The following is a 56,834-nucleotide window of genomic DNA, read 5'->3' on the forward strand; positions in this document are numbered from 1 at the left end:
GGGGTTTTGGGGCGGGCGCGCAGGTGGGCGCGTTCGCCCTGCCTGCCGAAGAGGCTGAGGAACTCGACCGGCTCGGCGTCTGCCGACCCGAACCAGTGCGGTACGCGGGTGTCGAACTCCGCCGCCTCCCCCGGCGTGAGCACGAGGTCCTGGTCGCCGAGGACGACCCGCAGCCGCCCGTTGAGGACGTAGAGCCACTCGTAGCCCTCGTGGGTCTGCGGATCGGGTTCCGCCCTGCGACCGCCGCCCGGGATGACGAGCTTGTACGCCTGGATGCCGCCGGGCCGGCGGGTCAGGGGCAGCATGGTCATCCCGTGGCGGGTGACCGGCCGCAGGTGGATGCGGGGGTCGCCGGTGGTGGGGGCGTCGACGAGTTCGTCGAGCGTGACGCCGTGCGCCCTGGCCAGCGGGAGGAGCAGTTCTAGGGTCGGCCGGCGGGCACCGGACTCCAGCCGGGACAGCGTGCTCACCGAGATGCCGGTCGCCGCCGAGAGGTCGGCCAGGGTGGTTTCCCGCTGCCGACGCAGCGCGCGCAGCCGGGGTCCGACCGCGCCGAGCGTCTGGTCGAGGTCGTCGTCCATGCCGCCATCTTGCCACTTCGGCAACAATGTTTGCCACCCCCGTCGCCGCGGTCGCATCGTGGTCGCGGGAGGTGGTCACGGTGACCGATCGGCTGGATGACAGCTACGACGTGGTGGTGATCGGAGGTGGCGCGGCCGGGTTGAGCGGGGCGTTGACGCTGGCCCGGGCGCGGCGGTCGGTGGTGGTGGTCGACGCGGGCGCCCCGCGCAACGCCCCGGCCGAGGGCGTGCACGGGCTGCTGGCCCGGGAGGGGATCCGGCCGGCCGAGCTGCTGGACCGCGGTCGGGCGGAGGTCCGCGGCTACGGCGGCCGAGTGGTGACCGGCGAGGTCGCCGCCGTGGACCGCGACGGCGGTGGGTTCGCGGTGACGCTGGGCGACGGCCGGACGGTACGGGCGCGCCGCCTGCTGGTGGCCGCCGGGCTGGTGGACGAGCTGCCGGAGGTCCCGGGGCTGCGGGAGCGGTGGGGCAGGGACGTCCTGCACTGCCCGTACTGCCACGGCTGGGAGGTCCGTGACCGGGCCATCGGCGTGCTGGCCAGCGGGCCGATGTCGGTGCACCAGGCGTTGCTGTTCCGGCAGCTGAGCGCCGACGTCACGTACTTCTGCCACACCATGGCGCCCCTCACCGACGAGCAGGCCGAGCAGCTGGCCGCCCGCGGCATCCGCGTGGTGCACGGCGAGGTGGCGTCCCTGGAGGTCGTCGAGGACCGCCTGGTGGGCGTACGGCTGGGCGACGGCACGGTCGTCGGCCGCGAGGCGCTGGCCGTCTCGTCGCGGATGATGGCGCGCGCCGGTTTCCTCGCGGCGCTCGGGCTGCGACCGGTCGAACACCCGGCGGGGATCGGCGAGCACGTCCCCGCCGACGCGACGGGCCGCACCGACGTGCCCGGCGTGTGGGTCGCCGGCAACGTCACCGACCCGGCGGCCCAGGTGGGCGCCGCCGCGGCGGCCGGCGTGGTCGCGGCGGCCCAGATCAACGCCGATCTGGTCGCCGAGGAGACCCGGCTGGCGGTCGCCGCCCACCGCGGCCCGTTCTCCGCGCGGTCGGAGGCGGCGCTCTGCGAACAGGTGGTGGGCGACCGCCGCCACGGCCTGTGACGTCACCGCAGCCACCGGCTGAGCCGCCGCGCGCGGCGGCTCAGCCGGGAGGCGGTCCGACGCGGGATCGGGCCTTCCTGGCGCACGCGTCGAGCACGGAACGGGCGTCCAAGCCGAGGCTCTCGATGGCGACCAGCGCGGTGAACGCCGCGTCCGCCAGCTCGGCCGCCACGTCCTCGCGGCTGTGCGTGACGCCCTTGCGCGGGTTCTGGCCGAGCAGCCCGATCCAGGCGCTCGCGGCCTCCCCCGCCTCCTCGGTCAGCTTGAGGATCCGGCAGGTCATTTCGGTCTGCCCGGTGCCGTTGGCGGCGTCCAGCCAGCCGCGCGAGGCCCGGACCACGTCCCAGATCGACTCGTCCACGCGACCAGTGAACCGGACGAGGGTCACGGTCCGTATCCCGGGACGGCTGGCGGGTTACCCGACGCGGGTGGTAGCAACAGGGTCTACCCGAGCGAAGGGACGTGTCGTATGCCGGAGACCGTGGAGACGGTGTTCACCAGCGTGGTCGCCCGCAATCCGGGCGAGCCGGAATTCCACCAGGCGGTACGCGAGGTGCTGGAGAGCATCGGCCCGGCACTGGCCCGACACCCCGAGTACACGGAGGCGCGGATCATCGAGCGGATCTGCGAGCCGGAGCGGCAGGTCATCTTCCGGGTGCCGTGGGAGGACGACCGCGGTCGGATCCAGGTCAACCGGGGCTTCCGGGTGGAGTTCAACAGCGCGCTCGGCCCGTTCAAGGGCGGGCTGCGCTTCCACCCGTCGGTCTACCTCGGGATCGTGAAGTTCCTCGGCTTCGAGCAGATCTTCAAGAACGCGTTGACCGGGCTGTCGATCGGCGGCGGCAAGGGCGGCGCGGACTTCGACCCGAAGGGGCGCTCGGACCGGGAGGTGATGCGGTTCTGCCAGAGCTTCATGACCGAGCTGTACCGGCACATCGGCGCCGAAACCGACGTGCCGGCCGGGGACATCGGCGTGGGCGGCCGGGAGATCGGCTACCTGTTCGGCCAGTACAAGCGGATCACCAACCGGTACGAGTCGGGGGTGCTCACCGGCAAGGGCCTGGCGTACGGGGGCGCGCAGGTGCGCCGGGAGGCGACCGGCTACGGGGCGGTCTTCTTCGCCGACGAGATGCTCAGGCGGGCCGGGGACAGCCTGGACGGCAAGCGGGTCGTGGTCTCCGGCTCCGGCAACGTGGCGATCTACGCGATCGAGAAGGTGCACCAGCTCGGCGGGAGGGTGGTCGCCTGCTCCGACTCGTCCGGCTACGTGGTGGACGACAAGGGCATCGACCTGGAGCTGCTGCGGGAGCTGAAGGAGCAGCGCCGGGCCCGGCTCGACGACTACGCCCGGCACGTGCCGCACGCGGCGGCGGTCTCCGGTCGTACCGTCTGGGAGGTGCCCTGCGAGCTGGCGCTGCCGTGCGCGACGCAGAACGAGATCGGCGGCGCGGAGGCCGCCGCGCTCGTGGCCGGCGGCTGCGTCGCGGTGGTGGAGGGCGCGAACATGCCCACCACGCCGGAGGCGGTACGCATCCTCGGCCGGGCCGGGGTGCGGTTCGCGCCGGGCAAGGCCGCCAACGCCGGCGGGGTGGCGGTGAGCGCGCTGGAGATGCAGCAGAACGCCAGCCGCGACTCGTGGACGTTCGCCGAGTCCGAGCAGCGGCTGCGCGGGATCATGCGCGACATCCACGACCGCTGCTGGAACACCGCCGAGGAGTACGGGCTGCCCGGCGACTACGTGGCCGGGGCCAACATCGACGGGTTCCGCCGGGTGGCGGAGGCGATGCTGGCCCACGGCCTGATCTGACCGGGCGGCCCCGCCGGGCGGACGCTCAGAAGCTGCTGACCAGCTTCACGAACGCCTCGTCGATCTTGGCGGGGTCGGTGGCGTCGAACGCCTTGCCCGACGACGCCTTGGCGATCCGGTCCAGCGTGGCGAAGTCCGACTCCCCGTCGAAGGCGATGCAGAAGACCTTCACCGGGCGCTGCGGGTCCAGGGTGACGTCGGCGAGCAGCCGGGCCAGGTCGTTGTCCCGGGGGTACTCGTTCTTGCCGTCGGTCAGCACGACGACCGCGTTGATCCGTTGCGGGTCGTACCGCTCGAGCATCTGCTTGTGCGCGGCACGGACCGTCGCGTAGAGCGCGGTTTCCCCCGCGACGTGCAGGCCGGCGATGCGGCTGTTGATCCGCTTCTCGTCGAAGTCGCCGAGCCGGACCTCCTCCCGGTACGGGCTGTCGGGCCGCTTCGGCGTCTCCGAGGAGAACGACCAGAGCCCGACCCGGTCCTCGGAGTTGAGCAGCGCGAGCCCCTTGGCCGCCGCCGCCGAGGCGACCTGGAAGCGGGTGTCGTCGCCGATCGGGGCCAGCATCGACCCGGAGGTGTCCAGCGCGATCAGGATGTTGGCCTTCTTGCGCAGCGTGCTCCAGCCGTCCAGCATCGCCTCGACCACCGCCGGGTTCGGCGGCGCGAAGTAGGTCAGCCCGCCGGTGGGCTCGGCGCCGACGCTGGCGAGCAGCTCCGCCGAGGCCCGCCGCTCGTGGTCGCGGAAGCCGAGGCGGGCGAAGCTCATCTGCTGGGCGTCCTCGGTCAGGAACTTCAGGAAGTCGTCCGCCGCCGCCCGCTGCCGTTCGTCGGCGGAGGGGAGGACCACGAACGGGTGGTCCAGGTTGAAGGTGCCCTCCTTCGGATGGACGGCGACCAGCGGGACCTTCGGCCGGGGGCCCCGCTCCTGGCCCTCCTGCCGCGGGCTCAGCCCGCCCTCGTTGTAGAGGTGGACCAGTTCCTCCTGCAGGACGATGGCGCTCATGTCGCCGGCGCCGGCGCTCCCGCCCGCCAGGTCGGCCTCGGCGAGGTCGCGCAGCAGCTCCACCGAGTCGTCGCTGTAGTGCGACACGTTGGCCTCGATCTGCCGGACGAACCGGGTCACCGTCGGGTCCGACAGGTCCGACTTGGTCAGGTCGCTGGAGCGCTTCGCGGCGGCGTAGTAGGTGGCGATGGTCGCCGCCAGCCCCGAGGTGGAGAGGTTCGGGTTGTCCTTGCCGAAGGTGAAGCGGCCCCACTCCGGCCGGCCGAAGCCCGCCCACCCCTGCCGTCCGGAGAGGCCGAGGATCTCCCCCCAGCCCAGCGGCCCGCGCCCGCGCACCAGCTCGCCCTTGGGCTGCGGCATCGCGATCACCAGCGGGCTGTTGGCGATCGACGGATAGCGGTCCGGGGTCTGCGGCGGCCGCCCGGCGGCCCGGTCGAGCAGCTGGAGCTGACCGGTCCACAGGCTCGACGTCGGCAACCAGACCTGCGGCTCCGGCAGGTTGGTGCCGCTCCAGCCGGCGGCCAGCGCCTCGGTGGCCTTGCCCGAGTTCAGGGCGCTGACGTGCACCTGGGCGCAGCCGCCCCCGTCGAGCGACCGACCGCTGTCGTTGTACCGCCTGGCCAGCTCGACCAGCAGCGCCGCCTTCTCCGTGGAGGAGTTGACGTCCAGGTCGGTGGCGCAGTCGGCCCGGGGCCGGTCGGTGCCCCCGTCCCGCTGCCGTACGAGCACGAACGCCCCGGCGATGACCAGCAGCCCGGCGGTGACGGCCGCGGTGTACGGCAACCACTTTCGGGTGCGCGACGGGGCTGGGGCCATGGGGACGTCCTCCTCGGCGGTCGACTGGTGGCAGTCAACCTATCGGTGCGGCGCCAACGGCGGTGCCGGACCCGCCGCCCCTCGGTCAGGTGCGGTCGGACCGGTTGCCGAGCGCCGTGGCGACCAGCAGCCGAACCACGTAGACCACGACGAAGGTGCTCGCCCCGGTCGCCGCGGCCGAGCCCACCGCGGTCGAGGCGACGTAGCCGGCGGCGGCGCCGACCGAGCCGAGGAAGATCGCGGTGGAGATGCCCCCGGCGTCGACCGACTCACGGCGCAGCCGCCGCCCCCAGCCGCCATCCTCCGTTTCGGACGGCGTCGCGGGGCCGCCGGTGGCGGGCAACACGGACGGACTCCGCGGCGTCTCCCGGTCCTCCGGCGACACCGTCCATTCCGGCCGTGCCGTCGGCACCGGCGCCGTACCGACCCGGGTCGGTGCCGTCGGTGCCGGTGGCGTCGGCACCGGCGCCGTACCGACCCGGGTCGGGGCGGTCGGCTCCGGCCGGGCCGCTGGCGCCTCCGACGCGGTACGGGGCAACGGCAGCGGCTGGTTCGGCGTCGGCGCGCCGGCGGTCTCGTTGCCCAACTGGAGCACGGTCTCCCGGCGCAGCGGGCCGGCGGCCCCGACGTCCTGCCCGAGCAGCCGCATCAGCACCTGTTCGGCCTGCGGCCGGTCCGCCGGGTCCTTGGCCAGGCACTGCCGGATCAGCTCGTCCAGGCCCGGCGGCAGCGGGGGCAGGTCGGGCGGGTCGTTCAGCACCCGGTGCATCACCGCGAAGAGGGAGTCGTTGCCGAACGGTGGCCGGCCCCCGGCGGCGAAGGCGATGGTGGCGGCCCAGGCGAAGACGTCGCAGGGCGGGCCGACCGAGTCGTTGCGGAACCGCTCCGGGGCCATGTACGCGGTGGTCCCCATGACCCGGCTCGTCACCGTCTCGGTGACGCCCAGGGCGCGGGCGATGCCAAAGTCGATCACCCGGGGGCCGTCGCGGCCGAGCACCACGTTGTCCGGCTTCAGATCGCAGTGCACGACGTCCGAGCGGTGGATGGCGGCGAGCGCGGTGGCGGTGCCGACGGCGAGGCGGTGCAGGGCGTTGCCGGCGACCGGTCCCTGCTCGCGGACGTGCCGGTAGAGGGTCGGGCCCTCGATGAACTCGCTGACCACGTAGGGCCGTTCACCGTCCACGTCGGCGAAGAGCACCTGGGCGGTGCAGAACGGGACCACGCGGCGCGCCGCGGCGATCTCCTTCATGAACTGCGACCGGGCCCGGGGATCACTCAGGTCGATGTTGATCATCTTGACCGCCACCTGGTGGCCCTGGTCGTCCTCGCCGAGGTAGACCACTCCCTGACCGCCCGCGCCCAGCCGGCCGACCAGCCGGTAGGGGCCGGCGGTGACCGGGTCGTGCGTCCACAATGGCGCCAGCCCCGGCACCGGCGCGCCGGCCAGTCCTGTCATCCCGACTCCATCGATGTCGTGCCCCGGCCACCCGGCGGCGGAGGACACGGTCATGGTGCCATGTCCCCGCCTGGCGGACGAGGATGCCCGGACGGCCGGCGGGCCCTGCCGCCCGGGGCCGTCGGGCGCGGGCGAGTGACCAGGGCGGCGCGGCACGCGCTGGCGCCCGTCGGAGGTGTCCGACGGGCGCCAGCCCTTTCGCGGTGTCCGGGCCCTGCCCGGAGGAGTTGCACCGTCAGCGCGCGGCCCCCATGCCGAGGCGGTGGCGCTTGCGCCAGACCAGCGACAGCAGCAGGAGCACCGCGCCGGCGCCGACGAGGCCGCCGCCGAACTTCATCGGGGTGCTCAGGCTGTCGCCCGTGACGGGCAGCGGCGGCGCGTGCTTCTTGAGCACGGTCAGCGTCGCGGTCGCCACTCGGTGGAAGGTCTGGCCCTCGGCCCGGAAGGTGTACGTGCCGGGGTGGCGCGGCGTGTAGGTGGTGCGGAAGTTGCCGAGACCGTCCGCCGTGACCGTCAGGGTCCTGGGGCTCGGCTGGGGCGCCCGCTGGAACGAGACCGGCGCCATGGCGACCATCTCGCCGTTGCTGCGGCGCGCCTGGTCGGCGCCCGGCACGGCGGCGGCGAGCGGCGACGTGCTGACGGTGATGATCACCGTTTCGCCCGGCGCCCAGCCGCTGCCGATCAGGTCGGCGGTCTGGCCGACCACGACGGTCGGCGGGCTCACCGCGAGCGTCGGGGTGCCGCCCGGCGGGTAGACCGGTGGCTGTGGCGTTCCGGTGCCCGGCGCCGGCTGCGGCTGGGCCGCCCCCGCTGCGGTCGGCGCGGCCAGCACGGCCATACCGACCGTGAGCGCCATGATGATGCGGGATAGCCGCATGATTGGTTCCCTCCTACTGATCACAGCTTGGTGCGGAAACAACTTGGGTGGTCCATGGGGTGGCGGTGGGGGTCAGCCACAGCTCGGCGGTGCCGACCCCGGTGGCCGCCGTCAGCACGGTGACCTCCAACGTGCGGGAGTCCCCCGGGCCGACCTCGACGTTGACGGTGCCGACCTGGCGGCGGCGTTCGGTGCCGCTGCCCACCGCCGTCTCGACGCCGTCCAGGCGGGCGGCGAGCACCGCCCCGCCCGCCGGGCTGTGCACCGACACCAACGTGCGGACGGTGTACGGGTCACCGGCCAGACCGAGGCCGAGGACCGACTCGCTGAGCCCCGACTTCGGCGCCGACGAACGCAGGGTGACCCGGAGCCGGAGCTCCCGGCGACCGTCGGGCCGGCAGCCGCCGACCGCCAGGGTCGCCGACGGCCGGAGGTAGTAGCCGAGCTTCGCGCCGCTGCCGTCGTTGAGGAACACGCCGACCGTCGGCACGGTGTCCTTCTCCGGAAGCGCCCCGGCCATCCGGCTGTCGCCGATCGTCCGTTGCTCCTCAGGTCGGGCACTCCAGAACAATATCCGGCGTTCGGTGACAGCACGGTCAAATGCGGACAACAACGCCTTCGGGTCTACATTCTTCGTGACCAGCGCGTCGAACACGGCGGCGGCGGAGGCGGCGAAGAAGGCGTCCTGCTTCTGGTTGCCCATCCGCTGGTAGCTGTCGCTGAGCACCGTCTGCACGACCTTCTCGGCCGCCAGCGGGACCCCGCCGGGCACCATCACCGGGCCGGTGGCCTTGAGCAGGTACGACAGCACCACCGGGTCGACGGCGAGCACGCCGTCGACCCTGGTCTCCGTGCGGCGCCGGAACATCTCCCGGTAGAGGGCGGCGGCGGTCGGGAAGTGCGGGGTGAGGTTGACGTCGGCCGGGTAGATCCCGGGCAGGTCCGCCCAGAGACCGCGCACCTCCGCGGGCACCTTCAGCGGCGGCTGGAACCGGCCCAGCGCGCTGCTGGTGCCCTGCCGTCCCATCCGGATCCGCCCGTCGGCCGCGTGGATGACGGCGTACGCGCCGATCATGCCGCCGGTGGCGCGCAGTTCGGCGGGGTTCTGGGAGACCACGAGGTAGGTGCGGGGGCCGTCGGCGCCCAGCAGCGGCGGGAGCAGTCGGGTGGCCTGGTCCGCGGCGGTGGTCAGGTTGGCCAGCCGGTCGATCTCGCCCCGCAGGTCGGCGAGCGCCTGCCGGACCTGGGCGACCAGGCCGTCGGTGGGCACCGTCGCGAGGCTGCCCCGCGCGCCCTGCACCGTGGCGTTGACCGTGGTCAGCTCGGCCGACAGGGCCCGCAGCCGGCCCACGTCCAGCCGCCCGCCCGACGGCACCAGGCTGGTCAGGTCGGCGCGCAGCAGCGGCGGGAACGCCTGCCGGGCCAGGTCGTCGATGGCCACCGAGATCTGCCGGACGGCGGCCAGGTTGTCCCCCGCGTACGGGGTGTGCCGCCCGACCCACCAGCCGGGGTCACCGGTCGCCGCGCGGGCGCTTCCGGACTGCTCCTGGAGCGCCGCGAGGGTGCGCTGCGCCCTGGCGGTGTCGCCCCCGACCACCTGGGCGCTGAGCTCCCGGGCCAGGCCGGCGGCGTTGAGCAGGTGGGCGCGGGCCTGCCAGCCCCGCAAGCCCACCCAGCCGCCCGTCAGCAACAGCAGCGAGCCCACCACGAGGGCGGCGAGCAGGGCCCTGCGCACCTGCCGCCGCCGGCGGGAACGACCACGCCGTCGACGCGGTCTCGCGTTCTCCGTCACACCACACGTCCTTCCTGGAAAACGGCGGGCGGACCCCGTTCCGCTGCCGTTCCTCACTGCTAACGATCTTTTCGCCCGGAGATGACGCAGTTGACTGGTACGCGAGCCCCGCTCGCCGCTCACCGCACGCCGGGGCGCCCGGCGGCGGCGTCGTACAGCAGCCGCTCGATCCGGTCCACACCCGCCGACATCGACATCTCCCGCAGGTACGCCTCCCGGCCGCGCCGGCCCATGTCGGCCCGGGCGGGCGGCGGGATGGTGGCGGCCAGCCAGAACCGGTCGGCCAGGCTCGCCCAGTCCCCCGGCGGGCAGGAGAGCCCCGCCCGGGCCCGTTCCACGAGGTCGGCGGTGTCGCCACCGGCGGAGGCCACCACGGGCGCGGCGCAGGAGAACGCCGCCTGGAGCTTCGCCGGCAGGGTGCTGCGCAGCTCGGGCAGGTCCCGCAGCATGACGAGCTGGTAGTCGGCGGCGGCGTACAGGTCCGGCATGTCCGGCGGCGAGCGCCGCTCGACGAAGCGCACGTTCTCGGCACGCAGGTCGGCGGCGAGCCCCCGCACCCGCCGCTCGTCCGCGCCCGAGCCCACCAGGACGAGGTCCACCGTGTGGTCCAGCGCCGCCGCCGCCCGCACCGCGGTCTCCAGGCCCTGCCGGGTGCCGATGGTGCCGGCGTGCATGACCACGCAGCGCTCGTCGCGCCGGACCAGGCGGCGGGCCGCGCGGCTGGGCCGGGCGGGGTGGAAGATCCGCTCGTCGGTCCAGTTGAGCACCACCCGCACCCGGGCCGGGTCCGCGCCCGCCGCGACGACCCGCTCGCGCAGCGACGGCGCGGCGACGGCGATCCCGTCGGCGGCCCGGTAGGTCCGCGCCATCGCGGCGGCGACGCGCCCGGCCCACCGCCCGTTCTCGGCCCCGACCGGCTCGTCCTCCGCCCAGACGTCCTGCACGTGCACGACGGTCGGCACCCGGCCCAGCAGGCGGAGCAGACCCACCGCGGCGAAGGCGTTCGCCGGCGGCAGGTGGACGTAGAGGGCGTCGACGTCGGCCAGGTACGACCGCCCGGCCAACGTCGCGCTGCCGGCGAACGACAGGTGCCCGGCCATCCGGCTGCGGACCGACCCGTCCCCCGCCGAGTAGCGCGGGACCCGCCGCACGGTCAGCCGCTCGCTGCGGGTCTCGTGCCGCCAGCGCTGCCGCCAGCCCGGGTAGACGTGGCCGCCGGGATAGTCCGGGAAGCCGGTCAGCACCTTCACCTCGTGCCCCCGCACGGCGAGCTCCTCGGCGAGGCTGCCCGGGATGAACGCCGGCTCGGGCGGGAAGTGGTACGACAGGATCCCGATCCTCACCGACCCGCCTCCGTCCGGACGGGACTCCTCGGCGCGGCAGCGTGACGTGCACGCGCCCGGCCCGCGTACGATGCCGACAACCCCTCCACCTCCGGCCGGCGCGACGCCACCGTCCGCGACGGCACCGACGAGAGGGGTCCGCATGGTCGACCGGGTGCTGTTCGTCTGCCACGCCAACCTGTGCCGCTCACCCATGGCCGAGTACATCGCCCGTCGCCTGCTGGCCGGGCGCGCGGTGACGGTCGCCAGCGCCGGCACGGACGCCGTCGACGACCTGCCGATGCACCCGTACGCGGCGGACCTGGCGGCGGAGACCGGCGGGGACCCGACCGACTTCCGCAGCCGCCGGCTGCGCCGGGAGCACCTGGTCGGGGCGACGCTGGTGCTGGCGGCGACGCGCCGCCAGCGTTCGGTGTGCACCGCGCTCGCGCCGGCCGCGCTGCACCGGACGTTCACCCTGCGCCAGTTCGGCCGGCTGGCCGCGGCCGTCGACCCGACGACGGAGCCGACCGACGGCCCCCTGCGGGCGGCGGTGGAGGCGGCCGCCCGCGCCCGGGGGCGGCTGCAACCCGCCACCGCGGACGCGGACGACCTGCGGGACCCGCTCGGCGGTACCGTCGCCGACTTCCGACGCTGCGCGGAGGAGATCGAACGCGCGATGCGCCCCCTCGCGGCGCTCATCGGGACAGCCGGGTGAGTTCCTGCGTACGGTCGCTGACGACGCCGTCGATCCGCTCCGCGTGCCGGGCGGTCGTGGTCGGGTCGGCCGGCACGTCCGCGGTCGCGGCGGCGGTGACCACCCGGTAGGCCTCGTACTGGTACGCCTCGGCCTTGGCCACCTTGGCCATGTTCAGCACGCAGCCGAGCAGCCGGACGGAGACCGAGTTCAGGGCGCGGGCGGCCTGCGCCACCTGGCTGCGCGAGGTGCGGCCCTGCTGGGAGACCAGGAGCGCGCCGTCGGCCTGCACGGCCACCACCACGCCGTCGGTCACGGCCAGCAGCGGGGCGGTGTCGATGATGACGATGTCGGCGGACTCCCGCAGGGCGAGCAGCAGGTCCGCCATCGCCTTGGAGCCGAGCAGCTCGCTGGGGTTCGGCGGCGCCGAGCCGCTCGGGAGCACCAGCAGGGACTTGTCGCCCCAGCGCTGCACCACGTCACCGACCTGGACGTCGCCGACCAGCACGTCGGTGAGCCCGATGCCGGCGTCGAGTCCCAGGTAGTCGGCGACCTTCGGGCGGCGCAGGTCGGCGTCGACCAGCAGCACCCGCCAGCCGGCCTCGGCCAGGGCGATCGCCAGGTTGCAGGAGAGCGTGGTCTTGCCCTCGCCCTGCAGGGCACTGGTGACCGCGATGACGCGGGCGGGCTCGTGCACGTCGACGAAGCGCAGGTTGGTACGCAGCTTGCGGACCGCCTCGGCCCGCGCGGAGTTCGCCGCCTCGCCGACGATCAACGGCTCCGACTTCGCGGTGCTCTCGAAGGGGATCTCGCCGAGCAGCGGGCTGCCGGTGGTGCGTTGCAGGCCGGCGGCGTCGCGCAGGCGGACGTCGGCGACCCCGCGCAGGACCGCCAGGCCCACGCCGGCGAGCAGGCCGAGGAGGGTACCCACGGCGAAGTTGCGGACCGGCTGGGGCGAGACGGGGGTCGGGGTGACCCGGGGCCCGCTGACCACCTCGATCCTGATCGGGCCGGCCTTGCCGTCCTGGGTCGTCTCCACCTTCTGCACCAGCTCGACGAACTTCGCGGAGAGCACCTCGGTGACCTTCAGGGCCCGGTTCTGGTCCGTGTCGGTCACCGACGCGCGCAGCAGCACGGTGCCGGTCTCGGTGGAGGTGCTGACCCGGCGCTGGACCTCCTCGGCGGTGAGCCCGACCGGGTTCTCGGCGACCACGCTCTGCGCGAGCCGGTCGCTGGTCAGCAACTCGGCGTAGGACTTGACCCGCTGCTGGAGGAAGAGGCCGCCCTGGTAGGCGTCGGTGACACCCTGGCTGGGCGTGGTGACGAAGAAGGTCACCGACGCCACGTAGCGGGGCTGGGCCCGGACGGTGACGAGGGCGGTGACGCCGAGCGCGACCATGACGGTGAGGAGCACGATCCACCAGTGCCGGCGCACGAGGCGGAGTTGGCGGTACAGGTCCATCAGGCGCGCCTCCGTACCAGGCCGGTAACGCCAAAGAAATTCACGAAAACCCCCAAGGTCGACTTAATCTCGTGAAACCATTAAAGCGACTCATACGCCTTATGTCCCGAGTTATGCGGTTTCACCCCTTGACACATGCGCCCGACCCACCACCGGACAAACGGCCGTACGGCGTTCCGGGTGGCGGGGTGGAGCCGACCGGACGTGACATCAACGGCAATCGCCCGTCCCGACTCGCCGCTCAGGGCGGTGCTGGATAAGGTCGGGGACGGTGTGCCGGGAAGCCTGGTCGGCGTCGACCCGTGCTGCCCGAGACCCCGAGGTGGATCCCGCACATGACCGACCGCACCCCGCACGCCGACCGCCCCGAGCGCCCGAACCGGCGGTTCTTCTCGCGTACGTCCTGGCCGGAGGCCCGGTTCCTGGCCGACGTGCTGCGCACCGAGACCGTCGGCGGCGGCCTCCTGCTGCTCGGCGCGGTGATCGCGCTGGTCTGGGCCAACTCGCCCTGGGAGCCCGCCTACGCCGCCCTCGGCGCGTGGGTGCCCTGGTCGGGCGGGGCGGCCCTGCACCTGGACCTGAGCCTGGCCGCCTGGGCCGCCGACGGCCTGCTGGCGATCTTCTTCTTCGTCGTCGGGCTGGAACTCAAGCGGGAGTTCGTCGCGGGCGAACTGCGCGACCCGCGCCGGGCGGCACTGCCCGTGGTCGCGGCGGTCGGCGGCATGGCAGCGCCCGCACTGATCTACCTCGCGGTCAACGCGGGCGGCGACGGGCTGCGGGGCTGGGCCATCCCCACCGCGACGGACATCGCCTTCGCCCTGGCCGTGCTGGCCGTCATCGGCTCCCACCTGCCGCAGGGCCTGCGCGCCTTCCTGCTCACCCTCGCGGTGGTCGACGACCTGCTCGCCATCACCATCATCGCGATGTTCTACACCGACGACTTCAGCCCGCTGCCGCTGCTCGCCGCCCTGGCCCCGATCGCCCTCTTCGGCCTGCTCGTGCAGCGGCGCAAGACCTGGTGGTGGGCGCTGATCCCGCTCGCGGTCACCGCCTGGACGCTGATGCACGCCTCCGGGGTGCACGCCACCGTGGCGGGCGTCCTGCTGGGCTTCACCGTGCCCGTCCTGCGGGGCAAGGCCGGCGACTCGCACGGGCTCGCGGAGCACCTCGAGCACCGCTGGCGCCCGATCTCGGCCGGGTTCGCCGTGCCGATCTTCGCGTTCTTCGCGGCGGGGGTGTCGCTGCGGGGCGCCGACCTGGGCGCCATCGCCACCGACCCGATCGTGATCGGCGTCGTCGCCGGTCTGGTGCTCGGCAAGGCCGTCGGGATCTTCGGCTCGACCTTCCTGCTCGCCCGGTTCACCCGGGCCCAGCTCGACGAGGACATCACCTGGGCGGATTTGCTCGGCGTGGCGCTGCTCGCCGGGATCGGGTTCACCGTCTCCCTGCTGATCGGCGAACTCGCGTTCGGCCCCGGCAGCGCCGCCGACGACAACGTCAAGGCGGCCGTGCTGACCGGCTCGGTGATCGCCGCGCTGCTCGCCGCGGTCGTGCTGGTGCGGCGCAACGCCGCCTACCGGCGGATCGCCGAGGCGGAACGGGTGGACGCCGACCACGACGGCGTGCCGGACGTCTACCAGCGCGGGGAGGGCTGAGACCGGGGACACCGCCTGGGGCCGGCCGTCGGTTCATCCGGGCGCGTCCGGGGCCGCGCCGGCGTGGTCCGGGCCCGCCCGCGCCGGCGGCCCGCCGGCGGTGAGCGCCGCCCAGAGCAGCCGGCGCAGCAGGACGATCGCCGCCGCCGCGGCCAGGTCCGTCCAGCCCTGGTCGCCGGCCAGGCGCAACAGCCCGGCGGCGGTCAGCAGGTCCAGCAACACCCGCATCGCGCACCGCCACGAACCCGCGCCGAGCAGCACCGCCAGCCCGGCCAGGGCGGCGAGGGCGGTGGTGGCGGTGACCAGGGCGCGGATCGTCACCCGTCGCGCTCCGCCTGGCGGACCTGCTGCTGCTCCTGGCGGATCTCCCGGCCCAGGAAGTAGTTCAGCGCGGTCCGGATCGCGGCGATGGCGGCCAGCTGGCCGATCTGAGCGAAGGTCGGTGAGACCGCCGTACGCAGGATGTCGGCCGCGAGCTGGAACTCCAGCCCGAGGGTGAGGAACCGACCCAGGGAGAGCCGGATCGGGGTGAACACGGCGGCGCTGCGGTGCCGCAGTCCCTCGACCACGAACCGCAGCGCCGCCCAGGCCGCCCCGACGAAGATGACCACCGCCCCGGCGACCTCCACCGCGGTCACCAGGCTCTGGTAGCCCTGGCGCAGGATCTCCTCGACGCCCACCCGCTGGCGATACCCGGCCAGCAGGGCGGTAGTCGGCGTCAGGTGAGCTGCGTGACGGCCTCCAGGATCAGCCAGAGCCCGCAGATCGCGAAGAGCACCGCGGCGCCGTACTTGATGGTCTTCTCCGGCAGCCGCCGGCCGAGCATCCGCCCGACGAGGATGGCGAGCGCGTCCGCCGCCACCATGCCGATCGTCGAGCCCAGCCAGGTGCCGAACCAGCCGTACTGGGTGGCGAGGGTGATGGTGGCGAGCATGGTCTTGTCGCCCAGCTCGGCCAGGAAGAACGCGACCGACACCGCGACGATGGCGGACTTGCTGGTCTTCTCGGCCTTGCGCTTCTCCTCCTCGGTGAGGGTGTCACCGCGCAGGGTCCAGGCTCCGAAGCCGAGGAACGCCACGCCCGCGACGAGCGAGATCCACTCCGTCGGCAGGGCGGCGCCGAGCCCGTAGCCGATCGCCACCGAGGCCAGGTGCACCACGGCGGTGGCGACGGTGATCCCGATCAGCACCGGTACGGGTTTGAAGCGGGTGGCGAAGGTCAGGGCCATCAGCTGGGACTTGTCCCCCAGCTCCGCGACGAAGATGACGCCGAAGCTGACCACCAGCGCGACGAGGAAACCTTCCATGACATCCTTCCGGATCATGCCGGGAGGAGGTACGGGGGCGCCCTCGACCCGGCTGCTACAGCCTGGGTCGAAGGTCTCGCCCGCCTCGGATGTTGACGAGGCCGCGTGGCCGGATGCGGAACGCACCAGTGTGTCGACCACGACATTGGGGGCTACTCCCCTTCGCGCCGCCCAGCCTAGCCGACCACCGATCAAGCCGGCCCCGGCGGGTGAAGATGCTCACCCGCCGGCGGCCGTCGCCGGTCGCCCCCGGGAGGGCCGCCGTCGATCAAGCCGGGGCAGCCCCGCCGGTCACTCGGCGCGGGCCAGGGTGACGCCGAACAGGCCGTCCGGGTCGGTCCAGAAGTCGTGGGCGGCGAAGCGGGCCGCGCCCAGCTCGGCGGCGATCCCCTCGGGCCGGAACTTCGCCGACACCTCCGTGCGCAACTCCTCGCCCTCGGCGAAGGTGACCGTCAGGTCGAGCACCCGGACGCGCATCGGTCGCCGCGCCCGTAGCCGCATCTCGATCCACTCCCGCTCCGGGTCCCAGAGCGCGACGTGGTCGAACCCCGCCGGGTCGAAGTCGGCGCCCAGCTCCCGGTTGACCACCCGCAGCACGTTGCGGTTGAACTCCGCGGTGACCCCGGCCGCGTCGTCGTACGCCGGCACGACCACCGCCGGGTCCTTCACCAGGTCGGTGCCGATCAGCAGCCAGTCTCCCGGCTCCAGCGCGGCCCGCATCGCGGCGAGGAACCGCGCCCGCTCGGCCGGCAGGAGGTTGCCGACCGTGCCGCCGAGGAAGAGCACCAGCCGGCGCCCGCCGGTCGGCAGGCGGTCCAGGTGGCGGGTGAAGTCCCCCACGATGCCGCGCACCCGCAGCCCGGGGTAGTCGGCGGCGATCTCGTCGGTGGACTGGCGCAGCGCGCTGACCGACACGTCCAGCGGCACGAACGTGCCGAGCCCGCCCCGGCGGGTGAACGCGTCCAGCAGCAGCCGGGTCTTCTCCGACGAGCCCGAACCGAGCTCGATCAGCGTCTTCGCCCCGGTCAGCTCGGCGATCGTGGCCGCCCGCTCGGCCAGCACCGCGCGCTCGGCCCGGGTCGGGTAGTACTCCGGCAGCCGGGTGATCTCCTCGAACAGCTCGCTGCCACGCGCGTCGTAGAACCACTTGGGCGGCAGCCACTTCTCCTCGGCCGTCAGGCCGGTGCGGACGTCCTCCCGCAGGCTGCGCCCCAGGTCCTGCTCCTCCAGGTGGATCTCCAGCGGCTCCGCGCCCATGTCGTCCCCTTCGTCGTCGGATGGAACGTCTCTGTTTCCCGGCGGTCAGACCTCGGACAGGGCGCGGACGCGCACCCCCGTCGCGGTGGCCTCCACCAGTTGCCCCTCCGGCACCGCCCGCCAGCCGGGGTCGTCGTCGTGCGGCTCGGAGGCCAGCAGCACCGAGGCCGGCGTCGCGCGGATCGACAGCGCGTGCCCGGCCACGCTGGCCACCACGGTGCGCCCGTCGGTGAGCAGCAGGTTGAGTCGGGAACCGGGGGCGGCCCCGGCCACCGCCGTCACGGTCTCGGCGATCGCCCGCGCCGGCTTCACCCCCGCCCGCAGCCGGTGCCGCACCAGCGCCCACAGCAGCGCCGAGTCGGTGGACGCGTCGAGAGTGAGCAGGTCGCGTACGGGCAGGGTGGCGGCGAGCGCGACCATCGAGTCGGGCCAGCCCCGCACCACCCCGTTGTGGCTGAACAGCCAGCGCCCCTCGGCGAACGGGGCGGCGGCCCCGTCGAGCACCGCCATGCCCACCGTGGCCGAGCGGACGGCGGCCAGCACCGCGCCGGCCGAGGTGATCCCCGCGAGCTGGGCGATGGTCGGGTCGCTCCAGATCGGCTGCGACCGCCGGTAGCGCACCGGCTCCCCGTCGCCCGGGTACCAGCCGACGCCGAAACCGTCGGCGTTGATCGTCCCACCGCCGCGCATGTCGCGGGGCGCCCAGGACTGCCGCACGAGGGAGTACGGCGGGTCGAACAGCAGTTCCCGCAGGGTGACCGGCGGCCCCAGGTAGGCCAGGTGGCGGCACATCAGGCGGTACCGCCCGGCCCGGCGGCGGCCTGCCCCGGGCACCGGGCCCGGGGCAGGGCGCCCGGTCGGCGCGCGACCCGCCCGTCCGGCGGCGGCGTCCTCACGGCTGCGACTCCTCCGGCCGGGCGTCCCGTGCGCAGCGGAAGCCGCTGAAGATCTGCCGCCGGATCGGGTAGTCCCAGTTGCGGAAGGTGCCCCGGCAGGCGGCCCGGTCGGTACCGAACGACCCGCCGCGCAGCACCCGGTGGTCGTCGCCGAAGAAGACCTCCGAGTATTCGCGGTAGGGGAACGCGGTGAAGCCGGGATACCCCCGGAACGGGGTGGAGGTCCACTCCCACACGTCGCCGACGAGCTGGTGCACGCCCAGCGGCGAGGCACCGGCCGGGTAGGCGCCCACCGGGGCGGGCCACAGGTGCCGCTGGCCCAGGTTGGCGTGCTCGGCGGTGGGGTCGTCGTCGCCCCAGGGGTAGCGGCGGGAGCGGCCGGTGGCCGGGTCCCAGCGGGCCGCCTTCTCCCACTCCGCCTCGGTCGGCAGCCGCTTGCCGGCCCAGGCGGCGTACGCCTGCGCCTCGTGGTAGCAGACGTGCACCACCGGCTCGTCGTCGCGCACCGGCGCCCACCGCCCGAACCGCCGGTAGGCCCAGCCGTCGCCGTCGCGTCGCCAGTGCATCGGCGCGGACAGCCCCGCCTCCCGTCGGTGCCGCCAGCCGGCCGGGCTCCACCAGCGCGGGTCGTCGTAGCCGCCGTCGGCGACGAACTCGCGGTAGCGCCCGTTGGTCACCGGCGCGGCGTCGATGACGTACGCCGGCAGGTGGACCCGGTGGGCGGGGCGCTCGTTGTCCAGCGCCCACGGGTCGGTGTCGGTGCCCATGGTGAACTCGCCGGCCGGCACCAGCACCTCGGCGTCGACCCGGGCCCTCGGCTCCGGCGGCGGCGGGGCGTGCAGCACCGCCGGGCCGGCGCGCAGCTGGTGGGTGGCGAGCATCGTCTCGTCGTGCTGCTGCTCGTGCTGCACGATCATCCCGAAGGCGAAGCCGTCGGCGACCAGCGGCCGGTCGGTGAACGCGACCCGGTCCAGCAGGTCGAGCACCTTCTCCCGGACGGTGAGCAGGTAGGCCCGGGCCTCCCGCGGGGGCAGCAGCGGCAGGGTCGGGCGGTCCCGGCGGGGCTGCTTGAACGCGTCGTACAGGTCGTCGATGTCCCGCCGGACGGGCTCGCGTCCGCCCACGTCCCGGACCAACCAGAGTTCCTCCTGGTTGCCGACGTGGGCGAGGTCCCAAACCAGCGGGGACATCAGCGGCGAGTGCTGCCGCACCAGGTCGGCCTCGTCGACCGCCTCGGTCAGCAGGGCGGTGCGGGCGCGGGTGCGTTCCAGCTCCGCCGCGATCCGGCTGCGCAACTGCTCCGTGCCCACCCAGGTCGTCGCTCCGGTCACCGGTGACTCCTCCCCGCGGCGTCCCGTCGCCGCCGTAGGCCTCGGTCGATGTCGTCGTGCAGGGCCGCCGGCAGGTCGAGCCGGGGCAGGGCCGCGAGGGCCAGGTCGAACAGGTCGGCCGCCACGGCGGCCAGGGCCGGGTCGCGCAGGCCGTGGCGGGCGGCGGCGTGCCAGCGGTGCGCCACCGGCCCGGCGACGGCACGGGCCGCGCGGACCGTGCCGGGGTCGGCGAGCAGGACGGCCAGCACGGCGAGCGGGAACACCCAGCCCCGACCGGGCTGCGTGTCGAGGTAGCGCAGCTCCAGGTAGCCCCGGGGTCGCACCGGCGGAAAGAGGGTGCTCACGTGGTAGTCGAGGTCGTCGGTGGTGGGCGGCCGGGGCAGCGCCCCGTCGACCCAGTCGGCGAACGTGATCCCCGGCGGCGGCGTCCAGTCGGGGCCGTCGCCGCGCACGCAGAGCAGCGGCGCGGCGAGGACGTAGCGGGTCCAGGCGGCGACCGGGTCGACGTCGGTCTCCGGCGTCCAGACGGGACGGGTACGGGCCGGGTCGATGCCGTACCAGGCGGCCATCCGGGCGGACGCCCAGCCCGTGCTGCGGCCGGCGTGCCGTTCGGCCGTGGCGAACGCGGCCAGCAGGGGCGGCCCGAGCGCGTGCACGGCCGCCCAGCGGTCCGGCAGGTGTTCCGGCTCCCCGGCGTCCAGGCAGACCTGGAGACCGGCGGTGCTGTACATCATCGTCCGGCCGGCCGGGCCGCGTCGGTCGAAGACGTGGCGCATGGCGCGGTAGCGGGGGCCTTCGACCACCGGGCGGGGCGGCCGGTGCGGGTCTATGCCGCTGCGCCCGAGGACCAGCCCGGCGGCGTCGAGCAGGCCGCTCAGCTCGGCGATGTCGCCGTCGGTGGCGTGGATGAGGGTGGCGAGCGAGGAGCGGGGCGCGGTGGAGATCTCCAACTGCCCGCCAGGTTCCACGGTCACGGTGCCACCGTGTGGGAGCGGCTCGGCGGGGCTCGCGCGGTCGAGGGTGCGGGGGCTGTGTCGCCCCAGGGCCGCTCGGAGCCGCTCGCCGTCGACCGGGCGGGCGGGGTCGGCGGCGTCGTGCACGGTCCATTCGAGTTCGACGCCGGTGCGGGTCGGCGGGCCGGTCTTGAAGCAGATGCGCGCGAGGTGGCCCTCGGCGGCGGCGGACTCCCGCAGGACGGTGGTCCGGTCGAGCTCCGGCGACGTCACCACAGGACGGGCCCCCTTCCCCGGCCGACTTCCGGTCCGTGTCACCGTAACGCCACCCACCGTCGTCGGCGAGGGCGTCGGCGGCCCCACGCACTCCTGTCTAGCAGACGAACATCGCGCGGCGGCCGGAACGTGCAGCGGAAACGGGCGGGCCGCCCCACCGCAACGGGGCGGGAGAATCAGCCGCCCGGCGTGACCGTGACGGGCCGGCCGGCGTTGCCCGGGGCCGGGGTCGGCGGTGTCGTCGGCCCCCTTCTCGGCGGGTTCGTCGTCTCCTCCGCTGCCGCCTCGGGCAGCAGTTCCCCGCAGAAGTCCCCCACCCGCTCCCGGCCGCCCGCCGCGGTCACCAGTTGGGCGAACGCGGGGGTGTCCAGGACCTTCTCCCGCTGCGCCGGCGTCCTGGCCAGGTACGCCTGGCAGAGGCCGCGCAGCTCCTCGGTGCGCGGCTCCGGCGTCCGGCGGCTGTCGCCGGCGGTGGTGCCGGGGACGGGCGCGCCCGAGGTGGGGGCGGCGGAGGGATGGGGCGCGCTCCCGCTGGGGTGGCCGCCGGTGGCTCCGGTGGGCTTGTCCCGTTCCGGTTCCGTGGCGCCCGGCCCCGTGGTGCCCGGCGCCGGGGTGGCCGGCGTCGCAGTGGCGGGGCGGGGCGGCGGGACCGGGTCGTCGGCACGGTCCAGGGTGACGGCCGCGAAGGCGGCGCCCGCGGTCGCGGTGACGGCGATCCCCGCACCCCAGGCCACGGCCCCGGCGGTGAACCGGCGTCGGCGTGGCGAGGGGACCGCCCCGGCGGCGGGGCCGGCCGCGCGGGCCGCCCGGAACGCGGCCAGGGCGTCCTCCTCCCCGGCCAGTTCGCCGGGCCGGGCGGGGGCGGCGGCGGCGGAGAGCAGCCGGACGAGCGGGTCGGACCCGTCGGTGTCCGGCGTACCAGGCGCGCCCGCGCGGGCCGCGTCGAGGAGCCGGTCGGACGCGTCGCGGTCGGCGGGCCGCTCGGCCCGGCGGAAGAACATGCTGAATCCCCTCACGTCAACCGTCCGCCGGCTCGGCGTGCGACGCCTGCCGCCGGCCGGTACGCGGTCGGGGCGGCGCGGCGGCCTCGGGAGCGGCCTGTGACTGGGTCGGGTCGTGGCGTTCCATCAGCGCGGCGAGCCGGCGCAGCCCCCGGTGGGCGGCGGTGCGCACGGCGCCGGGCCGGCGGCCGAGCACCCGCCCGGCGGTCTCGGCGTCCAGCCCGATGACCGCGCGGAGCAGGACGGCCTCGGCCTCGCGGGGCGGCAGGGTGGCGATCAGCGCGAGCGCCGCCTCGGTGCCGATCGTCTCGCCGGCCCGTTCCGCGGTGTCGGCGTCGCCGGCCAGTTCGGCGAGCGCCTGCACCGGCACGGGCAGCGAGGGGCGACGGCGTTGCCGGCGCAGGTGGTCCATGGCCCGGTTGCGGGCGATGGTGACGGTCCAGGCCCGGAACTCGCCACCGGTGAAGCTCGGCAGGTCGCGGGAGATCTGCAGCCAGGCCTCGGACGCGACGTCCTCGGCGTCCGCGCCGACCAGGGCGGTCAGGTATCGCAGCAGGCCGGGCTGGAGGCTGCGGTAGAGGAAGCGGAAGGCGTCCTCGTCGCCGGCCTGCGCCGCCACGACAGCCTCGTTCAGCTCACCCGTCATGGGGCCGCCGCTTCCGTCCCGTCGGCACGCGCAGGCCACGCACGCCGACGTGGGCGTACGCGAGGCAAGCACGGCCCGGCAACCGGACCTGATCCCGCACCCTCAGCCCCCCGCTGAACTGATCACGCCCGGGACCGCATCGCCCGGACGGTACGTCTGGACTCCTGCCGTGGCGGCACGGCCGGTGGCGCAGGTGCCGCGGCGACGCCATGGGGCGGGCCCGAAGTCGGGCTAACGCTAGGAGCGGCGAGTCGTTCCGGCAAGCCCGATCGGGTGGGCAGAAGAGTGAGAATTATCTAGCCGTTCGGGCGGGGCGTCGCCGTAACGGCGCGGGGGCCTGGGACGCTGCACCCGCCGGCGGTCGCGGGCGGCGGCGCGTTCGCCCAGCGTACGGCACAGATGGGTGGAATTCAGTCACACACGGTCCGCAGGCAGTCACAGCCTATCCGACGCGGGTGCGGTCCCGCCGCCCCCGCCCGGCGGCCGGAGCGGGTCGGGCCGGCGCCGGGCGGCGCGCCGATCCCCGCCGGTCTGGGTACGGTGGTGCTGTGTTGTCATCGGAGGTCGTACTCAGCGGTCGCTACCGCCTGGACGAGCGTGTCGCCACGGGCGGCATGGGCGACGTCTGGCGGGGCAAGGACCTCGTCCTCGGCCGGCAGGTCGCGGTCAAGGTCCTGCTGCCGGCCCTGGTCTCCGACCCCGACTTCATCGCCCGCTTCCGCGCCGAGGCCCGGATCATGGCCGCCCTGCGCCACCCGGGCATCGTTCAGGTCTTCGACTGCGGCGAGGACGACCTGCCCGACGGCGGCCGGGCCGACTACCTGGTCATGGAGTTCGTGACGGGCCAGCCGCTGTCCAAGCGGATCGAGGCCGCCGGGCACCTCGACGTGGCCGAGACCATGGCGATCGTGGCGCAGGTCGCGCAGGCGCTGCACGCCGCGCACCTCGGCGGGATCGTGCACCGCGACGTCAAGCCGAGCAACCTGCTGGTGCAGGAGGACGGCAGCGTCGTGCTGGTCGACTTCGGCGTCGCCCGCTCGACCAACGTCACCAGCATCACCAGCACCAACGCGGTGCCCGGCACCGCGCTCTACATGGCGCCGGAGCAGGCAGCCGGCCGGCCGGTGTCCGGGGCGACCGACATCTACGCCCTTGGCGCCGTGGCCTACTGCTGCCTCAGCGGCAGCCCGCCGTTCACCGGCGACAACCCGCTACAGGTCGCCGTGCGCCACCTCGACGACGAGCCGCCGGAGCTGCCGCACGACGTTCCGGAGGCGGTCCGCGCGCTGGTCTCCCGCGCCCTGGCCAAGGATCCGGCCGACCGGTTCAGCTCCGCGGCGGCGATGGCCGAGGCCGCCCGCGCCGCCGTGTCCGACCCGTCCGCGCCGACCGCCATGGTGCCCGCCGCCGCGGCGGCGGGCGGCGTCGACCGGGGCACCCGCACCGACGCGCCGGTCGCCGCGACCGTCGCCCGCCGGAAGCGACGCGGCACCCTCGTCGGCGCGGCGGCGGCGGTGCTGGTGGCGCTGGGGGCTCTCGGCGCGGCGCTCGGCATGACCAGCGAGGCCGACGCGCCAGCGGTCAAGGTGCCGCAGGCCACCACCCCGGCCGCCGAGCCGAGTGGCAGCGTCGAGGCGCCGGCGGAGCAGGACGACGCCCCCGTCGGCCCCGACCGACCGATGCGGCCCGCCGGCTCGACCTCCAGTCCTTCGCCGTCGGCCACCGCGCCCCCGGTCTCCCCCCAGCCGAGCAGATCGGCGGCTCCGGAGTCGCCGGATCCCACCAAGAGCGACGACGCGCCGGAGCCGACGCCCAGCAGCAGCCCTCCGACGCAGACCACGCCGCCGGTGGAGCCGACCGCAACGGAGACCACGCCGCCCGCGGAGCCGGAGAACCCGCCGGTCGTCTGACCCCGGCAGCGGCCCGGTCCACGGCGGTGGGGTCACCGGCGGCGCGGTTCACGCCCGCCCGGCCGGTCTGCGGGGTCCCGCGCGGCCTGCCCGACGCCGCCCCGCGTGCTCCTCTCCTGACGCTGCGCCCACCCCAGTGGCACCGATAATCCCAAACCGGACTTACGGGCACAGAGATCGCTCTAGGCTCCCAAGCAGGTTCTTTCCGTAGTCTGCCTCGGGAGTCCGGGTGAGCGTTGAGAAGTTGGTCGTGATCGGCCAGGGGTACGTCGGCCTGCCGCTGGCCATGCGGGCCGTCGAGGCCGGCCTGGACGTGGTCGGGCTGGACGTCGACTCCGACCGGGTCAAGCGGCTCGCGTCGGGTGAGTCGTTCGTCGAGGACATCCCCGCCGACCGGCTGGGGCGGGCTCTGGGCAGCGGCCGGTACCGGCCGAGCACGGCGTACACCGACGCGGAGGGCTTCGACATCTGCGTGATCACGGTGCCCACGCCGCTGCGCGACGGCACGCCCGACCTCAGCTTCGTGGAGCAGGCCGGCGTCGGTATCGGCCCGTACGTGCGGCCGGGCTGCACGGTGATCCTGGAGTCCACCACCTACCCCGGCACCACGGAGGAGCTGCTGCGGCCGCTGCTGGAGTCGGCCAGCGGCCTGCGCAGCCCGGGCGACTTCCACCTGGGCTACAGCCCCGAGCGGATCGACCCGGGCAACCGGACCTGGCGCCTGGAGAACACCCCGAAGGTGGTCTCCGGGGTGGACGCGGTCGCGCTCGCCCGGGTGGACGGGTTCTACCGCCGGCTCGTGGAACGGACCGTGCCGGTGGACTCCACCCGGGTGGCGGAGCTGACCAAGCTCATCGAGAACACGTTCCGCCAGGTGAACATCGCCCTGATCAACGAGCTGACGATGCTCTCCCACCACCTCGACATCGACGTGTGGCAGGCGATCGAGGCGGCGGAGACCAAGCCGTTCGGCTTCATGCCGTTCCGGCCCGGCCCGGGGGTCGGCGGGCACTGCCTGCCGATCGACCCGTGCTACCTGTCCTGGCAGGTCAAGCGGCGCCTCGGGCGGCAGTTCCGGTTCATCGAGCTGGCCAACGACGTCAACCACGAGATGCCCGAGCACGTGGCCCAACGGATCATGAACGGGCTGAACCGGACCGGTCGCACCGTCAGCGGGGCCCGGCTGCTGCTGCTCGGGCTGGCGTACAAGAAGAACACCGGCGACATGCGCGACTCCCCCGCCGTCGACGTGGCCCGGCGCCTGCAGGCCCTCGGCGCGGACGTCCGGGCGGTGGAGCCGTACGCGGAGCCGCACCAGATCCCGGGCGGCGTGCTCGTGGTGGAGCTGACCGAGCGGGAGGTCCGCGCGGCGGACGCGGTGGTGGTGGTCACCGACCACGACGACTTCGACTACGACCTCGTCACCCGGCACGCCCGGTACGTCTTCGACACCCGCAACCGGTGTGTCGGCCCGGTGGTGGAGCGCCTGTAGACCCGGCACCGCTGGCCGGTCCCGCCGCCTCGGCGGGCGATGGGACCGGCCGGCGGATGTCACTGGTCGCCGAGCGCCTCGACGACCGGCCGGGACAGCGCCCGGCGGGCCGGCAGCACCGACGCGACCAGGGCGGCCACGACCGCGACCCCGAGGATCATCCCGAGCTGCCCCACCGGCAGCACCACGGCGAAGTCACCGCTGATCCGGGCCAGCAGGGCCATCGCGGCGGCGCTGACGCCGGTGCCCAGGCCGATCCCGAGCACCGCGCCGACCAGCGCCATCAGCACCGCCTCGACGGCCAGCATGGCCCGCATCCGGCCCCGAGTCAGTCCGACCGCCCGCAGCACGGCGTTCTCCCGGGTCCGCTCCACCACCGACAGGCTCAGCGTGTTCGCGACCCCGACCAGCGCGATCACCACGGCCAGACCCAGCAGCGCGGTGACGAAGGCGAGCAGCATGTCGACCGTGGCGGTGAGCATCTTCTTGTACGCGCCCTGGTCCATCAGGTTCGCCGTCGGGTACCGGGCGACCACCGCCTCGATGGCGGCCCGGGCCTGACCGGCGGAGACCCCGTCGGCGGGGTCGATCTCCGCCAGGTGACCCCGCTCGTCGGGGAAGAGGTCGGCGAAGTCGGCGTCCACCACGTCGATCACGTGACCGGCGGGGACGGGGCTGCCGGCGAGCGTCGGCCCGTCGGCGGTGACGACCGCGGCCACCCGGAACGACCGGCCGCGCACGGTCACGGTGGAGCCGGTCGTCCAGCCCCGGGCCTCGGCCAGCTCCCGGTGCACCAGCACCCACCCGGGCCCCAGCCGGTCGACCTCGCCCGCCACGACGCCCGTCAGCGTCCGACCGACCAGGGCGGGGTGCGCGGCCTGGATCTGCACGTCGGCGGCGACGGCGGCGCGCTGCTCGTGCACCACCGCCAGCTCGGGGCGGGCACGCAGCTCGGCCACGAGCGGCGCGGGCAGGTCCCCGCCGATCCCGGTGACCAGCCAGTCGACCCCGATCTCGGCGTCCACGCTGCGCTCGATGCCGTCCTTGGTGCTGCGGGCGCCGACCACGAAGGCCGACACCAGACCGATCCCGATCACCAGGGCGGTGGCGGTCGCGGCGATCCGGCGCGGGTTGCGTACGGCGTTCGCCACGGCCAGTGCGCCGGTGGCCCCGAACAGCCGGCGGGCCGGCCACCCCAGCACCCGGACCAGGGCCGGCACCAGCACCGGGCCGAAGAGCACGATCCCGAAGAAGGTGAGCACGCCGCCGGCGGCCACCAGCACCACCTGGACGGCGGACGCGGCGCCGACCAGCGCGGCGATCCCGGCGGCGAAGACCAGCGCCCCGACGGTCAGCCGGAGCCGGCCGGCCCCCCGGGCGGGCTGGACCGCCGCGTCGGTGAGCGCGGCGACCGGGGCGACGCGGGTGCCCCGCCACGCGGGCAGCAGGGCGGCGCCCATCGTGATCGCCGTGCCCAGCAACAGGCTGACCAGCACGGTCGGGCCGGTGACGGTGAGCCCGCCGGAGACCGGCGCGTCGAGCCGCGTCATCAGCTGGTTCAGGCCGCCGGCCAGGGCCACGCCGATCAGCACACCGGCCGCGGAGGCGACCAGCCCGACCAGCGCGGCCTCCAGCAGCGCCGCGCGGAACAGCTGGCCCCGGGTCGCGCCGACCAGCCGCAGCAGCGCGGTCCGCCGGGTCCGCTGGGCGAGCACGATGGCGAAGGTGTTGGCGATGACGAAGCCGGCGACCACGACGGCGACCCCGGCGAAGGTCAGCAGCACCATGTTGAACTGCTCCAGGTCGCGGACCGCGTCGGTCACGGCGTCGTCGAGGATGCGCTGCCGGGTCTTGACGGTCGCGCCGGCTCCGGCGACCTCGGCGGCCCGCTCGGCCAGCGCCTCGTCGGCCGCGCCGGGCCGGGCGGCCACCATGATCCGGTCGTAGCCCCGCTGGCCGGTCACCGCGAGGGCGTCCGCGCCGACCAGGCCGATGAACGGACCGCCGACGTCGCGGGAGGTGCCGGCCACGTCGACCGTGCCGACCAGCGTGTACGGGCGGGCCGCTCCCCCGCCGCCGCCGACGCGTACCGGGGCGCCGAGGGCGAAGCCCTCCTCCTCGGCGGTCTCGGCGTCCAGCACCACCTCTCCGGGGCGGTCGGGCAGCCGGCCGGCCACCACGTCGTACGAGCGCAGCGCCGGGTCCGCGGGGATCGCGGCGAGGACGGCGTAGCCGAGCACGGGGCGGCCGTCGGCGCCGACGATCCCGCCGGAGCCGAGCAGCTCCCCCTCGGCGGCGGCGACCCCGTCGAGGGAGCGCACCCTCTCGACCAGGGCGGCCGGCAGCGGATCGTCGGTGGCGGAGTGGACGGCGAGGTCGGTGTGCCGGTCGAACGCCCCGGCCCGGTCGTACGCGCCGGCCCGCATCCCGTCGACGAAGATCAGCGTGCCGGCGATGAACGCGACGCCGAGCACGATGGCCAGCGACGAGAGCATCAGGCGCAGCGCCTCGGCGCGGAGCTGGCGCAGGGTCGTGCGGATCACCGGGCCACCGCCTCGCGGCCGGCGGCCGGCACGCGCGCCGGGTCGAGGCCGGCCAGTGCGTCGAGCACCCGCTCGGCGGTCGGCGCGGTGAGGTCCCGTACCGGCCGGCCGTCGGCGAGGAAGACCACCCGGTCCGCGTGCCCGGCGGCCGACGGGTCGTGGGTCACCATGATCACCGTCTGGCCGAGGGTGTCGACGGCCTCGCGGAGCAGGCGCAGCACCTCGGCGCCGGAGCGCGAGTCCAGGTTGCCGGTCGGCTCGTCGGCGAAGATCACCCACGGCTTGGTGATCAGCGCGCGGGCCACCGCCACCCGCTGCTGCTGGCCGCCGGAGAGCTCGGCGGGACGGTGGCGCAGCCGGTCGGCGAGCCCCACCGCGGCGACGACCTGGCGCAGCCAGGCCCGCTCCGGCCGCCGGCCGGCGATCGCCAGGGGCAGCACGATGTTCTCCTCGGCGGTCAGCGCCGGCAGCAGGTTGAACTTCTGGAACACGAAGCCGACCCGGTCGCGGCGCAGCAGGGTGAGCCGCTTGTCGTCGAGGCGGGCGAGCTCGGCGTCGCCGATGCGCACGCTGCCGGAGGTGGGCCGGTCCAGGCCGGCGAGGCAGTGCATGAGGGTGGACTTGCCGGAGCCGGACGGGCCCATGATGGCGGTGAAGCGACCGGCGGCGAAGTCGACGTCGACGCCGTCGAGGGCGACGACGGCGGCCTGGCCGGAGCCGTACCGCTTGGACAGGCCGCAGGCGGTGACCGCGACGCCGGCGGCGGCGTGCGCGGGAGGTGCGACGGACACGTGGAGCTCCCCGTGGAGATCGTGGCTGGGACGTCTCCGACGCTATGGGCGCCGCCGGCCCGGCCGCGTCCACCCGACGCGGTGATCCCGCTGCGACCTGGGGAGCCCCTGACGGGGTGGGCCCGTACGACCTGGGTCGTAGCCGGGGCTCAGCCGCCGGGGGTGACCAGCCCGGTCTCGTACGCCAGCACCACGGCCTGCACCCGGTCGCGGAGCTGGAGCTTGGCGAGGATCCGCCCGACGTGCGTCTTCACGGTGGCCTCCGCGACGTGCACCCGGGCGGCGATCTCGGCGTTGGAGAGGCCCTGCGCCACCAGCAGCAGGATCTCCCGCTCGCGTTCGGTGAGCTGGCCGATCCGGGGGTCCTCGGCGGGCCCCGGGCCGAGCCGGCCGGCGAACCGGTCGAGCAGCCGCCGGGTGATGGACGGGGCGACCACCGAGTCGCCCTGGGCGACCACCCGGATGGCCGCCAGCAGCTCCTCCGGCGGGACGTTCTTGAGCAGGAATCCGCTGGCGCCGGCCTGGAGCGCGGCGAACGCGTCCTCCTCGGTGTCGAAGGTGGTGAGCACCAGCACCCGGGGCGGTCCGGCGGGACGGTCCCGGCAGATCCGGCGGGTCGCCTCCACCCCGTCCATGGTGGGCATCCGGACGTCCATCACCACGACGTCGGCCTCGACGCGGGCCAGCAGCCGCAGGGCGTCGGCCCCGTCGATCGCCTCGCCGACGACCGCCAGATCCGGCTGGGAGTCCAGCACCATCCGGAAACCGGCGCGGACCAATGCCTGGTCGTCCACGATCACCACGCGGACCGTCATGCCGCCGTCACCTCCGTCGTTCCGGACGTCGACGGTAGCGGTAGCCGCGCCTCGACCTGCCAGCCCCCGGCGAGTCGCGGCCCGGCGGTCAGGGCGCCGTCGTACACGCCGACCCGCTCGCGCATGCCGACCAGGCCGTGCCCGCCGGACGGCGCCGGGCTGACCGGGGGCCGGCCGCGCCCGTCGTCGACGACCCGGACCAGCACGGCGTCGTCGGCGTGGGCGACGGTGACCTCGACGCCGGCGCCGACCCCGGCGTGCTTCAGCGCGTTGGTGAGCCCCTCCTGCACCACCCGGTAGACGGTCAGCTCCAGCCCCGGCGGCATCGGCGTCGGCTTCCCGGTGACCGTGTGCCGCGCCTGGAGGCCGGCGGCGCGGAACCGGTCGAGCAGGGCGGGGAGTTCGGCCAGCGCCAGCCGGCGGTGCTCCGGGTCGGCGGCCACCCCGGCGCCGTCGGGCTCGCCCGCCGCACCCGGGCCGGCCCCCGCCTCCGGCGGGCTGGGCTCCCGCAGTACGCCGACCAGCCGGCGCATCTCCTCCAGCGCCTGCCGGCCGGTGTCGGCGACCACCTTGACCGCCTGGCGGGCGGTCTCCGGGTCCCGGTCGAGCATGAACCGCGCCCCGTCGGCCTGCACGATCATCACGGCCATGCTGTGTGCCACCACGTCGTGCAGTTCCCGGGCGATGCGGGTGCGTTCCCCGGCGACGGCGGCGCGCGCCTCCGCCTCGCGTTCCCGCTCCAGGGTGGCGGCCCGTTCCTCCAGGCTGAGCACGTAGAACCGGCGGGTCCGCACGTTCAGCCCGACCAGCCAGACCGCCCCGGTGACCAGGCCGTAGTAGATCGCCGTCGCCCACCAGGCGATGACGCCCTGGGTCTGGAGGCCGGCGAGCACCACCCCGACGGCGGCGCCGATCCCGGCGAGGACCCCGTCGCGGAGCCGGTCGGCGTACTTGACCACGCTGTAGAGGGCGATCAGCACCGCGACGTCGAAGGCCAGCGGCCCCCATCCGGCGACCACCTGCACCAGCGCGAGCGCCGCCACGACCAGAGCGACCGCCGACGGGTGGGCCCGGCGGAACAGCAACGCCACGGCCATCGCGGCGCCGACCAGGGTGGCCTTCCATCCGCCGGGCTGGTTCGCCAGGCCGGCGAGGGCGAGGAGCACCACCGCGACGGCGACGAGGACGTCGAAGCCGACGCCCCGCAGGGGGCGGCCGAAGATCGTACGGTTCACGGTCACCCAGCGTACGTGCCGCAGGTCAAGGGTCACTCCGCCCCGATCCCGGTCGGCCGCCGGCCCGGGTCAGGAGAGCAGCTCGCGCATCCGGTCGATCTCGACGGTCTGCTCGGTGGCGACGGAGTTGGCGAACTCCGACAGGGTGAGGTCGGCGCCGACCTTGAGCAGGTCCGTGGCCATCTGGACCGCGCCCTGGTGGTGCTCCGTCATCATCCGCACGAAGAGCCGGTCGAACTCGGCGCCCCGCGCCGCGGCGAGCTGCCTGATCGCCTGGGGCGTCTGCATGCCCCGCATGCCGGCGTGGTCGTGCCCGGCGACCTCGGTGGGGAGGCCGCGGTCCTGCAACCAGCCCCGCATCATGCCTATCTCCGGGCCCTGGCTGGCCCGGATCCGCTCGGCGAGGGCGCGCAGGGCCGGGTCGGCGGCGCGGTCGGGGGCCAGCTCCGCCATCTCCAGCGCCTGGGCGTGGTGCGGAATCATCATCCGGACGAACCAGACGTCCATCGAGTTGTGCCGGGACGTGGCCGCGTCGCGCAGCTCCGCGGCCGGCCGGGTCGCGGCGGCCTCGCCCGGCCGACCGGGAACGATCACCGTGGGCCGGTCCGGACCGGCCGGGGCGGACGTCGGGGCGCTGGCGGTGACCTGGGCCGCCGGAGCCGTGGTCGAGCCGCCACCGGAACGGGCCAGGACGACCACCACCATGGCGAGCAGGAGCGCGGATATGACGACGGCCAGTGTCCGCGCGCGGCGGTTGGTCATGGGCCACTCCCCCCGGTAGAGGTCATGGCGATGCTATACATCGACAGGGATCCTTTTGTGTGACATGTATCACATCGATGGAACTCGTTGGGCGGTAAGGTGTGCGCAATTGCCATCCCCTTGCGAAGGGCATCGCCGATGACCACTTTTCGCACCCCGCGGGCCAGGCGGCTCACCACCGTGAGCCTGGCCGCGGCCGGCATCCTCCTCGCCAGCGTCGCCACCGCCACACCGGGAAGTGCCGGGACGGTGACGCGGTCCGCCCCATCGGGCACGGTGGACACCACCTACACCATCCCCGGCGTCGACGAGATCGTCAGCAGCCCCAACCTTCGGCAGGTCGCCAACCTACCGAAGCAGGCGCCGCTGGACGCCACGAACAGCGACCTCGCCTTCCAGGGCCACTACGCGTTCGCCGGCAACTACAACGGCTTCGTCGTCTACGACATCTCCCGGCCGACCGCGCCGACGGTGGTGTCGCAGGTCTACTGCCCCGGGTCGCAGAACGACATCTCCGTCCACGGCGACCTGCTGTTCCTCTCCACCGACTCCTCCCGCAGCGACGACTCCTGCAACAGCACCAGCGCGCCGGCGACGGAGAAGGCGTCCTGGGAGGGCATCAAGGTCTTCGACATCAGCGACAAGGCCAACCCGCGCTACGTCAAGGCGGTGGAGACGGCCTGCGGGTCGCACACCCACACCCTCGTGCCGGGCAAGGACCGCAGGACCGTCTACCTGTACGTCTCCTCGTACAGCCCGCGGGCGGAGTTCCCCGACTGCCAGCCCCCGCACGACTCCGTCTCCATCGTCAAGGTGCCGGTGAAGTCGCCCACCGACGCGGCGGTGGTGGCCTCCCCGAACCTCTTCCCCGACGGCGGCTACGAGGGTCGGCCCGGCGGTTCGGCGACCACCGGCTGCCACGACATCACCGCCTACCCGGAGAAGGACCTCGCGGCGGGCGCGTGCATGGGTGACGGCATCCTGATGGACATCTCGGACCGGGAGGCCCCGCGGCTGATCAACCGGGTGCGGGACACCGTCAACTTCGCGTTCTGGCACTCCGCCACGTTCAACAACGCCGGCACCAAGGTCGTCTTCACCGACGAGCTGGGCGGCGGCAGCGCGGCCACGTGCACCGAGGCGATCGGCCCCGACCGGGGCGCCGACGCCATCTACGACATCACCGGCCGCGGCGACGCCCGGACGATGGTCTTCCGCAGCTACTACAAGATTCCCCGGATCAACGCCGACACCGAGAACTGCGTGGCGCACAACGGCTCGCTGATCCCCGTGCTCGGGCGCGACATCATGGTCCAGGCGTGGTACCAGGGCGGCATCTCCGTCTGGGACTTCACCGACTCGGCCGACCCGAAGGAGATCGCGTTCTGGGAGCGGGGCCCGCTGTCGGCAGACCGGCTGACCGGCGGCGGCTCCTGGTCCGCGTACTACTACAACGGCTACATCTACTCCAACGACATGCGCAAGGGCCTCGACGTCCTGAAGCTGACCGACTGGCGGACCTGGACGGCGAACCTCGTCCGGTACCGCGAGCTGAACGCGCAGACCCAGCCCAGCTACCTGAGCTGGTAGTCGCACAGCGACGACGGGCCCGGCCCCGCAGGGGGTCGGGCCCGTCGGTGTCCACGGCGGACGCGGCGGTCAGCCGGCCGGCGGGTACGGGTCGTTCTGGTAGGTGTACTCCGTCTCGATCTTGCCGTCGGAGGTGTGTACGACGAGCTGGCTCGGCTCGTTGCCGTGCGCCGCCCGGCGCCCCGCCTCGACGGCGAGCTGCTTGGTGTCGAACGTGCCGACGACCTGGTTGCCCTGCTCGACCTTCCAGCCGCCGCCGTTCGGCACGACGTGGTACTGGTTGCGCTTCATGTCAGTCACCCGCCTCTCGGTCAGGTCTTCCGGGATACCCGGGCCCCCGGGGCGGAAAACCCTCCTCCGTGGACAACCGTCCGCCGCCGCCAGGGCGTCCAACGGTCATGCGGAGAACTCTCCTCGGTGCCGGCCTGGCCCTGGTGCTGGCCGTCGGCGCCTGCTCGACCGCGGATCCGGGGCCCGTCGCGGCGCCCGTGACGACGGCCGGCGCGCCGAGCGCGTCCCGGCAGGACGCCGGCCAGGTCCGCCGGACGCTGGCCAGCCTGCGCAGGGTCGCCGACCTCCCGCTGTACGAGATGACCTACGTCGGGGCGTACGACCCGACGGTGGGCACGGACGCCGCCGCGGCGGAGCCGTTCGGGTGTTCGCTCTTCGTCGCCGCCGGTGATCCCGACCGGCCGCTGTTCGCCCGCAACTTCGACTGGGACGCCAATCCGGCGCTGGTGCTGCGCACCGATCCGCCGGACGCGTACGCCAGCATCTCGGTGGTCGACATGTCCTACCTCGGGGTGGGCGCCGACCCGGCCGGCGACCGGCGGCTGCTCGACGCGCCGCTGCTGCCCTTCGACGGCGTGAACGAGCGCGGGCTGGCGGTCGGCCTCGCCGCGGACGACGGCGCTCGCGCCGACCGCGACCCGGGCCGGGCCACCGTCGGGTCGGTACGCGTCCTGCGACTGGTGCTCGACCGCGCGGCGACGGTCGACGAGGCGGTGGCCGTCTTCCAGCGGTACAACCTGGACTTCGCGGGCGGCCCGCCGCTGCACTACCTGATCGCCGACCGCGGCGGCGCCTCGGCCGTGGTCGAGTTCGTCGACGGCCGGTTGCGCGTCGAGCGGGGCGTGGGCGGCTGGCGGGCACTGACCAACGTGCCGGTCGTCGGCGTCGCGGAGGAGCGTCGCCGTGCGGACCGCCGCTACCGGATCATCGCCGAGGCGCTCGACCGCAGCGGCGGCGCGGCGGACGCCACCGCGGCCTTCCGGATCCTCCGCGACGTCCGGCAGGCGCACACCCGTTGGTCGGTGACGTACGACCTACGCGGCGGGGAGGTCCGGCTGACCACCGCGGTGGGCGGCGAGCACCGCTACCGGCTTCCGGTGCGGTGAGCGCCGCTCACCCGGCCGGGATCCGGTCGAGCTGCGCGTGGATCGCCTCGGGCGTCAGCGCGGGCCGACCGCCCGGATGGCCCACGGTGGCGCCGGCCGCCGCGACGGCGTGCCGCGCGACCCGCTCACGGGACTGCCGCGCAGCACGCCCAAAGTCAACGCGGCGACGAAGGCGTCCCCGGCGCCGGTGTCGTCCACGGTGGGCGTCTCACTCAGCGGCAGGAACAGCTCACCGTCGGGCCAGACAAACGCGTTGCCCTTCCCGGCCACCTCGACGGCCAGCAGCGACGGGCCGCGGCGCAGCAGCGCCCGCCCGGCGGCGAGCCCCGCCGCGGCGTCCCGCGGCGCGTCGCCGGTGATCAGCTCGACCTCCTGCGCGTCGGCACGCAGCACGTCGGCGAGGGCGAGCAGCGCGTCGACGTCGGCCGCGTCGGCCGGCGCGCCGTCGAGCACGACCAGCCGGCCCGCCTCCCTGGCGGTCCGGGCCGCGGCCAGGGCGGCCCGCGCCGGCTGCTGGAGCTGCACCAGTACGGCCCGCGCGGCCCGCAGCGCGGACGCCGCCCCGGCGACGTCGTCGGGGGTGAGCAGGGTGGCCTCGGGAATGTCCTCCAGATAGCGCCAGCGGGCGTCGGCGTCGACCACGTCGACGATGAGCCCGGTCGCGGTGTCCGGCCGGCGCCGCACCCACCCGACGTCGATGCCGTCGGCCCGCGCCTGCGCCAGCAGCCGCTCCCCCACCTCGTCGTCGCCGACCACCCCGAGCAGGCCGACGGCGGCGCCGAGTTGCGCCAGCCCGACGGCCTGGTTGGCCCCCTTGCCGCCGAGCAGCTCGCGCCGCCGCCGCACCGGGGTGGTCCCGCCGGCCTGCGGGACCTCGTCCACCAGCAGCACGAGGTCCCGGGCCACCTGCCCGACCACCATCACGTCCAGTTCCGCCATGCCGGACCACTACCCGCGACCGCCCCGGTTGATCCACGCCGAGCCCGGGGAGTGTCCGATGCGGCCGCGAGGGGTGTGCGCCGGGCCGTCCCGGTCGCGGGAGGTGCGCGGCGGGCGGTCCCGGCCCCGGACGGGCCGCCACGGCGCGCGGAGCGCCCACGGTCCCGCGGGTGGCGGCCGGTCACCCCGGCAGCGGCGCCTCGTCGCCCCGGGTGCGGCGCGGCCCGACCAGCCGGCGCACCATCGGGGCGGCGTTCCACTTCGCCGCGCCGGCCAGGTCGCGGGCGTGCTCCAGCAGGGTGTAGTCGGGCCGGGCCCGGCCGTCGGCGATGGCCCGGTCCAGGTCGTTGCCGCACCGGGTCAGCACGTTGTCGAAGTCGCGGCGCACCGGTTCGAGCAGGTGGTAGCCGAACGAGCGGTGCAGCCGGGCGAAGAGCGGCTTGTAGAGCCGGGCCCGCTCGTGCAGCCCCGAGGAGTACGACATCGGGTTCTTCGGCCGACGCCGGACGTAGTCGGGCAGCAGGTCGGCGAAGGCCCGCCGGACGATCCACTTCTCCTGCCCCTCGCGCATCTTCAGCCCGATGGGCAGCCGCATCGCCAGCTCGACGAGGCTCAGGTCCAGGAACGGCACGCGGGCCTCCACCCCGTGCCCCATGCTGGCCCGGTCGACGCGCTGCAACTCCGTACGGCAGAGGTTGCGGATCTTGTGCAGGAAGAGGCGGCGGGACGCCTCGGGGCCGACCTCGTGGTACATCGGGTAGCCGCCGAACAGCTCGTCCGAGCCGTCCCCGGTGAGCACCACCTTCACGCCCAGTTCGCGCAGCCGGCGGAACAGCGGCACGGTGACCACCGCGTTGATGATGTCCCCGTACTCGGTCAGCTCGGACATCCGGATGGCCTCCCGGATGTCGGCCAGCCGGATGTCGCGGGGACGCAGCTCGACGACCTCGTGCGGCACCCCCAGGTCCTTCGCGAGCCGCCGCGCGTACGCGACGTCGGGGCTGTCCGGCACGCCGACCGTGACCGCGACGCAGTCGGGGTGCATCTCGCGCACGTGCAGCAGGGCCAGCGAGCTGTCCAGCCCGCCGGAGAGCACCACCCCCACGGTGAGGTCGGTGTCCACCCGCATCCGGATGCTGTCGGTGAGGGCGGCACGGACGAGCAGGGCGGCCTCGTCCGGGTCGTCCACCACCGGCAGCCCGTCGCCGAGGGTGAGCAGGTCGACGTACGCGCGCAGCCGGACCGACCCGTCGGGCTCCGCCCAGCCGTGGTGCCCGGGCGGCACCTCGACGATCGGGGCGCGGTGCCCGACCAGCGCTTTGACCTCGCTGGCGACATGCAGGCAGCCGGGCGTCCGGGCCCAGTACAACGGCTTGACGCCGAGCGGGTCCCGGACCAGGTAGGCCCGGCCGGTGGCCCGTTCCACGACGGCGAAGGCGTACTCGCCGCGCAGCCGGGTCACCATGCCCTCGCCCCACCGCAGGAACGCGGCGAGCACCACCTCGGTGTCGCTGGCGCTGCGGAAGCGGTGTCCCAGCCGGACCAGTTCCGCGCGCAGCTCGTGATGGTTGAAGACCTCGCCGTTGTAGCAGAGCAGCCACCGCTCGTCGGCGGACGCCCACGGCTGCACGGCGCGTTCGGCGTCCATGATCGGCAGCCGGCGGGTGCCGGTGAGCAGGCCGTTCTCGTAGCGGGTCTCGGTGACCTCGCCGCGTGGGGCGAGGGTGGCGAGCATCCGCCGGAAGATCGTCGGATCGGCCTCGGGGCCGAGGCTCAACGCGATGCCGCACATCGGCTCAGACCCCCATCTCGGCTTCGTACGCCCGCCGCAGCCGCCGCCGCGCCGGTGGCGCGAGGCACAGGTGCCAGGCCTGCCCCTCGTCGACCACGTTGACCTCGCCGGCCCGCTGCCGGGCCAGCAGCAGCTCGGCCAGGGTGTCCCGGACGCCGAAGCGGCCGAACCACTCCATCTCGACGTCCACCGCCCAGCCGAGGCAGTGGCCGCTGGGCACCATGGCGGCGTACCCGAGTCGGCGCAGCCGGTGCTGGTGCTCGGCGCTGCGGACCAGGCTGGTCACCCACAGCGGCGGCGTGCCGGGCGGGGTGCTGGCGGCGAACTGCCGGGCGAGGTCGTTGAGCAGCGCCACCATCTCGCGGCGGGCCCGCCGGAACCGCAGGCCGGCGGTGCGCGGCGTGGCGTCGGGCAGCAGCCGGCGTCGCACCGCCCGCAGCCCGCGTCGCAACAGCGTCCGCGGCTGCTCGGTGTAGCGGAAGCGCAGCAGGTCCCGCCGGCGCAGCCACTCCAGGTCCACCAGGTCGGGGCTGGCGTCGACCTGGGCGTCGGTGAGGAAGGTGGGGGCGTCGCGCCACCACATCACGTCGATGCGGGAGAGCAGGTAGATCCGGACCAGCGCGGTGAGGTCGGCGGCGGAGCTGCGCGCGTTGGGCTGGTAGCGGGCCATCTCCAGCAGCAGCGTCTCGCGCGCGCCGACGAGCCCCTGCCCGGTGGCGTCGAGCACGGCGGCGATGGCGGGTTCGCGCAGTCGGTCGTCGATCAGCACCTGCCGGGCGGCGGTGCAGGACGCGTCGGCCAGGGCGCCGACCTCGACCAGCAGCTCGGCCACGGCCGCCCGGTAGGCGTCCAGGTCCGGCGCGGCGGCGGGTCGCGTCGGCGTGGCGAACGCGCGCCGCCGGGCCGGGGCGGCGGGTGTGACGGGGGAACCGGGCCGCTGTCCCGGGCTTCGGCTGGGCACTCGCATGGTCGGGTCCTCTCTCCCGTCATGGCATCACTGTGTGCATCGCCCCTGGACACACCGTAATCAGCCCGGACGGGATGAGTCCGAACAATCCTCCTATCTACTCCTTCGGAACGTCCGACGGTCACGGCGCGCACGAAGGGTCACGGTCGGGACGCTCCGCTCAACCGCTGCACCTCGGCGTACGAGGTCGGTTCCGGGTGCGGCCCGCCGCCGGTCCGGACGGCGTCCAGCGTGTCCAGGGCGGCGCCCAGCGCGGCCCGGAACAGCAGCGAGCCCGTGCTGACCCGGGCCACGCCGAGCGCACCCAGTTCGGCGAGGGTGGGTCCGCCCGGCCGGTGCAGCACGTTCAGGGGCACGTCGATGCCGGCGACGAGCGCCCCGACAGTCCCGGCGTCCGGCGCCGCGGGCACGAAGATGCCGTCGGCGCCGGCGGCCGCGTAGGCACGGGCCCGGGCGAGGGTCTGCGGCAGCGGCTCGGGGGTGCCGAGCCACCACGTGTCGGTGCGGGCGTTGACGAACAGGTCCGGTACCGCGGCCTTGACGGCGGCCACCTTGGCCGCCGTCAGCTCCGTCGGGTCGAGGGTGCCGTCGGCGCGGCCGTCCTCGATGTTGATCCCGACCACGCCGAGGGCGGCCAGCTCGGCCGCCAGGTCGGCGACGGCCGCCGGGTCGTCGTCGCAGCCCCCCTCCACGTCGACGCTGAGCAGCACCGGGAGCCGGCGCAGCGCGCGGGCCAGCCGGACGTTCTCGGCCCGGGTGGCCGCCGCCGCGTCCGGCAGGCCGGCGGCCGCCGCGACCCCGAGGCTCGTGGTGCCGACCGCCTGATGCCCACGCGCGACGAACGCGGCGGCGCTGGCGTGGTCCCAGGCGTTGGGCAGCAGCAGCGGCTGGTCGGCGTGGTGCAGGGCGTGGAAGGCGGCGCAGCGCTCGTTCATCGGATCTCCAGCTCGATCGTCGTCGGGACGCGCAGCAGCGCGTGCGGTTCGTGGTTCACGGCAGCGGCTGTGGTCCGGCAGCGGTGGCGCAGCACCTGCACCACCCCGGCGGCCAGGGCCAGGGCGTGCCGGTCGCCCGGGCAGCCGCGCGGTCCCGCGCCGAAGGTCAGTGCCGCGCCGGGCCGGCCGGGTGCGAAACGGTCCGGGTCGGCGTGTGCCGCCGGATCCCGGTTGGCGGCGTCGAAGCGCAGCAGCACCTCGTCGCCCGCCGCCAGGCGGTTGCCGGCCAGCCGTGCCGGCGCGACCGTGACCCGCCGGGTCCCACGTACCGGCGGGTCGAGCCGGAGCACCTCGGCGACCAGGTCGCCGGTCGACACGGTCGCGGGCAGCGCCAGGCCGGGGCGGGTGGCGGCGCCGATCAGCCCGGCGGTCGCGTCGCACGCCTGCACCAGCAGCCCGATCCGGTTCGCCACCGCCTCGGGCGGGCCCGGCGGCGTCATCGCGAGCAGCGCCGAGACCGCCCGGTCGGCCGCGGCGACCCGCGCCGCGTCGGCGCCGGGGTGGTAGGCCGCCGCCACGGCGGTCACCGCCGGCACGGCCGCCACCGGATCGGCGAGCCCGAGCCGCGCCGCCAGCACCCGCAGCGGTACGTGGCGCGCGAGCCCGGACATCACCTCCAGCCGATCGCCGGCACGGTCGAGCACCTCTGCGGTCAGCCGGGCCGCGGCGGCACGCAGTTCGTCGTGGTCGACTGCGGCCAGCGCGGCGACCCCGGCGGCCCGGCGGGTCAGGTGCCGGTGCGGGGCGCTGAACCGGCTGACGGTGCCGCGCAGCCAGGCCAGCGTGCCGGGCGCTCCACCCCGGGCGACGGGAACCTGCCAGGCCGGGTCGGCGAGCACCGCCCGCACGTCGGCGTGCCGGGTCACCGTCCAACCGGTGTCGGGGTGCCGGGTGGGCGGGCCGCACGGCGGGGTGCCGGGCGCGGGCGCGATCACGAGGTCGTCGACGGTCACCCGGGCGACGGTAGGGCCGCGATTCTTCGGCGGCCCCCGAAACGTCCGCCACCGGGCACGAGCAGTGCCACGCCTGCGGGCCCGCCGGCCTGCCGGGCGACGGCCTCGACGGGCCGTCCGACCAGACCAGCACGCAAACGCACCGCGCGCACCGCGACAGTCAGGCGCGGCCACCGCCGGTGTCCGGCGCGGCGTCCGGCGCGAGGTCGGCCGGGGCGAGGCCGAGCGCGGCGGCCAGCGCCGGGCCGCCGGCCGGGGTCAGCCGGAGCGACCGGTCGCCGCCCCGGGCAAGCCAGCCCGCGTCGAGGAACCGGCCGCACAGCGCCGCACCAAGCGCGCCGGCCAGGTGCGGGCGGCGCTCGGTCCAGTCCAGGCAGTCACGTACGAGGGGGCGGCGCGCGGACCGCAGCGGGTCTACGGGCACCCCCAACTCGTCCAGCCACTCCAGCCCGGCCGGGGTCAGCGCCAGCCCCCCGGCGTCGCCGAGCAGCCCACGCGCCAGCAGCCGGTCGCGCAGCAGCACCCCGAGGCGGCCGGCCAGGTGGTCGTAGCAGGTGCGGGCGTACGTCAGGGCGGCGCCGGCGCGGGCGGCGCGCAGCGAGCGGGCCGGCTCCGGCCGACCGGGCGCGTGGCCGGCGAGGTCCTCGACGAGTTGGGCGACCGAGGGACCGGCGAGCCGGAGGTAGCGGTGCCTGCCCTGCCGCTCCTCGACCAGCAGACCGCCCCGGACCAGGCGGGTGAGGTGGTCACTGGCCGTCGAGGGCGCCACGCCGGCGAGCCGGGCCAGCTCCCCGGCCGTCCACGCCCGGCCGTCGAGCAGGGCCAGGCAGATGGTGGCCCGGGTGTCGTCGGCGAGCAGGGTGGCGAGCCGGGCCAGGGCCCGGCCCCGCGTGGTGGCGGTGGTCACCGCCCCATGCTGACACGGGCACCTTCCGGCGCCCACCGCACGTCCGTCGAGTCTTTACAACGTTGTATCCAACGTTGTACAAACGGACACGCACCGATCCTGGTCGACATCTCTCGCACCTGAGGCAGGTCTGATGGGACATCTCCGCCGCGCCGGGGCGCTCGCCGCCGTCGCCGGTCTGGTCCTGGCCGCGACGGCGTCCGCGCCGGCCGCCGCCGCACCCGAGCCCCGCTACCGCAACCCCGTCTCGGCCGGGTTCGCCGACACCTTCGCCGACCCGGTGATCGTCCGTGGTGAGGACGGTTTCTGGTACGCGTACGGCACCACCGATCCGCTGCGCGAGGGCGAGGGGACGTTCCACCGGGTTCCCACCGCCCGCTCGGCCGACCTGGTCGACTGGACGTACGTCGGGGACGCCTTCGGCGCCGACCAGCGCCCGGCGTACGCGGCGCCCGGCGCCGGTTTCTGGGCCCCCGACGTGCGCCGGATCGGCGACCGCTGGGTCATGTACGTGACCGTCACCGACACGACCGTCTCCCCCGACGGCGGTGACTTCGCCGTCGGCGCGGCCACCGCGCCGACCCCGACCGGTCCGTGGACCTTCGCCGACGAGCCCGTGGTCGCGCCGCGGCCCGGCGGTGGCGGCGGCTGGCTGTGGACCATCGACCCGAGCCAGTTCACCGACGTCGACGGCCGCCACTACCTCTACCACGGCAGCTACTACGGCGGCATCTCGGTGACCGAGCTCTCCCCCGACGGGCTGCGCGCGGTCGGCACGCCCACCCCGGTCGCCATCGACAACAAGTTCGAGGGCAGCCACGTGGTGCGCCACGACGGCTGGTACTACCTGTTCGCCTCCACGGCCAACTGCTGCGCCGGCCCGGCCACCGGCTACTCCGTCCACGTCGGCCGCTCCCGCGACCCGCGCGGGCCGTTCGTCGACCGCGACGGCATCGCGCTGACCGCCTCCCGGGCCGGCGGCACGCCGGTGCTCACCCAGAACGGCAACCGGTGGATCGGCACCGGCCACAACGGCTTCCTCACCGACCTCTCCGGCCAGGACTGGATCGTCTACCACGCGATCGACCGGGCCGACCCGTACCTGGACGAGCCGTTCGGCATCAACGAGCGACCGATGCTGCTGGACCGCCTCGACTGGATCGACGGCTGGCCGACGGTGAACGCCGGCGCCGGTCCCTCCGGGGGCGCCCGGCCCGCACCGGTCACCACCGGGCGGATCGACGAGCGCTTCGACGCCGGGCTGGCCGGCTGGCGACGCGGCGCCGGGGACTGGCGGGTCGCCGACGGCCGGCTCACCGGCAGCGGCGCGCTGACCAGCCGTACGACCGTGGGCGGGGACGTGCGGGTGGAGGCCGACCTGAGGCTTCCCGCGACCGGGGCGGCCGGGGTCACGCTCGGCGACCGGGTCTCGGTGCGGGTGGACGCCGCCGCCGGCCGGCTGGTCGCCCGCGACGGCGCCCACACCGCGAGCGCGCCGCTGCCCGCCGGCTTCGACGCCGCGGCCGGGCACCACCTCGCCGTCGAGGTACGCGGCCGGCACCTGGTGGCCGAGCTGAGCCCGGCCCGGCTCGGCGACCAACTGGCGGTGGTGTCGCTGCGGCTGACGCGGCCGGTGGCCGGCCGGCTCACGCTCACCGCGACCGGCGGGGCCGCCGGGTTCGACAACGTCAGCGTCGCCCGGCTGCACCGACCGGTGCGGCAGGCGGCCCCCGAGCCGCGGGCGGGCCGCCTGTTGCCCGCGTTCTCCGACGAGTTCACCGGCGGGCTGGACCCGGCGTGGCGGTGGGTCCGGCAGGACCCTGCGGCCACCGTGTCCGGCGGGGCGCTGCGCTGGCCGGTGCAGGGCGCCGACCTGACCGGCACCGGCAACACCGCCGGCGTGCTGCTGCGCGACGCGCCCGGCGGCGACTACGTCGTGGAGACGAAGGTGACCCTGGACCTCGGCGAGGAGACCGTCCGCAACTACCAGCAGGCCGGGCTGGTCGCCTACGTCGACGACGACCGGTTCGCCCGGCTGGCGCAGGTCGCCATCTGGAACACCCGGCAGGTGGAGTACGGCTACGAGCTGCCCTTCGCCGGCCAGCCGGTCTACGGGGGCAACATCGTCGGCACCCCGGCGACCACCACCTGGCTGCGGCTGGCGCACCGGGTCGACCCGGAGACCGGCGAGCACGAGTTCCGCGCCGGCTCCAGCCGGGACGGGCGGAACTGGACGTGGGGCGGGGTGTGGACCTTCCCGGCCGACACCACCCCCCGGATCGGGCTGGTCGCGCACGGCGGCGCCGACCCGGCGGTCACCGCGCACTTCGACTACCTGCGCTTCCACCGCTGAACCCCCGCGATCGGGCCCCCGCCAGACCCGGCGGGGGCCCGATCGCGTCTCAGGCGCCCCGCGGCGGCCGGCCCGGCGCCCCCACCGGGTCGGCACCGCCGAGCGGGCTGACCGTGCGGGTCTGCCCGTCGTAGCTGCGCCCGGCGACGAAGGTGCCGTCGGGGCGGTCGACGCCCGCCACCGCGCGGGCCAGCCGGCGGTCGGCGTCGCGGAAGCGCAGCGCCAGGCTCAGGTGCGGCTGCCAGCGCCCCGGCGCGTGCCAGGGGCGCTGTCCGGGCGCCCCGGCGAGGACGTCCCAGACCGCGGCGTGCAGGGCGGTCAGCTCCGGCGACGGGTGCACCAGCCACACCAGCGGGGCGCTGCCGTCGAGCACCGCGATCCGGTCCAGCCGCACCGGCAGCGGCAACGCCGCGTCGAACAGGTCGACCAGCCGCCGCTGCGCGCCGGGCGGGAACCCGTCGACCGCGGCGAGGGTCAGGTGCGGCCGGTTCGTCGGGTGGGCGTTGCGCGCCAGGCTGGGCAGCCCCACCGCGGCCAGCCGCTCCCAGGCGCCGCGCAGCGCGGCCTCCAGGTCGGGCGAGCAGACCAGTTCGACCGTACGCACGCCGCCAGGCTAGCCCGCCGGGACACGGCGACGGGCGCCCGCCGGACCCGCCCCGGCGCGTGTTGTGCCGGTCGGCGAAACGGCGTCGCGGCGGTGATGAAAAGCTTGACGGCATGAGTTCCGCACCCGTACGGCACGACCCGCCCACCGAGCCCGGCCCCGACGCCCTCGACGACACGAGCGCCTTCGCGGACCTCGGGCTGCGCACCGAGTTGCTGGGCGCGCTGACCGCCCTGGGCTACGAGGAGCCCACCCCGATCCAGCGGGAGGCCATCCCGCCCCTGCTGGCCGGTCGGGACCTGCTGGGCCAGGCCGCGACGGGTACGGGCAAGACGGCCGCCTTCGCGCTGCCGCTGTTGCAGCGGATGCCCGACGACCGGCGCGGCGGCGCCCCGGTGGCGCTCGTGCTGGTGCCCACCCGCGAGCTCGCGGTGCAGGTCTCCGAGGCGTTCCACCGCTACGGCAAGGACCTGGGCGCGCGGGTGCTGCCGATCTACGGCGGGCAGCCGATCGGCCGGCAGCTGCGCGCCCTCGACCTCGGGGTGGACGTCGTGGTCGCCACCCCGGGCCGCGCGCTCGACCACATCGCCCGCGGCACGCTCGACCTGGGCTCGCTGGCCACGGTGGTGCTCGACGAGGCCGACGAGATGCTCGACATGGGCTTCGCCGAGGACATCGAGGCGATCCTGGAGCACGCGCCGGCACAGCGGCAGACGGTGCTCTTCTCGGCGACGATGCCGGCGCGCATCGACGGGCTGGCCCGCAAGCACCTGACCGACCCGGTACGCATCCTCATCGCCCGCGAACAGCAGGTGGCCGGCGAGGCGCCCCGGGTGCGGCAGAGCGCGTACATCGTCGCCCGGGCGCACAAGCCGGCGGCGCTGGGGCGGGTGCTGGACGTCGAGTCCCCCACCGCCGCGATCGTCTTCTGCCGCAGCCGCGAGGAGGTCGACCGGCTCACCGAGACCATGAACGGCCGGGGCTACCGGGCCGAGGCGCTGCACGGCGGGATGAGCCAGGAGCAGCGCGACCGGGTGATGGGCCGGCTGCGCACGGGCACCGCGGACCTGCTGGTGGCCACCGACGTGGCCGCCCGCGGCCTGGACGTCGAGCAGCTCACCCACGTGGTCAACTACGACGTCCCGTCGGCCCCCGAGTCGTACGTGCACCGCATCGGCCGGGTCGGTCGGGCCGGGCGGGAGGGCGTGGCGATCACCCTCGCCGAGCCGCGCGAGCACCGGATGCTCAAGACCATCGAGCGGGTCACCGGCCAGCGGATCGCCATCGACAAGATCCCGACGGTGGCGGACATGCGCACCCGGCGGTTGGAGCTGACCCAGGGCGCCCTGCGGGAGAGCCTGCTGGAGGACGACCTCGACCCGTACCGGGCGATCGTCGAGTCGTTGACCGACGAGTTCGACCTGGTGGAGGTGGCCCTCGCGGCGGTCAAGCTGGCGCACGAGGCGACGTCGCCCGGCTCGGACGACGAGGAGGAGATCCCCCAGGTCCCCGTCCGGGGCCCGCGCGAGGGGCGGCCCGAGACCGGCGGCCGGGGCGAGCGCCGGGGCGGCGCCCGGCCCCGCACCGGTGGCACCACCCAGGTCTTCATCGGGCTGGGCCGGCGCGCCGGGGTCCGGCCGCAGGACCTGGTGGGCGCGATCACCGGTGAGACCGGGGTCAGCGGCCGGGACATCGGCTCGATCGAGATCGCCGACCGGTTCTCGCTGGTGGAGGTGCCCCAGAGTGTCGCCGACGAGGTGATCGCCGGGTTGCGGGGCAGCACCATCAAGGGCCGCAAGGCGACCGTACGCCGGGACCGTGACGGCGACGGCGGCGGCGAGCACCGCTTCGACGGGGCCGACCGGCGCGAGCGCCGCGACCGCGACTTCGACCGGCGCGACCGCCGCTAGGACGGTGCGGGCACGGGGCCCTTCCGCACGCGCGGGAAGGGCCCCCGTGCCGCGCGCGAGGCGTCGACAGGGGGCCCTTCCGCACGCCTCAGGCGGCGGCCAGCGCCGGATCGGGGCGGGTGTCGGCGTCGGCCGGGCGCAGCGCCAGGGCGAGCACGTCGGCGACGTCGGCCAGGGTGTGCACGGTCAGCGCCTCCCGGACCTCGGCGGGCAGGTCGTCCAGGTCCGGCTCGTTGCGGGCCGGGATGATCACCTCGGTCAGGCCCGCCCGGTGGGCGGCGAGCAGCTTCTGCTTGACCCCGCCGATGGGCAGTACCCGGCCGGAGAGGGTCACCTCGCCGGTCATCCCGAACTCGGGCCGCACCGGCCGGCCGCTGGCCAGCGACGCCAGGGCGGTCACCATGGTGATGCCCGCGCTGGGGCCGTCCTTGGGCACCGCGCCCGCCGGCACGTGCAGGTGGATCCGCCGCCCGGCGAGGGCGTTCGGGTCCAGCCCGAGCCGGCGTCCGTTGGAGCGCAGGTACGACAGGGCGATGTGCGCCGACTCCTTCATGACGTCGCCGAGCTGGCCGGTCAGCGTCAGCCCCGGTTCGCCCTCCATGCTGGTGGCCTCGATGAAGAGCACGTCTCCCCCGGCTCCGGTGACCGCCAGGCCGGTGGCGACGCCGGGCACGGCCGTGCGTTCCGCCGACTCCGGGGTGAACTTCGGCCGCCCGAGGTAGGTGGCGAGGTTGCCGGTGTCGACGCGGACCGGTGCCGGGTCGGTCGCCAGGGCCACCGCGACCTTGCGGAGGATCTTCGCCAGGGAGCGTTCGAGCTGCCGTACGCCGGCCTCCCGGGTGTACTCGCCCGCGATCCGGGCTAGGGCGTCGTCGGCGACGGCGACCTCCTCGGCGGTGAGCCCGGCCCGCTCCCGCTGCCGGGGCAGCAGGTGGTCCCGGGCGATGGCGACCTTCTCCTCCTCCGTGTACCCGTCGAGGGTGACCAGCTCCATCCGGTCCAGCAGCGGGCCGGGGACGGCCTCCACCACGTTGGCGGTGGCCAGGAAGAGCACGTCGGACAGGTCGAGGTCGACCTCGAGGTAGTGGTCGCGGAAGGTGTGGTTCTGCGCCGGGTCGAGCACCTCGAGCAGGGCGGCGGCCGGGTCGCCGGAGTAGCCGACGGCGAGCTTGTCGACCTCGTCGAGGAGCACGACCGGGTTCATCGAGCCGGCCTCGCGCAGGGCGCGCACGATCCGGCCGGGCAGCGCGCCGACGTAGGTGCGCCGGTGGCCGCGGATCTCGGCCTCGTCGCGCACGCCGCCGAGGGAGACCCGCACGAAGTTGCGGCCGAGCGCGTGGGCGATCGACTCGCCGAGGCTGGTCTTGCCGACGCCGGGCGGGCCGGCGAGGGCGAGCACCGCGCCGGAGCCCCGGCCGCCGACGACGCCGAGGTTGCGCTCGGCCCGCCGGTTGCGCACGGCGAGGTACTCCAGGATGCGGTCCTTCACGTCGGCCAGGCCGGCGTGATCGGCGTCGAGCACGGCGCGGGCCGCGGCCAGGTCCGTGTTGTCCTCGGTACGGGTGCCCCACGGCATCTCCAGCACCGTGTCGAGCCAGGTCCGGATCCAGCCCGCCTCCGGGGAGGCGTCGCTGGCCCGCTCCAGCTTGCCGACCTCGCGCAGGGCCGCCTCGCGGACCTTGTCGGGCAGGTCGGCGGCCTCGACGCGGGCCCGGTAGTCGGCGGAGCCGTCCGGCTCGTCCTCGCCGAGTTCCTTGCGGATCGCGGAGAGCTGCTGACGGAGCAGGAACTCCCGCTGGGACTTCTCCAGTCCCTCGCGGACGTCGGTGCTGATCTGCTCGGCGATCTCCTGCTCGGCCAGGTGGTCCTTCACCCAGCCGACGAGCAGTTCCAGCCGGGCGGTGACGTCTCCGGCGGCGAGCAGCTCGGTCTTCTGGGCCAGGCTGAGCCAGGACACGTAGCCGGCCGAGTCGGCAAGCTCGGAGAGGTCGGTCATCCGCTCGATCGCGTCGATGACCTGCCAGGCCCCGCGCTGCTGGAGCACGGACGTCATGAGGGCGCGGTACTCGCGGGCGAGCTCGCGGGCGCGGCCGGCGGGAGCGGGTTCGTCGAGTTCGGTCGCCTCGACCCAGAGCGCCGCGCCGGGCCCGGGCACGCCCGAGCCGATCCGGGCGCGGGACAGGCCGCGCACCACGGCGGCCGGTTCGCCGCTGGGCAGCCGGCCGACCTTCTCGATGGTGGCGACCGCGCCGACGGGGCCGTACTCGCCGTCGAGGCGGGGCACGGCGAGCAGCTTGCCCTCGCCGGTGGCGCGGGCCGCGTCGACGGCGGCCTGGGTGGTCGGGTCGAGGGTCACCGGGATCACCATGCCGGGCAGGAGCACGGCGTCGGTCAGGGGAAGTACCGGGAGAGTTGCCATCGAACACCTGCTATCGCGTTGAGTTGAGCGTGTCCAACTCAAGTAACAAAGCGTTCCCCTTGTTCCGGGTTGTGACCCAGGCCACTCGGTGCCGCCGCGCCGCGCGTCGGGCGCAGCAGCTCACGGGCCAGTCCGGCGCCCCCGGCCGCCGCCACGGCGAGCGGGATCGCCAGGCAGGTCAGCGCCAGCGCGGCGACGGTCCAGCCCGGCAGGCCGGCCAGCGCGGCCACGCCGGTCAGCACGGCGAAGACGACGAGCTTGCGCCGGGCGCGGGCGATCGGGATCGCGACGGGCATCGGGGTTTCTCCCTCCGTACGGGATCAGAGCAGGACGAGCAGGGCGGCGCCGACGGCCGCCGCCGGGACGGTGGTGACGACGGTGGCGAGCGCCGCCGAATGCCGGCGCAGCGCGGCGAGCGGGATCAGCGCGTCGCCGTCCTGGCTGATCGCGTTGGCGACCAGCGTGGGCAGCGGCAGGCCGCCGCTGACGTACAGGCCGGTGAAGACGATCTGCACCGCGCAGCCGGGGATGAGGCCGATGCCCGCGCCGACCAGCACGCCGACGAGCCCGGTGAGGGCGAGCTGCGAGCCGTCGAAGCCGGTCGTCGTGGTCACCACCTGCCAGCCCAGGTACGCCACGGCGACCCAGACGGTGACGAAGGACGCCTCGTGCGCACTGTGCCGCAGCGTCTCCCGCAGCGACCGGGGCTGCGCCGTCTCCAGGCTGTCGTCGGCCAGCCGCCCCCGCCCGGCGGCGAAGATCAGCGCCGCGGTCAGCGAGCCGAGCACCCCTAGCGCCAGGTACGGGTCGACGCCCCCGAGGGACCGCGTCAGCGCGCCCGGGTCGACCAGTTGGAAGACCACCGGCACCGACACCGCGAACGCCGGCGTGGTCAGCCCCCAGAACGCCGTGGACGCCGGCACGCGGGGCAGCAGCCCGCCGGGCAGCCGCCGCGACCCGGCCAGGTCCGGCCCGCCCGCGGCGGCCAGGCCGACCGGCGCGGGCGCGGCGGCGACCCGGCGGTCGGCCGCGCGGGCCGGGTCGATGCCGAGCGCGTCGACGACGTACCCGGTCACCAGGCCGACCGCGAAGAGCAGCGCGTGGATCTGGAGGGCGAACACCGGGTTCCAGGCCAGCACCACCCACGACGAGTCCCCCATGGTGGCCGCCAGGGCGGCGACCACGGTGCCGAAGGAGACCTTCCCCCGGGCGTACAGCGGCATCAGGATGATCGCCCCGCCGCAGCCGGGGCTGACGCCGAGCAGGGCGCCGACCAGCGGACCGAGCCGGGGCCGGCTGGTGAGCCCGTCGGTGACCCGGTCGCCGTAGCGCCAGCGCAGCCAGCCGAAGAGGGCCACCATGACGGCGACGTAGACACCCACCTGCATGAACGCGTCCGCGAGCGGGCGGAGCACGAGTTCGGTCACGGCACACCTCCTGCGGGTACGGGGCCGCCGGGGCCGCCCGCCGCTCGCGGACGGCCCGGCGCGACGACGTCAGGTGAGCTTGCTCTTGACCTTGTTGACGGCGCCCTTGGCGAGGCCCGGGTTCGTGCCGTAGAGCCGCGGGTCGCCGGGCGGCAGGACCGGCTCGGGCGCGTGCGCGCGCGGGCTGTGGTCGTAGCGGAACTCGCCCTTGCCGTCGGGTGCCGGCCCGGACGCCCAGCGTCCCTCCGACGCGTCGGTGCCCGGCGAGAAGTCCAGGTACGTGTAGCTGAACTTCTCGGTGAACTCCTTGGAGTCGGGGAACGCGTCCGGCACCGGCATCTCCTCCAGGCCGTCCTCCTTGAGCTGCTCGATGGCCGCCATCCACATGTTCTGGTGCATGGTGTCGCGGGCCAGCAGGAAGCGCAGCATGTTCTTGACCCCGGGGTCGTCGGTCATGTTGAACAGCCGGGCCACCTGGAGCCGGCCCTGCGCCTCGGCGGTGACGTTGAGCTGGAAGTCGGCCATCAGGTTGCCGCTGGCGGTGATGAAGGCGCCGTTCCAGGGCACGCCGTTGCTGTCGGCCGGCAGGGCGCCGCCGCCGCCGTGGATGAAGTGCGCCGGGTTGGACCCGCCGTAGATCGCCCCCACCATCGGGTTGTCGGCGGCGGCCTCCTGCAACGACAGCGGCGCGTTCTCCAGCAGCCGGGTGATCATCGTGGCGATCATCTCGACGTGGCCCATCTCCTCGGTGCCGACGTCGAGGAACAGGTCCTTGTACTTGCCTGGCAGGCGGCAGTTCCAGCCCTGGTAGAGGTACTGGTTGGCGACGGTCATCTCGCCCCACTTGCCGCCCAGGATCTCCTGGAGCCGGCGGGCGAACGCGGCGTCCGGGCCGTCCGGCTTGGCCTCGAACTGCAGGTCCTTGATGTGGCTGAACACGTGTCCTCCTCGGTGCCGGTCGGGCTGTCACCGAGGCGGTTCCCGCGACGGGCGGCCCCATCGGGCCAACCGGCGGCCCGGCGGGGTCAACCTGTCGCCGGGGACGCGGGCAGCACCACCTCGATGGCCACCCCGCGCGGTCGAAGCCGGTGCAGGCGCAGGCGTCCCCCGTCGGCGGCGAGCAGCCGCCGGACGATCCACAGCCCGAGCCCGGAGGGCCCGGCGGCGGGAGCGGGCCGGCAGAGCGCCTCGACGAGGGTGGGGTCGATCCGCCCCTCGTCGGTGACGACGATGCGCAGACCGGAGCGGCCGAGCGCGGCGTGGATGCCGATCCGGCCCTCGGCCGGACCGTGCCGCAGCGCGTTCTCCACCAGGTTGGTCACCACCTGCCGGGTCCGGCGCCGCGGCACCGGGCACGCCCCGGCCCGCCGGGTCACCCCGGTCAGCCGCCGGTGCGGGGGCACCAGGGCCGCCGCGCCGCGCAGGACCTCCGCCAGCGGCGCCGCCGGGTCCGCCGCCGGCGCGAGGGCCCCGGTGCCGGCGGCCGCGTCGCGCAGCAGGCCCTGCAGGTGTACGGCCTGCTCGTGGGCCAGCGCGGTGATGGCACGCCGGTCGTCGCCGGTGAGCGGGAGCCGGTCGTCGGCGAGCGCCCGGGTGAGCGAGGTGAGGGCACTGACCGGGGTGCGGAACTCGTGGCAGAGCACGCGCAGCAGCAGTTCCGGGTCGGTGTCCAGGGCCGCCGGGTCGGCCGGACCGGGTTCGGGCCCCGCCCACCGGAGCACCCGCAGCGGTCCCCGCCCCCCGTGCCGTCCGCGCATCCGCCCGACCTCCCTCGTTCGGCCCACGGCCGCATGATCGGTACCCGCTCGGGAACGGACCAGACATGCCCGCTCCCCCCGTCGTCCGGCTGGCCGTCGTGGACGACCACCCGCTGTTCGTCCGCGGGCTGGAACTGCTGCTGCCGGCCACGACCGACGGGCGGGCGGAGGTGGTGGGCTCCACCGGCGACGCGTCGGCCGCCGCCTCGTTGGTCAGCCGCTGCCTGCCCGACCTGGCGCTGGTCGACCTGCACATGCCGCCGCCGGGCGGGATCCGGGCGGTGGCGGCGATCCGGCGCACCACGCCCCGGGTGCGGGTGGTGGCGATGTCGGGCGCGGAGGACCCGGCTCCCGCCCTGGAGGCGCTGCGCGCCGGCGCCGAGGGGTACCTGCCGAAGACCGCCGAGCCGGAGGAGCTGCTGCCCCCGCTGCTGGCCGTCCTCGACGGCTGGGCGGTGCTGCCGGGGCACCTGCTGCGCGCGCTGCTGCGTCCCGGCCGGGCGGCCCCGGTCGACCTCGACGACGAGGAACGGGCCATGCTGCGGGCCATCGCGGCGGGCCGCAGCACCCTCGAGATCGCCGAACGGATGCACGTCTCGGAACGCACCGTGAAGCGGATGACGGCCGCGCTGCTGCGGAAGTTGCGGGTCTCCACCCGGGCCGAGGCGGCGGCGCTCGCCGGCCACGCCGGTCTGCTCGGTGACTGAACCCGGGCTTTGCGCCGAGCCGTTTTCCCGCGATAACGCGACCTGTCGAAATGAGGACGACGCGCATTGTTGCGGATTCGCCGTGGGATACGTCAAACTTTGACCACACCCCGCCCCACACAGGGAGTAATTGACGATGGCGAGAAAAGTAATCACGGTCTTGACCGACGACCTCGACGGCGGAAAGGCCGACCGGACCGTCGAGTTCAGTCTGGACGGGGTGGCCTACACCATCGACGTCTCCGACGAGAACGCGGGCGTGCTGCGTAAGGCCCTCGACCCGTACATCAACGCTGGCCGGCGGATCGGTCGCGGATCCGTCGACACCGGGCGGGCGCCCCGCCGGGCGGGCACGCCGGGCGGTTCGGGAATGGACCGGGAGCAGAACCGGGCCATCCGGGAATGGGCCACCAAGAACGGCTACAAGATTTCCGAGCGTGGCCGCATCCCGGTCGAGGTCGTCGAGGCGTACAAGAACCGCTGACCGGCACCGGGCTCACGCTCGGGCTCGTGCGGGGTCACGCTGAGGAATCAGCGCGGCCCCGCCGGTCTTTTCCCATGACCGTCCATTCGCACGACCGGCACCCGGTCGCGGGCACATTCTCGGCCCGACCCATTCGCCGCTTCGGCCATCGGCGCCTCGCAAGACCGCCGGTCGACAACCGGCCGCCCTCGCCCCGCGGGCGTGATCGTCGCCACGATCAGACCGCCGCGACCGGGTTCGTCGCACTTCCCGAGCGTAATGAGCGACAGCTTTGTCGGGCATTACCGGTACCGATCTCGGGGATGGCGGACGACGCACCGGTGGCGCCAGACGGCCGGCGGCTTGCCCCGCACCTTGTGGTGCCTCTGGACGGCCACGCTGATCAACCGGCTGGGCGGTTTCGTCGCCATCCACCTCGGCGTCCACCTGGTGTCGGTCGGGCCGGCGGGGCGCGTCGGGCACGCGGGCGCTGCGGGCGGTCGGGTGCCGAGGCGGGGCTGGTCAGTCCGCGCAGAGGTGGGCGAACGCGAAGCCGTCCGTCATCTCGTCCTGCCGGGACTCCAGCCGCCGGATCTCGGCCAGCAACTCGTCCCGGGGCGTCAGCACCGGCTCGGCCGCGTCCAGCGCGCGCATCCGCTCGCCGACGGCCACCGCCGCCAGGTCCTCGGCCAGCCGCCCCGGATTCACCCCCGCGGAGACGCGCCGCTCGTGCACCGTCACCCGCTCCACGAGGCAGGCGCCGGGACGCACCTGCACCCAGCTCCACCCCTCGGCCGGCCCGCCGGCCCAGCGCACGTGCAACCCGCGCACGATCGGGTCGACCAGCCGCCGCGCCACGTACGCCTCGACGGCGGCGGCCCGGGCCAGGGCACCGAGGTCGTTGACGTGACCGGTGCGCCCGTCGGGCAGCCGGCCGAGAATGTCGCGGAAGCCGACCGGGGGCACGCCGGCGTCGTCGGGCTCCCCCGCGCCGAGGGCCGCGTACCCCCGCGCGTCGATCACGTACGCCACGATCCGGCACCCGTGGGCATCGGCGCGCAGCGTCGGCGACCCGATCCGCAGCACCGCCAGACCGACCGCCTCGGCGACCGCGTTCTTCAGCCGCTCGACCCGCTGCCCGGCGGAGCCGGGGGGCGCGACGGGACCGATCTCGACGGCGAACACCGGCCGGGCCGTGTCGGCGGCACAGACGACGAGGTCGTAGCCCTCCCGCAGGGCCGTGCTCCACTGGCTGCCGGTGACGCCCGGCGGACGCCCGTGCACCAACTCGCCGAGCCGGCGGGGGCCGTGCACGAGCTGGCCGCCCCGGGCGAGCAGCGGGCCGCGCCCGCCGTCGCCGGCAACCGCCCGCAGCCAGGAGCCGTCCCCACCACCGGTGCTCGTCATCCGCCTGACCCGTCCGTCCCGCCGCCGATCGGAGGCCGACTCGTCGGCCGGGGCGAGTCTAGGCCGTCGATCATGACCGGCTCGGTGGCGGTGCCCCTCGGGCCGTACCGGAGGAATTCGTTTGAGGCCCCCCGCCCGCGCCGGTGGGATGGGCGGGTGAGCGTCTTCCTGAGCACCCCGCGGCTGGTGCTGCGCGAGTTCACCCCCGACGACGCCGACCTGCTCGTCGAGCTGGACGGCGACCCCGAGGTGATGCGGTACCTCACCGGCGGGCGCCCCACTCCGCCCGAGGTCGTCCGGGAGCGTGTCCTGCCCCGGATCCTCGCCCACTACCGGCGTCCGCCCGGGCTGGGGTGGTGGGCGGCGCTGGGCCGGGAGTCGGACGACTTCCTGGGCTGGTTCGAGTTCCGCCCGACCCGTGACGGCGACGCCCGGGAGGTGGAGCTGGGCTACCGGCTGCGCCGGGCCGCCTGGGGGGTCGGTCTCGCCACCGAGGGCTGCCGGGCGTTGATCGACAAGGGCTTCACCGAGCTCGGCGTGCAGCGGGTCACCGCGAACACGATGACCGTCAACGCCGCCTCGCGTCGGGTCATGGCGAAGGCCGGGCTGCGGCTCGTGCGGACGTACGTCGGAGACTGGCCGGACATGATCGACGGCGCGGAGCACGGCGAGGTGGAGTATGCGCTGACCCGGCAGCGCTGGCTGCGCCCCACCACCGACTAGCCGCCCACGGGCCCGCGCCGGGCTACTCCGCGCCCATCACCAGGCCCTCGATGGTGTGCTTCTGCCGGATCGGCGTCAGGGCGTCGACCACCGGGCAGGACAGGTGCGCGCGCACCTGCTCGGGCAGGCTCTCCCAGTACCCCCGGGTGACCGCCATGTCGTGGTGGTCGGCGTTGCCCGCTCCCGGCGCGTCGACACCGAGCACCAGCACCGGTCGGGACAGGGCGGAGACGTTCGGCGTGCCGCGGTGGATGGTCAGCGCGGAGCGGGCGGAGATGTCGCCGCGCTGCGGGTACTTGCGGACCGCCCGTTGTTCGTAGCGGGGGTAGCGCTCCCTGGGCGGGAACATCTGGTGGTCGAAGTCCCGCCCGTCGTCCCACTGGGTGCCCGGGGCGATCTCGAACGGGCCCATCTCCTCCACCGTGTCCACGGTGGTCAGGTTGAAGGCCAGCGAGGTCAGCCGCCGCTGCCGGCGGGTGTCCTCCGGCATCGGGAAGTCCCGGTGCCACGGCTGCATGACCGCGCCGGGGAACGGGATGTCGAATCCGAGCTCGACGATCTGGTAGTCGGGACCGAGCACGGCCCGGCACACCGAGGCCACCCAGGGGTGGGTCACCAGGTCGACGAACCCGCGCAACTGCTCGGGGTGGATCTCCACGTACCACCGTTGCGGGCCGCGGCCGACCGCGCCGTCGGGGCGGGAGCGGGCCTCCCGGAACGCGGCGTCGACGTCCTCGCCGACGCGCTCCACCCAGTCCACGGCGAAGGCGCCCCGGCACGCGGTGATGCCGTCACGGTAGAGGTCGCCGAGCGCCTCCAGGGGGACCTCCTCCTCGACGGGGGCGGCGGGCTGGTCGGCGCGCGGCGCGGGCGCGGGCGCGGGCGCGGTGGAGTGGGACCTCATCGAACCTCCTGACGGGACCAGCCGAGTATTACAACGTTGTAGAGACGTCGCAAGGGTCGCCCGGGCCGCGACCCGCGCCACGGGTCGGGGCATGATCGACCCGTGCGCCGGCGGTCGGCGCACGGAACCGGGGAGGTGCGCGGGGTGCGGGTCGTGTCGCTGGTGCCGTCGCTGACCGAGGCCGTCGCCCTGACCCAGCCGGGTCTGCTGGTCGGCGCCACGGACTGGTGCACCCACCCCGCCGGGCTCGACGTCGCGCGGGTCGGCGGAAGCAAGTACCCCGACCTGGACCGGGTGCTCGCGCTGCGGCCCGACCTGGTCCTGCTCAACGTCGAGGAGAACCGCCGGGAGGACGCCGAGGCGCTGGCCGCCGCCGGCGTGCCGGTGCGGGTGACCTACCCGCGTACCGTCGACGAGGCGCTGACCGAGCTGGCGCACCTGCTCCGCGACCTGGGCGCCCCGGCCGAACCCGACTGGCTCGCCGCGGCCCGCCGGGCGTGGTCCGGGCTGCCCACGGCCCGGCCGTCCCGCCGGGCGGTGGTGCCGGTCTGGCGACGGCCGTGGGTGGTGCTCGGCGCCGACACCTTCGCCGGCGACGTGCTGCGCCGGCTCGGCGTGACCAACGTGTACGCCGACGACGTCGAGCGCTATCCCCGGCCGACCCTCGACGAGCTGCGCGCCCGCGCGCCGGAGCTGGTCGTGCTGCCCGACGAGCCGTACCGCTTCACCGCCGACGACGGGCCGGAGGCGTTCCCCGGCACCCCCTGCGCGCTGCTCTCCGGCAGGCACCTGACCTGGTACGGCCCGTCGCTCGCCGAAGCACCCGCCGTGCTCTCCGCCC

The 56,834-nt window shown here is 75.0% G+C and carries 51 protein-coding genes (1 of these 51 running past the window's edge); 14 read left to right on the forward strand and 37 right to left on the reverse strand.

Features of this window, described 5'->3' with window-relative positions:
* Positions 1–581: helix-turn-helix domain-containing protein (locus ACSNN9_RS08845; RefSeq protein ID WP_436672413.1), on the reverse strand; the 581-nt coding region annotated here is incomplete at its 3' end.
* Between the two features lie 80 nt (positions 582–661).
* Here ACSNN9_RS08845 and ACSNN9_RS08850 point away from each other — a divergent pair.
* Positions 662–1,681: an NAD(P)/FAD-dependent oxidoreductase gene (locus ACSNN9_RS08850; protein WP_436672414.1), complete on the forward strand. Its 1,020-nt coding sequence runs from the start codon at positions 662–664 to the stop codon at positions 1,679–1,681.
* Between the two features lie 40 nt (positions 1,682–1,721).
* On the opposite strand, the gene ACSNN9_RS08855 is transcribed toward ACSNN9_RS08850, so the two are convergent.
* A complete protein-coding gene (locus ACSNN9_RS08855) occupies positions 1,722–2,042 on the reverse strand; it encodes a MazG-like family protein (RefSeq protein WP_357881853.1) in 321 nt (106 codons plus the stop codon).
* A 108-nt stretch (positions 2,043–2,150) separates the two neighbouring features.
* Between ACSNN9_RS08855 and gdhA the strand changes: the two genes are divergently transcribed.
* Entirely contained in the window at positions 2,151–3,488 is a 1,338-nt protein-coding gene (gene gdhA, locus ACSNN9_RS08860) for an NADP-specific glutamate dehydrogenase (protein ID WP_436672416.1), read from the forward strand.
* 25 nt (positions 3,489–3,513) lie between these two features.
* Here gdhA and ACSNN9_RS08865 read toward each other — a convergent pair whose 3' ends face one another.
* The 5 genes from ACSNN9_RS08865 to ACSNN9_RS08885 form a co-directional block, all read right to left on the reverse strand.
* Positions 3,514–5,304, reverse strand: coding sequence for an extracellular solute-binding protein (locus ACSNN9_RS08865; RefSeq protein WP_436672417.1), 1,791 nt, complete (start codon positions 5,302–5,304; stop codon positions 3,514–3,516).
* 85 nt (positions 5,305–5,389) lie between these two features.
* On the reverse strand, positions 5,390–6,760 hold the full coding sequence (locus tag ACSNN9_RS08870; RefSeq protein ID WP_436672419.1) for a serine/threonine-protein kinase: 1,371 nt from the start codon (positions 6,758–6,760) through the stop codon (positions 5,390–5,392).
* A gap of 235 nt (positions 6,761–6,995) precedes the next feature.
* Positions 6,996–7,637 carry a hypothetical protein gene (locus ACSNN9_RS08875; RefSeq protein WP_436672421.1) on the reverse strand — a complete coding sequence of 214 codons (642 nt, stop codon included), beginning with the start codon at positions 7,635–7,637 and terminating at the stop codon, positions 6,996–6,998.
* Positions 7,638–7,650: 13 nt separating this feature from the next.
* Complete coding sequence (locus ACSNN9_RS08880; protein WP_436672423.1) at positions 7,651–9,372, reverse strand: DUF4012 domain-containing protein; 1,722 nt, start codon at positions 9,370–9,372, stop codon at positions 7,651–7,653.
* 176 nt (positions 9,373–9,548) lie between these two features.
* Complete coding sequence (locus ACSNN9_RS08885) at positions 9,549–10,772, reverse strand: glycosyltransferase family 4 protein (RefSeq protein ID WP_436672424.1); 1,224 nt, start codon at positions 10,770–10,772, stop codon at positions 9,549–9,551.
* 142 nt (positions 10,773–10,914) lie between these two features.
* On the opposite strand from ACSNN9_RS08885, the gene ACSNN9_RS08890 reads away from it, so the two are divergent.
* Positions 10,915–11,469, forward strand: a complete 555-nt coding sequence (locus ACSNN9_RS08890; protein WP_358088335.1) for a low molecular weight phosphatase family protein — start codon at positions 10,915–10,917, stop codon at positions 11,467–11,469.
* Here ACSNN9_RS08890 and ACSNN9_RS08895 read toward each other — a convergent pair.
* Positions 11,450–12,910 (reverse strand): polysaccharide biosynthesis tyrosine autokinase, encoded by a 1,461-nt coding sequence (locus tag ACSNN9_RS08895; protein ID WP_436672425.1) that lies wholly within the window; start codon positions 12,908–12,910, stop codon positions 11,450–11,452. The two genes, ACSNN9_RS08890 and ACSNN9_RS08895, sit on opposite strands and share 20 nt — an antisense overlap.
* Before the next feature lie 335 nt (positions 12,911–13,245).
* Here ACSNN9_RS08895 and nhaA point away from each other — a divergent pair, with 335 nt between their 5' ends.
* Entirely contained in the window at positions 13,246–14,565 is a 1,320-nt protein-coding gene (gene nhaA, locus ACSNN9_RS08900) for a Na+/H+ antiporter NhaA (RefSeq protein ID WP_436672427.1), read from the forward strand.
* A 33-nt stretch (positions 14,566–14,598) separates the two neighbouring features.
* Here nhaA and ACSNN9_RS08905 read toward each other — a convergent pair whose 3' ends face one another.
* The 9 genes from ACSNN9_RS08905 to ACSNN9_RS08945 form a co-directional block, all read right to left on the reverse strand.
* Positions 14,599–14,886, reverse strand: a complete 288-nt coding sequence (locus tag ACSNN9_RS08905; RefSeq protein WP_436672428.1) for a hypothetical protein — start codon at positions 14,884–14,886, stop codon at positions 14,599–14,601.
* Complete coding sequence (locus ACSNN9_RS08910; protein WP_436672429.1) at positions 14,883–15,245, reverse strand: DUF1622 domain-containing protein; 363 nt, start codon at positions 15,243–15,245, stop codon at positions 14,883–14,885. The genes ACSNN9_RS08905 and ACSNN9_RS08910 overlap by 4 nt, the downstream gene beginning before the upstream one ends.
* A 38-nt stretch (positions 15,246–15,283) precedes the next feature.
* Positions 15,284–15,871: a TMEM165/GDT1 family protein gene (locus tag ACSNN9_RS08915; protein WP_357881007.1), complete on the reverse strand. Its 588-nt coding sequence runs from the start codon at positions 15,869–15,871 to the stop codon at positions 15,284–15,286.
* Positions 15,872–16,162: 291 nt separating this feature from the next.
* Positions 16,163–17,128 carry an L-histidine N(alpha)-methyltransferase gene (gene egtD, locus ACSNN9_RS08920; RefSeq protein ID WP_436672431.1) on the reverse strand — a complete coding sequence of 322 codons (966 nt, stop codon included), beginning with the start codon at positions 17,126–17,128 and terminating at the stop codon, positions 16,163–16,165.
* 45 nt (positions 17,129–17,173) lie between these two features.
* Positions 17,174–17,920 carry an ergothioneine biosynthesis protein EgtC gene (gene egtC / locus ACSNN9_RS08925; RefSeq protein WP_436672433.1) on the reverse strand — a complete coding sequence of 249 codons (747 nt, stop codon included), beginning with the start codon at positions 17,918–17,920 and terminating at the stop codon, positions 17,174–17,176.
* 100 nt (positions 17,921–18,020) lie between these two features.
* Positions 18,021–19,355, reverse strand: a complete 1,335-nt coding sequence (gene egtB / locus ACSNN9_RS08930; RefSeq protein WP_436672436.1) for an ergothioneine biosynthesis protein EgtB — start codon at positions 19,353–19,355, stop codon at positions 18,021–18,023.
* Positions 19,352–20,584, reverse strand: a complete 1,233-nt coding sequence (gene egtA, locus ACSNN9_RS08935; protein WP_436672438.1) for an ergothioneine biosynthesis glutamate--cysteine ligase EgtA — start codon at positions 20,582–20,584, stop codon at positions 19,352–19,354. The genes egtB and egtA overlap by 4 nt, the downstream gene beginning before the upstream one ends.
* 176 nt (positions 20,585–20,760) lie before the next feature.
* Positions 20,761–21,600: a hypothetical protein gene (locus ACSNN9_RS08940; protein ID WP_436672439.1), complete on the reverse strand. Its 840-nt coding sequence runs from the start codon at positions 21,598–21,600 to the stop codon at positions 20,761–20,763.
* Between the two features lies 1 nt (position 21,601).
* Positions 21,602–22,231, reverse strand: a complete 630-nt coding sequence (locus ACSNN9_RS08945; RefSeq protein WP_436672440.1) for an RNA polymerase sigma factor — start codon at positions 22,229–22,231, stop codon at positions 21,602–21,604.
* A gap of 548 nt (positions 22,232–22,779) precedes the next feature.
* Between ACSNN9_RS08945 and ACSNN9_RS08950 the strand changes: the two genes are divergently transcribed.
* Both ACSNN9_RS08950 and ACSNN9_RS08955 read left to right on the forward strand, forming a co-directional pair.
* Complete coding sequence (locus tag ACSNN9_RS08950; protein ID WP_436672441.1) at positions 22,780–24,141, forward strand: serine/threonine-protein kinase; 1,362 nt, start codon at positions 22,780–22,782, stop codon at positions 24,139–24,141.
* 229 nt (positions 24,142–24,370) lie between these two features.
* Entirely contained in the window at positions 24,371–25,633 is a 1,263-nt protein-coding gene (locus ACSNN9_RS08955; RefSeq protein ID WP_436672443.1) for a nucleotide sugar dehydrogenase, read from the forward strand.
* Positions 25,634–25,692: 59 nt separating this feature from the next.
* Here the strand turns inward: ACSNN9_RS08955 and ACSNN9_RS08960 are convergent, their stop codons facing one another.
* The 5 genes from ACSNN9_RS08960 to ACSNN9_RS08980 all read right to left on the reverse strand — a co-directional run bounded on the left by ACSNN9_RS08960 (position 25,693) and on the right by ACSNN9_RS08980 (position 31,779).
* Positions 25,693–28,176 carry an ABC transporter permease gene (locus ACSNN9_RS08960; RefSeq protein WP_436672445.1) on the reverse strand — a complete coding sequence of 828 codons (2,484 nt, stop codon included), beginning with the start codon at positions 28,174–28,176 and terminating at the stop codon, positions 25,693–25,695.
* Positions 28,173–28,967 carry an ABC transporter ATP-binding protein gene (locus tag ACSNN9_RS08965; RefSeq protein ID WP_436672446.1) on the reverse strand — a complete coding sequence of 265 codons (795 nt, stop codon included), beginning with the start codon at positions 28,965–28,967 and terminating at the stop codon, positions 28,173–28,175. The genes ACSNN9_RS08960 and ACSNN9_RS08965 overlap by 4 nt, the downstream gene beginning before the upstream one ends.
* A 149-nt stretch (positions 28,968–29,116) precedes the next feature.
* On the reverse strand, positions 29,117–29,782 hold the full coding sequence (locus ACSNN9_RS08970) for a response regulator (RefSeq protein ID WP_436672448.1): 666 nt from the start codon (positions 29,780–29,782) through the stop codon (positions 29,117–29,119).
* Entirely contained in the window at positions 29,779–31,023 is a 1,245-nt protein-coding gene (locus ACSNN9_RS08975; RefSeq protein ID WP_436672450.1) for a sensor histidine kinase, read from the reverse strand. Before ACSNN9_RS08975 ends, ACSNN9_RS08970 begins: the two co-directional genes overlap by 4 nt.
* A 63-nt stretch (positions 31,024–31,086) precedes the next feature.
* Positions 31,087–31,779, reverse strand: a complete 693-nt coding sequence (locus tag ACSNN9_RS08980; protein ID WP_436672451.1) for a DUF305 domain-containing protein — start codon at positions 31,777–31,779, stop codon at positions 31,087–31,089.
* 138 nt (positions 31,780–31,917) lie between these two features.
* Between ACSNN9_RS08980 and ACSNN9_RS08985 the strand changes: the two genes are divergently transcribed.
* Entirely contained in the window at positions 31,918–33,369 is a 1,452-nt protein-coding gene (locus ACSNN9_RS08985; protein ID WP_436672453.1) for an LVIVD repeat-containing protein, read from the forward strand.
* A gap of 69 nt (positions 33,370–33,438) precedes the next feature.
* On the opposite strand, the gene ACSNN9_RS08990 is transcribed toward ACSNN9_RS08985, so the two are convergent.
* Entirely contained in the window at positions 33,439–33,660 is a 222-nt protein-coding gene (locus tag ACSNN9_RS08990) for a DUF2188 domain-containing protein (RefSeq protein ID WP_121398663.1), read from the reverse strand.
* A 107-nt stretch (positions 33,661–33,767) separates the two neighbouring features.
* On the opposite strand from ACSNN9_RS08990, the gene ACSNN9_RS08995 reads away from it, so the two are divergent.
* Positions 33,768–34,766: a linear amide C-N hydrolase gene (locus ACSNN9_RS08995; protein ID WP_436672454.1), complete on the forward strand. Its 999-nt coding sequence runs from the start codon at positions 33,768–33,770 to the stop codon at positions 34,764–34,766.
* A gap of 54 nt (positions 34,767–34,820) precedes the next feature.
* Here the strand turns inward: ACSNN9_RS08995 and ACSNN9_RS09000 are convergent, their stop codons facing one another.
* The 6 genes from ACSNN9_RS09000 to ACSNN9_RS09025 all read right to left on the reverse strand — a co-directional run bounded on the left by ACSNN9_RS09000 (position 34,821) and on the right by ACSNN9_RS09025 (position 41,319).
* Entirely contained in the window at positions 34,821–35,705 is an 885-nt protein-coding gene (locus ACSNN9_RS09000; protein WP_436672455.1) for a PfkB family carbohydrate kinase, read from the reverse strand.
* A 181-nt stretch (positions 35,706–35,886) separates the two neighbouring features.
* Positions 35,887–37,497, reverse strand: a complete 1,611-nt coding sequence (locus tag ACSNN9_RS09005; RefSeq protein WP_436672457.1) for an asparagine synthetase B family protein — start codon at positions 37,495–37,497, stop codon at positions 35,887–35,889.
* A 4-nt stretch (positions 37,498–37,501) separates the two neighbouring features.
* Complete coding sequence (locus ACSNN9_RS09010) at positions 37,502–38,464, reverse strand: DUF5715 family protein (RefSeq protein WP_436672458.1); 963 nt, start codon at positions 38,462–38,464, stop codon at positions 37,502–37,504.
* Positions 38,465–38,604: 140 nt separating this feature from the next.
* Positions 38,605–39,399, reverse strand: coding sequence for an isocitrate lyase/PEP mutase family protein (locus ACSNN9_RS09015; protein ID WP_436672459.1), 795 nt, complete (start codon positions 39,397–39,399; stop codon positions 38,605–38,607).
* The gene (locus ACSNN9_RS09020; protein ID WP_436672460.1) at positions 39,396–40,412 is read right to left on the reverse strand and encodes a cytochrome P450; all 1,017 of its coding nucleotides are present in this window, start codon (positions 40,410–40,412) and stop codon (positions 39,396–39,398) included. The genes ACSNN9_RS09015 and ACSNN9_RS09020 overlap by 4 nt, the downstream gene beginning before the upstream one ends.
* 160 nt (positions 40,413–40,572) lie before the next feature.
* Positions 40,573–41,319: an ArsR/SmtB family transcription factor gene (locus ACSNN9_RS09025; RefSeq protein WP_436672461.1), complete on the reverse strand. Its 747-nt coding sequence runs from the start codon at positions 41,317–41,319 to the stop codon at positions 40,573–40,575.
* A 133-nt stretch (positions 41,320–41,452) separates the two neighbouring features.
* Here ACSNN9_RS09025 and ACSNN9_RS09030 point away from each other — a divergent pair, with 133 nt between their 5' ends.
* Positions 41,453–43,672 carry a family 43 glycosylhydrolase gene (locus ACSNN9_RS09030; RefSeq protein WP_436672463.1) on the forward strand — a complete coding sequence of 740 codons (2,220 nt, stop codon included), beginning with the start codon at positions 41,453–41,455 and terminating at the stop codon, positions 43,670–43,672.
* Positions 43,673–43,721: 49 nt separating this feature from the next.
* Here the strand turns inward: ACSNN9_RS09030 and ACSNN9_RS09035 are convergent, their stop codons facing one another.
* Positions 43,722–44,276 (reverse strand): 2'-5' RNA ligase family protein, encoded by a 555-nt coding sequence (locus ACSNN9_RS09035; protein ID WP_436672464.1) that lies wholly within the window; start codon positions 44,274–44,276, stop codon positions 43,722–43,724.
* Between the two features lie 113 nt (positions 44,277–44,389).
* On the opposite strand from ACSNN9_RS09035, the gene ACSNN9_RS09040 reads away from it, so the two are divergent.
* Positions 44,390–46,186 carry a DEAD/DEAH box helicase gene (locus tag ACSNN9_RS09040; protein ID WP_436672465.1) on the forward strand — a complete coding sequence of 599 codons (1,797 nt, stop codon included), beginning with the start codon at positions 44,390–44,392 and terminating at the stop codon, positions 46,184–46,186.
* An 88-nt stretch (positions 46,187–46,274) separates the two neighbouring features.
* Here ACSNN9_RS09040 and lon read toward each other — a convergent pair whose 3' ends face one another.
* From lon to ACSNN9_RS09065, 5 genes are all read right to left on the reverse strand, one after another.
* Positions 46,275–48,605, reverse strand: coding sequence for an endopeptidase La (lon, locus tag ACSNN9_RS09045; RefSeq protein WP_436672467.1), 2,331 nt, complete (start codon positions 48,603–48,605; stop codon positions 46,275–46,277).
* Between the two features lie 38 nt (positions 48,606–48,643).
* Entirely contained in the window at positions 48,644–48,901 is a 258-nt protein-coding gene (locus ACSNN9_RS09050; protein WP_436672469.1) for a hypothetical protein, read from the reverse strand.
* Positions 48,902–48,925: 24 nt separating this feature from the next.
* Positions 48,926–50,032 carry a putative manganese transporter gene (locus ACSNN9_RS09055; RefSeq protein WP_436672471.1) on the reverse strand — a complete coding sequence of 369 codons (1,107 nt, stop codon included), beginning with the start codon at positions 50,030–50,032 and terminating at the stop codon, positions 48,926–48,928.
* A 69-nt stretch (positions 50,033–50,101) separates the two neighbouring features.
* Positions 50,102–50,971 carry a manganese catalase family protein gene (locus tag ACSNN9_RS09060; RefSeq protein ID WP_357882513.1) on the reverse strand — a complete coding sequence of 290 codons (870 nt, stop codon included), beginning with the start codon at positions 50,969–50,971 and terminating at the stop codon, positions 50,102–50,104.
* Positions 50,972–51,057: 86 nt separating this feature from the next.
* Positions 51,058–51,789, reverse strand: coding sequence for a sensor histidine kinase (locus tag ACSNN9_RS09065; protein ID WP_436672473.1), 732 nt, complete (start codon positions 51,787–51,789; stop codon positions 51,058–51,060).
* Positions 51,790–51,854: 65 nt separating this feature from the next.
* Between ACSNN9_RS09065 and ACSNN9_RS09070 the strand changes: the two genes are divergently transcribed.
* Positions 51,855–52,496 carry a response regulator transcription factor gene (locus tag ACSNN9_RS09070; protein ID WP_436672474.1) on the forward strand — a complete coding sequence of 214 codons (642 nt, stop codon included), beginning with the start codon at positions 51,855–51,857 and terminating at the stop codon, positions 52,494–52,496.
* A gap of 136 nt (positions 52,497–52,632) precedes the next feature.
* Entirely contained in the window at positions 52,633–52,980 is a 348-nt protein-coding gene (locus ACSNN9_RS09075; protein WP_350927678.1) for a histone-like nucleoid-structuring protein Lsr2, read from the forward strand.
* Between the two features lie 501 nt (positions 52,981–53,481).
* Here ACSNN9_RS09075 and ACSNN9_RS09080 read toward each other — a convergent pair.
* Complete coding sequence (locus ACSNN9_RS09080; protein WP_436672476.1) at positions 53,482–54,366, reverse strand: hypothetical protein; 885 nt, start codon at positions 54,364–54,366, stop codon at positions 53,482–53,484.
* Positions 54,367–54,522: 156 nt separating this feature from the next.
* On the opposite strand from ACSNN9_RS09080, the gene ACSNN9_RS09085 reads away from it, so the two are divergent.
* Positions 54,523–55,089: a GNAT family N-acetyltransferase gene (locus ACSNN9_RS09085; protein ID WP_436672477.1), complete on the forward strand. Its 567-nt coding sequence runs from the start codon at positions 54,523–54,525 to the stop codon at positions 55,087–55,089.
* Positions 55,090–55,111: 22 nt separating this feature from the next.
* On the opposite strand, the gene ACSNN9_RS09090 is transcribed toward ACSNN9_RS09085, so the two are convergent.
* Entirely contained in the window at positions 55,112–55,993 is an 882-nt protein-coding gene (locus ACSNN9_RS09090) for a phytanoyl-CoA dioxygenase family protein (RefSeq protein WP_436672479.1), read from the reverse strand.
* 144 nt (positions 55,994–56,137) lie between these two features.
* Between ACSNN9_RS09090 and ACSNN9_RS09095 the strand changes: the two genes are divergently transcribed.
* A protein-coding gene (locus ACSNN9_RS09095) for a helical backbone metal receptor (protein WP_436672480.1) crosses the window boundary here: on the forward strand, positions 56,138–56,834 show its 5' portion. 32 nt of this gene lie beyond the right edge of the window; only the first 697 of its 729 coding nucleotides appear in the window; its start codon is at positions 56,138–56,140; the stop codon falls past the right edge of the window.

The organism is Micromonospora sp. URMC 107 (assembly GCF_051386315.1).
Lineage (GTDB): Bacteria > Actinomycetota > Actinomycetes > Mycobacteriales > Micromonosporaceae > Micromonospora.

Coding starts and splice junctions, on each gene's coding strand:
- gdhA (WP_436672416.1), top strand. CDS start 2,151: ATGCCGGAGACCGTGGAGACGGTGTTCACCAGCGTGGTCGCCCGCAAT.
- ACSNN9_RS08865 (WP_436672417.1), bottom strand. CDS start 5,304: ATGGCCCCAGCCCCGTCGCGCACCCGAAAGTGGTTGCCGTACACCGCG.
- ACSNN9_RS08870 (WP_436672419.1), bottom strand. CDS start 6,760: ATGACAGGACTGGCCGGCGCGCCGGTGCCGGGGCTGGCGCCATTGTGG.
- ACSNN9_RS08875 (WP_436672421.1), bottom strand. CDS start 7,637: ATGCGGCTATCCCGCATCATCATGGCGCTCACGGTCGGTATGGCCGTG.
- ACSNN9_RS08890 (WP_358088335.1), top strand. CDS start 10,915: ATGGTCGACCGGGTGCTGTTCGTCTGCCACGCCAACCTGTGCCGCTCA.
- ACSNN9_RS08895 (WP_436672425.1), bottom strand. CDS start 12,910: ATGGACCTGTACCGCCAACTCCGCCTCGTGCGCCGGCACTGGTGGATC.
- nhaA (WP_436672427.1), top strand. CDS start 13,246: ATGACCGACCGCACCCCGCACGCCGACCGCCCCGAGCGCCCGAACCGG.
- ACSNN9_RS08915 (WP_357881007.1), bottom strand. CDS start 15,871: ATGGAAGGTTTCCTCGTCGCGCTGGTGGTCAGCTTCGGCGTCATCTTC.
- egtD (WP_436672431.1), bottom strand. CDS start 17,128: ATGGGCGCGGAGCCGCTGGAGATCCACCTGGAGGAGCAGGACCTGGGG.
- egtC (WP_436672433.1), bottom strand. CDS start 17,920: ATGTGCCGCCACCTGGCCTACCTGGGGCCGCCGGTCACCCTGCGGGAA.
- ACSNN9_RS08945 (WP_436672440.1), bottom strand. CDS start 22,231: ATGACGGGTGAGCTGAACGAGGCTGTCGTGGCGGCGCAGGCCGGCGAC.
- ACSNN9_RS08970 (WP_436672448.1), bottom strand. CDS start 29,782: ATGACGGTCCGCGTGGTGATCGTGGACGACCAGGCATTGGTCCGCGCC.
- ACSNN9_RS08980 (WP_436672451.1), bottom strand. CDS start 31,779: ATGACCAACCGCCGCGCGCGGACACTGGCCGTCGTCATATCCGCGCTC.
- ACSNN9_RS08985 (WP_436672453.1), top strand. CDS start 31,918: ATGACCACTTTTCGCACCCCGCGGGCCAGGCGGCTCACCACCGTGAGC.
- ACSNN9_RS08990 (WP_121398663.1), bottom strand. CDS start 33,660: ATGAAGCGCAACCAGTACCACGTCGTGCCGAACGGCGGCGGCTGGAAG.
- ACSNN9_RS08995 (WP_436672454.1), top strand. CDS start 33,768: ATGCGGAGAACTCTCCTCGGTGCCGGCCTGGCCCTGGTGCTGGCCGTC.
- ACSNN9_RS09000 (WP_436672455.1), bottom strand. CDS start 35,705: ATGGCGGAACTGGACGTGATGGTGGTCGGGCAGGTGGCCCGGGACCTC.
- ACSNN9_RS09005 (WP_436672457.1), bottom strand. CDS start 37,497: ATGTGCGGCATCGCGTTGAGCCTCGGCCCCGAGGCCGATCCGACGATC.
- ACSNN9_RS09010 (WP_436672458.1), bottom strand. CDS start 38,464: ATGCGAGTGCCCAGCCGAAGCCCGGGACAGCGGCCCGGTTCCCCCGTC.
- ACSNN9_RS09015 (WP_436672459.1), bottom strand. CDS start 39,399: ATGAACGAGCGCTGCGCCGCCTTCCACGCCCTGCACCACGCCGACCAG.
- ACSNN9_RS09030 (WP_436672463.1), top strand. CDS start 41,453: ATGGGACATCTCCGCCGCGCCGGGGCGCTCGCCGCCGTCGCCGGTCTG.
- ACSNN9_RS09040 (WP_436672465.1), top strand. CDS start 44,390: ATGAGTTCCGCACCCGTACGGCACGACCCGCCCACCGAGCCCGGCCCC.
- lon (WP_436672467.1), bottom strand. CDS start 48,605: ATGGCAACTCTCCCGGTACTTCCCCTGACCGACGCCGTGCTCCTGCCC.
- ACSNN9_RS09050 (WP_436672469.1), bottom strand. CDS start 48,901: ATGCCCGTCGCGATCCCGATCGCCCGCGCCCGGCGCAAGCTCGTCGTC.
- ACSNN9_RS09065 (WP_436672473.1), bottom strand. CDS start 51,789: ATGCGCGGACGGCACGGGGGGCGGGGACCGCTGCGGGTGCTCCGGTGG.
- ACSNN9_RS09070 (WP_436672474.1), top strand. CDS start 51,855: ATGCCCGCTCCCCCCGTCGTCCGGCTGGCCGTCGTGGACGACCACCCG.
- ACSNN9_RS09075 (WP_350927678.1), top strand. CDS start 52,633: ATGGCGAGAAAAGTAATCACGGTCTTGACCGACGACCTCGACGGCGGA.
- ACSNN9_RS09080 (WP_436672476.1), bottom strand. CDS start 54,366: ATGACGAGCACCGGTGGTGGGGACGGCTCCTGGCTGCGGGCGGTTGCC.
- ACSNN9_RS09090 (WP_436672479.1), bottom strand. CDS start 55,993: ATGAGGTCCCACTCCACCGCGCCCGCGCCCGCGCCCGCGCCGCGCGCC.